At 62.3% G+C, this 56,585-nt stretch carries 52 protein-coding genes, 1 tRNA gene and 1 pseudogene (1 of these 54 only partly in view); 27 read left to right on the top strand and 27 right to left on the bottom strand.

Going from position 1 to position 56,585, the window contains the following annotated elements:
• Window positions 1-171 precede the first annotated feature (171 nt).
• Window positions 172-495, bottom strand: a complete 324-nt coding sequence (locus NH14_RS29290; protein WP_035533520.1) for a hypothetical protein — start codon at window positions 493-495, stop codon at window positions 172-174.
• A gap of 507 nt (window positions 496-1,002) precedes the next feature.
• On the bottom strand, window positions 1,003-1,272 hold the full coding sequence (locus NH14_RS29285; RefSeq protein ID WP_161790887.1) for a superinfection immunity protein: 270 nt from the start codon (window positions 1,270-1,272) through the stop codon (window positions 1,003-1,005).
• Window positions 1,273-1,886: 614 nt separating this feature from the next.
• On the opposite strand from NH14_RS29285, the gene NH14_RS29280 reads away from it, so the two are divergent.
• Window positions 1,887-2,885, top strand: a complete 999-nt coding sequence (locus tag NH14_RS29280; protein WP_035533524.1) for a methyltransferase — start codon at window positions 1,887-1,889, stop codon at window positions 2,883-2,885.
• Between the two features lie 160 nt (window positions 2,886-3,045).
• On the opposite strand, the gene NH14_RS29275 is transcribed toward NH14_RS29280, so the two are convergent.
• The 4 genes from NH14_RS29275 to NH14_RS29260 all read right to left on the bottom strand — a co-directional run bounded on the left by NH14_RS29275 (window position 3,046) and on the right by NH14_RS29260 (window position 8,901).
• Complete coding sequence (locus NH14_RS29275) at window positions 3,046-5,892, bottom strand: AMP-binding protein (RefSeq protein ID WP_035533525.1); 2,847 nt, start codon at window positions 5,890-5,892, stop codon at window positions 3,046-3,048.
• Between the two features lie 134 nt (window positions 5,893-6,026).
• On the bottom strand, window positions 6,027-7,688 hold the full coding sequence (locus NH14_RS29270; protein WP_035533526.1) for a long-chain-fatty-acid--CoA ligase: 1,662 nt from the start codon (window positions 7,686-7,688) through the stop codon (window positions 6,027-6,029).
• The gene (locus NH14_RS34185) at window positions 7,685-7,843 is read right to left on the bottom strand and encodes a hypothetical protein (protein WP_407947200.1); all 159 of its coding nucleotides are present in this window, start codon (window positions 7,841-7,843) and stop codon (window positions 7,685-7,687) included. Before NH14_RS34185 ends, NH14_RS29270 begins: the two co-directional genes overlap by 4 nt.
• A gap of 92 nt (window positions 7,844-7,935) precedes the next feature.
• Entirely contained in the window at window positions 7,936-8,901 is a 966-nt protein-coding gene (locus NH14_RS29260; protein ID WP_035533528.1) for a ribose-phosphate diphosphokinase, read from the bottom strand.
• Window positions 8,902-9,286: 385 nt separating this feature from the next.
• On the opposite strand from NH14_RS29260, the gene NH14_RS29255 reads away from it, so the two are divergent.
• The 6 genes from NH14_RS29255 (at window position 9,287) to NH14_RS29230 (ending at window position 13,940) form a co-directional block, all read left to right on the top strand.
• Window positions 9,287-10,255: a hypothetical protein gene (locus tag NH14_RS29255; RefSeq protein WP_244143505.1), complete on the top strand. Its 969-nt coding sequence runs from the start codon at window positions 9,287-9,289 to the stop codon at window positions 10,253-10,255.
• 139 nt (window positions 10,256-10,394) lie between these two features.
• Window positions 10,395-10,844, top strand: a complete 450-nt coding sequence (locus tag NH14_RS29250; RefSeq protein ID WP_035533530.1) for a CBS domain-containing protein — start codon at window positions 10,395-10,397, stop codon at window positions 10,842-10,844.
• 47 nt (window positions 10,845-10,891) lie between these two features.
• Window positions 10,892-12,043 (top strand): CapA family protein, encoded by a 1,152-nt coding sequence (locus tag NH14_RS29245; protein ID WP_237179804.1) that lies wholly within the window; start codon window positions 10,892-10,894, stop codon window positions 12,041-12,043.
• A 66-nt stretch (window positions 12,044-12,109) separates the two neighbouring features.
• Window positions 12,110-13,099, top strand: coding sequence for a hypothetical protein (locus NH14_RS29240; RefSeq protein WP_035533532.1), 990 nt, complete (start codon window positions 12,110-12,112; stop codon window positions 13,097-13,099).
• Between the two features lie 178 nt (window positions 13,100-13,277).
• Window positions 13,278-13,535 (top strand): hypothetical protein, encoded by a 258-nt coding sequence (locus NH14_RS29235; protein ID WP_052148499.1) that lies wholly within the window; start codon window positions 13,278-13,280, stop codon window positions 13,533-13,535.
• A gap of 171 nt (window positions 13,536-13,706) precedes the next feature.
• Window positions 13,707-13,940 carry a hypothetical protein gene (locus NH14_RS29230; RefSeq protein WP_035533534.1) on the top strand — a complete coding sequence of 78 codons (234 nt, stop codon included), beginning with the start codon at window positions 13,707-13,709 and terminating at the stop codon, window positions 13,938-13,940.
• A 147-nt stretch (window positions 13,941-14,087) separates the two neighbouring features.
• Here NH14_RS29230 and NH14_RS29225 read toward each other — a convergent pair whose 3' ends face one another.
• Window positions 14,088-14,717, bottom strand: a complete 630-nt coding sequence (locus NH14_RS29225; protein WP_152617302.1) for a DUF2127 domain-containing protein — start codon at window positions 14,715-14,717, stop codon at window positions 14,088-14,090.
• A 323-nt stretch (window positions 14,718-15,040) separates the two neighbouring features.
• Here NH14_RS29225 and NH14_RS29220 point away from each other — a divergent pair, with 323 nt between their 5' ends.
• Complete coding sequence (locus tag NH14_RS29220) at window positions 15,041-16,498, top strand: NCS1 family nucleobase:cation symporter-1 (RefSeq protein ID WP_035533536.1); 1,458 nt, start codon at window positions 15,041-15,043, stop codon at window positions 16,496-16,498.
• Between the two features lie 40 nt (window positions 16,499-16,538).
• Here NH14_RS29220 and NH14_RS29215 read toward each other — a convergent pair whose 3' ends face one another.
• From NH14_RS29215 to NH14_RS29205, 3 genes are read right to left on the bottom strand one after another with little or no spacing between them, the layout of a single operon-like run.
• Window positions 16,539-18,653, bottom strand: a complete 2,115-nt coding sequence (locus NH14_RS29215) for a hybrid sensor histidine kinase/response regulator (RefSeq protein WP_052148500.1) — start codon at window positions 18,651-18,653, stop codon at window positions 16,539-16,541.
• Window positions 18,640-20,151, bottom strand: a complete 1,512-nt coding sequence (locus NH14_RS29210; RefSeq protein ID WP_052148501.1) for an ATPase domain-containing protein — start codon at window positions 20,149-20,151, stop codon at window positions 18,640-18,642. Before NH14_RS29210 ends, NH14_RS29215 begins: the two co-directional genes overlap by 14 nt.
• Window positions 20,141-20,494 carry a HigA family addiction module antitoxin gene (locus tag NH14_RS29205; protein WP_035533540.1) on the bottom strand — a complete coding sequence of 118 codons (354 nt, stop codon included), beginning with the start codon at window positions 20,492-20,494 and terminating at the stop codon, window positions 20,141-20,143. The genes NH14_RS29210 and NH14_RS29205 overlap by 11 nt, the downstream gene beginning before the upstream one ends.
• Window positions 20,495-20,829: 335 nt before the next feature.
• Between NH14_RS29205 and NH14_RS29200 the strand changes: the two genes are divergently transcribed.
• The gene (locus tag NH14_RS29200; protein ID WP_162531589.1) at window positions 20,830-20,985 is read left to right on the top strand and encodes a hypothetical protein; all 156 of its coding nucleotides are present in this window, start codon (window positions 20,830-20,832) and stop codon (window positions 20,983-20,985) included.
• 51 nt (window positions 20,986-21,036) lie between these two features.
• Window positions 21,037-21,351: a high-potential iron-sulfur protein gene (locus NH14_RS29195; protein WP_035533541.1), complete on the top strand. Its 315-nt coding sequence runs from the start codon at window positions 21,037-21,039 to the stop codon at window positions 21,349-21,351.
• 286 nt (window positions 21,352-21,637) lie between these two features.
• On the opposite strand, the gene NH14_RS29190 is transcribed toward NH14_RS29195, so the two are convergent.
• From NH14_RS29190 to NH14_RS29180, 3 genes are read right to left on the bottom strand one after another with little or no spacing between them, the layout of a single operon-like run.
• A complete protein-coding gene (locus tag NH14_RS29190; RefSeq protein WP_035533542.1) occupies window positions 21,638-22,921 on the bottom strand; it encodes an RNA polymerase sigma factor in 1,284 nt (427 codons plus the stop codon).
• Window positions 22,918-23,289: a YciI family protein gene (locus tag NH14_RS29185; protein WP_035533543.1), complete on the bottom strand. Its 372-nt coding sequence runs from the start codon at window positions 23,287-23,289 to the stop codon at window positions 22,918-22,920. The genes NH14_RS29190 and NH14_RS29185 overlap by 4 nt, the downstream gene beginning before the upstream one ends.
• Window positions 23,290-23,309: 20 nt before the next feature.
• Window positions 23,310-23,534, bottom strand: coding sequence for a hypothetical protein (locus tag NH14_RS29180; RefSeq protein WP_035533544.1), 225 nt, complete (start codon window positions 23,532-23,534; stop codon window positions 23,310-23,312).
• 78 nt (window positions 23,535-23,612) lie between these two features.
• Between NH14_RS29180 and NH14_RS29175 the strand changes: the two genes are divergently transcribed.
• Window positions 23,613-24,506 carry an HpcH/HpaI aldolase/citrate lyase family protein gene (locus NH14_RS29175; RefSeq protein WP_084225924.1) on the top strand — a complete coding sequence of 298 codons (894 nt, stop codon included), beginning with the start codon at window positions 23,613-23,615 and terminating at the stop codon, window positions 24,504-24,506.
• Window positions 24,507-24,513: 7 nt separating this feature from the next.
• A pseudogene (locus NH14_RS29170) lies at window positions 24,514-25,686 on the top strand (electron transfer flavoprotein-ubiquinone oxidoreductase); the annotation flags it as partial.
• Window positions 25,687-25,795: 109 nt separating this feature from the next.
• On the opposite strand, the gene NH14_RS29165 reads toward NH14_RS29170, so the two are convergent.
• Window positions 25,796-26,713 (bottom strand): NmrA family NAD(P)-binding protein, encoded by a 918-nt coding sequence (locus NH14_RS29165; protein WP_035534362.1) that lies wholly within the window; start codon window positions 26,711-26,713, stop codon window positions 25,796-25,798.
• A 159-nt stretch (window positions 26,714-26,872) separates the two neighbouring features.
• Here NH14_RS29165 and NH14_RS29160 point away from each other — a divergent pair, with 159 nt between their 5' ends.
• The gene (locus NH14_RS29160) at window positions 26,873-27,826 is read left to right on the top strand and encodes a helix-turn-helix transcriptional regulator (RefSeq protein ID WP_084226001.1); all 954 of its coding nucleotides are present in this window, start codon (window positions 26,873-26,875) and stop codon (window positions 27,824-27,826) included.
• Here the strand turns inward: NH14_RS29160 and NH14_RS34060 are convergent.
• The 5 genes from NH14_RS34060 to NH14_RS29140 all read right to left on the bottom strand — a co-directional run bounded on the left by NH14_RS34060 (window position 27,780) and on the right by NH14_RS29140 (window position 33,528).
• Window positions 27,780-28,253, bottom strand: a complete 474-nt coding sequence (locus NH14_RS34060) for a glycosyltransferase family 9 protein (protein WP_052148591.1) — start codon at window positions 28,251-28,253, stop codon at window positions 27,780-27,782. The two genes, NH14_RS29160 and NH14_RS34060, sit on opposite strands and share 47 nt — an antisense overlap.
• The gene (locus NH14_RS29155; protein ID WP_244143511.1) at window positions 28,225-29,202 is read right to left on the bottom strand and encodes a tetratricopeptide repeat protein; all 978 of its coding nucleotides are present in this window, start codon (window positions 29,200-29,202) and stop codon (window positions 28,225-28,227) included. The genes NH14_RS34060 and NH14_RS29155 overlap by 29 nt, the downstream gene beginning before the upstream one ends.
• Window positions 29,203-29,272: 70 nt before the next feature.
• Window positions 29,273-30,784, bottom strand: a complete 1,512-nt coding sequence (locus NH14_RS29150; RefSeq protein ID WP_035534360.1) for a CoA-acylating methylmalonate-semialdehyde dehydrogenase — start codon at window positions 30,782-30,784, stop codon at window positions 29,273-29,275.
• A 163-nt stretch (window positions 30,785-30,947) separates the two neighbouring features.
• Window positions 30,948-32,675 carry an IlvD/Edd family dehydratase gene (locus NH14_RS29145; RefSeq protein WP_035534359.1) on the bottom strand — a complete coding sequence of 576 codons (1,728 nt, stop codon included), beginning with the start codon at window positions 32,673-32,675 and terminating at the stop codon, window positions 30,948-30,950.
• Window positions 32,676-32,784: 109 nt separating this feature from the next.
• Entirely contained in the window at window positions 32,785-33,528 is a 744-nt protein-coding gene (locus NH14_RS29140) for a YceH family protein (RefSeq protein WP_035534357.1), read from the bottom strand.
• Between the two features lie 298 nt (window positions 33,529-33,826).
• Here NH14_RS29140 and NH14_RS29135 point away from each other — a divergent pair, with 298 nt between their 5' ends.
• Window positions 33,827-34,051 (top strand): hypothetical protein, encoded by a 225-nt coding sequence (locus tag NH14_RS29135; RefSeq protein ID WP_237179803.1) that lies wholly within the window; start codon window positions 33,827-33,829, stop codon window positions 34,049-34,051.
• Between the two features lie 369 nt (window positions 34,052-34,420).
• On the opposite strand, the gene NH14_RS29130 is transcribed toward NH14_RS29135, so the two are convergent.
• Window positions 34,421-35,236 carry a DUF2182 domain-containing protein gene (locus NH14_RS29130; RefSeq protein WP_052148589.1) on the bottom strand — a complete coding sequence of 272 codons (816 nt, stop codon included), beginning with the start codon at window positions 35,234-35,236 and terminating at the stop codon, window positions 34,421-34,423.
• Between the two features lie 16 nt (window positions 35,237-35,252).
• Window positions 35,253-36,017 (bottom strand): DUF899 domain-containing protein, encoded by a 765-nt coding sequence (locus tag NH14_RS29125; protein WP_035534355.1) that lies wholly within the window; start codon window positions 36,015-36,017, stop codon window positions 35,253-35,255.
• Between the two features lie 125 nt (window positions 36,018-36,142).
• Here NH14_RS29125 and NH14_RS29120 point away from each other — a divergent pair, with 125 nt between their 5' ends.
• Together NH14_RS29120 and NH14_RS29115 are read left to right on the top strand one after the other, a co-directional pair.
• Entirely contained in the window at window positions 36,143-37,363 is a 1,221-nt protein-coding gene (locus NH14_RS29120) for a hypothetical protein (protein ID WP_035534377.1), read from the top strand.
• Between the two features lie 30 nt (window positions 37,364-37,393).
• A complete protein-coding gene (locus tag NH14_RS29115; RefSeq protein WP_035534354.1) occupies window positions 37,394-38,065 on the top strand; it encodes a Vgb family protein in 672 nt (223 codons plus the stop codon).
• An 89-nt stretch (window positions 38,066-38,154) separates the two neighbouring features.
• Here NH14_RS29115 and NH14_RS29110 read toward each other — a convergent pair whose 3' ends face one another.
• The 4 genes from NH14_RS29110 to NH14_RS29095 all read right to left on the bottom strand — a co-directional run bounded on the left by NH14_RS29110 (window position 38,155) and on the right by NH14_RS29095 (window position 43,369).
• Window positions 38,155-38,622 carry a nucleoside deaminase gene (locus NH14_RS29110; RefSeq protein ID WP_035534351.1) on the bottom strand — a complete coding sequence of 156 codons (468 nt, stop codon included), beginning with the start codon at window positions 38,620-38,622 and terminating at the stop codon, window positions 38,155-38,157.
• 25 nt (window positions 38,623-38,647) lie between these two features.
• Window positions 38,648-39,730: a GGDEF domain-containing protein gene (locus tag NH14_RS29105; protein ID WP_035534349.1), complete on the bottom strand. Its 1,083-nt coding sequence runs from the start codon at window positions 39,728-39,730 to the stop codon at window positions 38,648-38,650.
• A gap of 138 nt (window positions 39,731-39,868) precedes the next feature.
• Complete coding sequence (locus NH14_RS29100) at window positions 39,869-41,239, bottom strand: MFS transporter (protein WP_035534376.1); 1,371 nt, start codon at window positions 41,237-41,239, stop codon at window positions 39,869-39,871.
• 234 nt (window positions 41,240-41,473) lie between these two features.
• Window positions 41,474-43,369, bottom strand: coding sequence for a methyl-accepting chemotaxis protein (locus NH14_RS29095; protein WP_035534374.1), 1,896 nt, complete (start codon window positions 43,367-43,369; stop codon window positions 41,474-41,476).
• Between the two features lie 252 nt (window positions 43,370-43,621).
• On the opposite strand from NH14_RS29095, the gene NH14_RS29090 reads away from it, so the two are divergent.
• The 4 genes from NH14_RS29090 to NH14_RS29075 all read left to right on the top strand — a co-directional run bounded on the left by NH14_RS29090 (window position 43,622) and on the right by NH14_RS29075 (window position 47,646).
• Window positions 43,622-44,473: an alpha/beta fold hydrolase gene (locus NH14_RS29090; protein ID WP_052148588.1), complete on the top strand. Its 852-nt coding sequence runs from the start codon at window positions 43,622-43,624 to the stop codon at window positions 44,471-44,473.
• A gap of 129 nt (window positions 44,474-44,602) precedes the next feature.
• A tRNA-Leu gene (locus NH14_RS29085) sits at window positions 44,603-44,687 on the top strand.
• A gap of 173 nt (window positions 44,688-44,860) precedes the next feature.
• Complete coding sequence (locus NH14_RS29080) at window positions 44,861-46,084, top strand: tyrosine-type recombinase/integrase (RefSeq protein WP_035534347.1); 1,224 nt, start codon at window positions 44,861-44,863, stop codon at window positions 46,082-46,084.
• A gap of 653 nt (window positions 46,085-46,737) precedes the next feature.
• On the top strand, window positions 46,738-47,646 hold the full coding sequence (locus NH14_RS29075; RefSeq protein WP_084226000.1) for an HTH-type transcriptional regulator ArgP: 909 nt from the start codon (window positions 46,738-46,740) through the stop codon (window positions 47,644-47,646).
• Here the strand turns inward: NH14_RS29075 and NH14_RS29070 are convergent.
• Together NH14_RS29070 and NH14_RS29065 are read right to left on the bottom strand one after the other, a co-directional pair.
• Window positions 47,576-48,940 carry an SLC5/6 family protein gene (locus NH14_RS29070; protein WP_152617354.1) on the bottom strand — a complete coding sequence of 455 codons (1,365 nt, stop codon included), beginning with the start codon at window positions 48,938-48,940 and terminating at the stop codon, window positions 47,576-47,578. The genes NH14_RS29075 and NH14_RS29070 overlap by 71 nt on opposite strands.
• Window positions 48,933-49,868, bottom strand: coding sequence for a fatty acid desaturase family protein (locus NH14_RS29065; protein WP_035534344.1), 936 nt, complete (start codon window positions 49,866-49,868; stop codon window positions 48,933-48,935). The genes NH14_RS29070 and NH14_RS29065 overlap by 8 nt, the downstream gene beginning before the upstream one ends.
• Window positions 49,869-50,081: 213 nt before the next feature.
• Here NH14_RS29065 and NH14_RS29060 point away from each other — a divergent pair, with 213 nt between their 5' ends.
• The 7 genes from NH14_RS29060 to NH14_RS29030 all read left to right on the top strand — a co-directional run.
• Window positions 50,082-50,480: an ACT domain-containing protein gene (locus NH14_RS29060; protein WP_035534342.1), complete on the top strand. Its 399-nt coding sequence runs from the start codon at window positions 50,082-50,084 to the stop codon at window positions 50,478-50,480.
• Between the two features lie 1,175 nt (window positions 50,481-51,655).
• Entirely contained in the window at window positions 51,656-51,889 is a 234-nt protein-coding gene (locus NH14_RS29055; protein ID WP_035534341.1) for a helix-turn-helix transcriptional regulator, read from the top strand.
• Between the two features lie 608 nt (window positions 51,890-52,497).
• The gene (locus NH14_RS29050; protein ID WP_052148586.1) at window positions 52,498-53,073 is read left to right on the top strand and encodes a hypothetical protein; all 576 of its coding nucleotides are present in this window, start codon (window positions 52,498-52,500) and stop codon (window positions 53,071-53,073) included.
• Window positions 53,073-53,726 carry a lytic transglycosylase domain-containing protein gene (locus NH14_RS29045; RefSeq protein ID WP_035534339.1) on the top strand — a complete coding sequence of 218 codons (654 nt, stop codon included), beginning with the start codon at window positions 53,073-53,075 and terminating at the stop codon, window positions 53,724-53,726. Before NH14_RS29050 ends, NH14_RS29045 begins: the two co-directional genes overlap by 1 nt.
• A gap of 50 nt (window positions 53,727-53,776) precedes the next feature.
• Window positions 53,777-54,118 carry a TrbC/VirB2 family protein gene (locus NH14_RS29040; RefSeq protein ID WP_035534338.1) on the top strand — a complete coding sequence of 114 codons (342 nt, stop codon included), beginning with the start codon at window positions 53,777-53,779 and terminating at the stop codon, window positions 54,116-54,118.
• Between the two features lie 17 nt (window positions 54,119-54,135).
• Window positions 54,136-54,456 (top strand): VirB3 family type IV secretion system protein, encoded by a 321-nt coding sequence (locus tag NH14_RS29035; protein WP_035534335.1) that lies wholly within the window; start codon window positions 54,136-54,138, stop codon window positions 54,454-54,456.
• A 1-nt stretch (window position 54,457) separates the two neighbouring features.
• Window positions 54,458-56,585, top strand: partial view of a VirB4 family type IV secretion/conjugal transfer ATPase gene (locus NH14_RS29030; protein ID WP_035534330.1) — the 5' portion only. Its footprint extends 341 nt past the window's final position; the window shows 2,128 of its 2,469 coding nt (coding positions 1-2,128); its start codon is at window positions 54,458-54,460; the stop codon falls past the right edge of the window.

Raw genomic sequence — 56,585 nt, 5'->3', positions numbered from 1 at the left:
GATTTTGGAGGATTTATACACGAGCGTTTGGTCAAGTAAAGTTAAGGCTTTATTATTAGGCATGCGTAAGAGTTGGCGCGGACTGCGGGTTTTCCTGAGGCAGCGAGTTGCTGTCTGTCGGCAGTGAGCGTGACTGCCGACAGGAGCAGGATCAGAGCGTTCGAGTGGCAGTCAGGTGTTGGAGCCCGTCACATTCAAGCCGCCGGCGCCACTGAATGTGAGGGTGTCGTTCGTATTCAGAACGTTGTCCCATGAGCTTCCCCGGGAAGTCACGATCTGCGAGCCGTTGGAAAACGCGCCATCGGAACCCGACGAAACGACGAGGCCGTTGAGATACGGATTCTGTGGATTGCCGTACTCGACGGTTTGCTTCCCGCCGGCCGGCAATGAAACCGTCACAATGGGACCTGACTGATTGGGATCCGAGCCCAGGCGGGAAACAAACTGAATGGAAAGTGCAAGGCCGCTTTGGTTGACGAGCTTTTTGTAAGCCATGATTGAACCTCCTTCATCACCGTGATGCGCGTTGTGAGCTGCGGCCGTTCTGCCAGTGATCCTCCGGGATCGCGCCGCAGTTCGCGTCCACGAAAGGGCCATCGTGGCAGCGACCGTTATCGGGCATCTGCCGCGTGAGAAGACTTGCTCGCCTGATCCTGTCAGGCTGAAGAGAGGGAGCGCGCGGCTATCAGGCGTGCCGCGTTGCGGACCGCGCGAACCACAGGCCGGGTTCGGCGCTATCCGCATTGCTTTGGAGAGTTGAAATCGCAGGTCTCAAGGAATCGAAGTGTGGTCTGGACATACCCCTGATAGTCCCGCGTGACGAACTTCTTCAAATGCGCTGTTGGACCATGAAGACTCGTGGTCCCCAAGGTTCTATCTCTTTCTTTTCTTCTGACGAAAATATAGTCGATGCAGAGCCGCCGAAGGGAAGCTTCTATGCGGTCCTATCCAGGTTGATAGGTGCGGTCGGAACGCATTGACGCCAACGGCATGCCGGAGGGTCTAGAGAGATCGAGTCGTGAGATCGCGCTCGACGATGTCTGTGAGCAACTGTGCCGCGAAATGTTCAGGAACATCCCCCGTAGACTCAGGCGCAGCAGTGGCCGCCATTGCGAGTCCCTTTCCGGGGGAGGTCAGTGCCCATATGAAGGCGGCAATCCAGCCGATCACGGACCAGCCAAATATCGCATTGAGATGATTGATCGCGGTGCGGCGGCGATGGTGGCGACTGAACGCGATGATCGAGGGGAAAAAATAGAGCAGCGTCAGCATGACCAGCCAATCTCCCGGATCACATCCGTCATCATGCGTGTCGCTGTCGTGCAACCGGCTGGCGCTACAGAACGCGGCAATGGTGGTTCGCCCCGAGCGAATGCAAGGCCTTTTCATTTTTCAATCCCCCGTTTGATGTCTTTTCTATCGCTCTGGTCAAGGGCGATGTGCATCACTTCGTCTTTATGCCTGCGGTTCTGGTTGGCATGCAGGCTTATCTCATGTGTGATCAGGACCACTCGCGATCTGGGCGAACGGTCACGACGAGTATTACCCGACGGGTACATTTACGAAAAAAAACAGGCGTGTGTATGTGGGTTTCCGCACGAAAACAGGCAGGCCACGTTAGGGCAGGCAGCTCACGGGCTTTCGTCGTCCGTCACGAAGCTTGATTAACCAAAAAGCTGACAGGCTCGCAACGGCGGCGCTTTGGTTTCGCGACGCGTGTGCCGAGCGTCCGCGCGCCATTTGCTGCAACCCGGACGCTCGACGCGGAGCCATTGTTCGCGTAGGCTTTTCAAAGGTTCCGTCCTTCACGCACGAGTTGAATTCCTGCGAAGAAAGACTCGAATCAAACACCTGTTTGTGCGGTTTCTTGTGAGAGGCGACCGATCATGGATGACATCTCTCCGCAGGCCTTTATCGATGCCACGATGGCCTACCAGAAAACGGCCGCTGTGAAAGCCGCAGTGGCGCTCGATCTCTTCTCCGCCATCGAGGACGAACACGGCGACCCGGAACGTATAGCCGAGCGGGTAAAAGCCGCAAAGCGCGGTGTGCGCATACTCTGCGACTTCCTGACTGTGCACGGATTTCTGCAGAAGGAAGCGGGACGGTATCGATTGACGCCGTCGACTTCGGCATTCCTGACGACTGCGTCGCCCGCCTGGATAGGAAGCATCGTGGATTTCCTTGCGGCTCCGGAAATGATGGCACTATGGCTCGATGACCCGGTCGCGTTCGTTCGCAACGGCGGGGCCTCAGGACTGGGCAACATTGCCCCAGACCATCCCGTCTGGGTGAAATTTGCACGGTCGATGGCACCCTTCGTGGCACAAACCGCACAGAGCATTGCGCAACAGGTGAGCGGTTGGCCTGTGGCACCGAAGCGCGTGCTGGATGTGGCGGCCGGGCATGGGCTGTTCGGAATCGCGATTGCCAAGGCGATCCCTGGCGCAGAAGTCGTGGCGAGCGACTGGCAGCCGGTTCTTGAGGTCGCCATGGAGCACGCCGTAGCTGCTGGGGTCAATGCGCGTTACCGCACGGTCGCCGGCAGTGCATTCGAAGTCGATTGGGGTACGAATTTCGATCTGGCTCTGGTCACGAACTTCTTGCACCACTTCGATCCGCCAACTTGCGTCGAAATACTCTCGAAAGTCCGCAAGAGCCTCGGACCCGGAGGGCGAGCGCTGGCGGTGGAGTTTGTTCCAGACGAGGATCGCGTGTCGCCGCCCTTCGCCGCCGCGTTCTCATTTGTGATGCTTGCATCCACGCCGCAAGGCGACGCGTATACCGCGCGCGAGCTTGAGCAGATGGGCCGCGAAGCCGGCTTTTCGAATGTCAGTGTGACGCCCCTGCCACCTTCGCCGGAAGCTCTAGTTACATTCGAATAGCACACCCGTGGTACGCGATGGAAGGCCGCGACCATCGCTCTCGAGCGGGACAGATTGGCGCGTTCGCCTCCATGCGGAGGTCGCTGTGACGTGCTCACGGCCTTCGGTTGATCTGTAGACTCCTGCGCCGGCGGCACTTCATCAAGCAGGAGGACTACGGCTATGAATTAGGGGCGCGGTTGGTGGGTATCTCCAGTGGGGAAATTTCGCTCAACACGCTTTCTCCACAACAAGTGGCGATTGCATCGCGTGCGGCGTCGCGCAAGTCCGCCGCAGCTTTCATGTCTTCTCCCGATGGTGCCAGGGCCGGGAGCACGGTAACGGTGATACCGGCTCTCGTTGGCAACCACTGTCCATCCGGCAGCACAGCGCGCGTGCCCGCGATTGCGACGGGGATGACAGGCCGGTGCGAAGCGCACGCGGTAACAAAGGCGCCGAGCCGAAATTGCCGCAGACCCGCGGATCGGACGAACGTTGCTTCGGGAAAAAATAGCAGCGCGGTTCCAGCCATTGCCTGCTTTAACAGTTCGCGCTCGTCGTCGGCCATGCGCCGATAGTCAGCGCGTTCGACGAAACGCACGCCTATCGCGCGAAGGAAGCGGCCGAGCAGCGGCGCGCTGGTTAGCTCACGCTTTGCGACAACGCCGAGTGGGATGGGAATGGCCGCCAACAGCACGAGCCCATCCAGATAGCTCGCGTGATTGGCAACAAAAATCGCTGGCGGCGCGGCGTCATTGAGATCGACGCCGCACACTTTCACGCGAATTCCTGCCAGCCGCAGGGCTAGTCGTGCGGCGCGCGATGCAATCTTCCAGTTTCGATTCGCGTCTGGATGCCATACGGTCATCAACCATGCGGGTGTCGCTACAAGGAGGATGGTGATCCAGCACCATGCACCGTAAGCGAAGTGTTCGCCGGCAGTTCGAAGCCGTCGGCCAATCGGCAGTATGGTGTTCGCGCCGATGCCGAGCCGCTGGCGCCATGCCGGACGTGGGAGAAGATTCCCGTGACTGCGCAGATACAGATCGAGTGTGGCCGCGTGGCGGATCTTGCCGCTGGATGTCTTTAGAATGCTGTGCGGTGGAACCAGAGCGACCTCTTCTGGCGGAGCGCCCAGCAGGGCCACAGAGGCTTCGTTTATGCCAGTGCGTATCGTCGCGAGCGTGGCCGGGGCAGTTGCGCGAGTCTCTGCGATGACGAGCAGTCTATCGGTACCCGTCTCAACGTCGGGCGTTCCGCAAACCGCGACGCAGCCGGTTCGTACTCCAGGCAAACGCCCAACGGCCGCTTCCAGTTCATATGGAAAAAAGTGACGCCCGGCCCGAATCACCAGATCTTTCACGCGGCCCGTGATAAACAGCTCATCATCGGCGATATATCCGAGATCGCCGGTATCGAGCCAATTATCGTGAATCAGCTGTGCGGTCAGCGCGGGATTCTGAAAATATCCGCGGGTCGCGGAGGGACTGCGAAATTCAATCCTTCCGACCGCTCTTTCGGATACCTCATTGCGGGCGGCATCGACAACACGAATCCGGTTGCCGGGTAACGCGCGTCCACACGACACGAGTTCGAGCGCGTCATCAGGAGATTCTGCTTGTGCTGCACGCTGCGAGTCAGCCAGTTTGACGCGACTGATACAGTCTATCCGCACGCCGCGGCCAAGCTCCGAAAACGCCAGTCCGAGCGTGTTTTCTGCGAGGCCGTAGACAGGGGTCAAGGCAGTCTGCCTGAACCCATGGCTGGCAAAGCGGGTAGCAAATGCGCGCATGGTGGACGCACTGATGGGCTCGGCGCCGCAAAATGCAAGGCGCAATGAGGACAAATCGATGGCTTCGAGATCGGCGTCCTCGATCCTCCGTGTGCAGCGCTCATAGGCAAAGTTAGGCGCTGCCGTAATGGTGGCATTGTAATGGCTGATTGCCTGCAGCCAGCGCGCGGGACGTGCGAGAAACGTCAGCGGGGACATCAGAACCAGTGGAATTCCGAAGTAGAGCGGGCCGAACCACGCTCCAATCAGACCCATGTCGTGATACAGGGGAAGCCAACTCGCGAAGATGTCGTGTTCCTCGATCCGGGCAGTCTGACCCATCGCCCGGATATTGGCGAGCAGGTTCGCGTGAGTCAGCACGACGCCTTTTGGCATGCCGGTGCTGCCGGACGTGTACTGAAGCAGCGCGACGTCTTCGGCGTGCGGGACATACCGTTCGGTATCCACCTCGCCCATCAGTTGAGGCGCTGCAATGATCTCAAGTAATGTTGGAATCCTGGCCTTGGCCAGAAGATCGGCTCCAAACGAGTGCGAGGGCACAATCATGACGCGTGCGCGAGCATCGGAAAGAATCGCCGCGTGCCGCGCCAGGTGATCGTCGATCCGTGCGGATTGTGCGGGCGGATATACGGGCACGACGATGGCGCCGAGGAGCAGTATGCCGGCGAAGCACGCGAAATAGTCGTCGCCTGTTGGCAGCATTAGTGCGACGGTATCTCCCGGGTTGACGCCCAGCCGGCGCAACCCGCGCGATACCCGCAGGGCGGCCTCGTGCAGTGCCGCATAGGTCATCGTATGTGACGCGGCGTCCTCCTCGAGAAATACGATATGAGTGCGTTCGGGGCGTCGCGATGCATGCCACTGTAGTGCCTCGACCAGCGTTCTTGCATCTGTTGGGGGGTCGAGTGCACCGCCCGGCGCACTAAGCTCGATGCCACCGACAGGGGAACTGGACTGCCCGGATGCGTCTTCGTCGAGGAAGCACAGCAAATCACGTGGCGTGACCGCCTGCCCGAACAGATCAAGCGGAAAGCGCACGCCGAGGGTTTTCTCGATGCGGGCCAGCAGTTCCGTGCGAGCAATACTATCCAGGCCGAGGTCACGTTCGAAGTGGCTCTCAAGGCCCACGGCAAGCGGCTTGTGCCCTCTGGGACTCATCTCTGCCACAAAGGCGTCGACTATCTCCAGCAAGCGCTGAACGTTGGCCGACGAGCGGCCGGTGGCGTCATCTTTCATTTCACGTGACCACGGTGGGGCAAGTTAAACCTTAGGTGCCATGCAGAAGGCAGCGCTTGATCTTTATCAGTTGCAGTGTGGTGCTTTGCTGTGCAATTCAGCGGTCGTGGCGGTGCGGTCGCATTCCCTGTGCGTCAGGCCAGCGCGCGGCGCAGTACCTTGCCCAGTTGGTTCAGGGGCAAGGATTCGCGGAACTCAACGAACCTGGGAACCTTGTAGGCGCTCAAGTTGGCGCGGCAATGTGCCAGCACGACTGCTGCGGTAAGGCTCGTCGAGGTCGGGACGACGAACAGTTTCACGGCCTGTCCCGTCCGTTCATCCGGCACGCCGACTGCTGCAGCAGCAGTCACGCCGGGGAGCCTGGTCACCACGTCTTCCACTTCCGATGGATACACCTTGAAACCCGACACGATGATCACGTCTTTCTTGCGATCCACGAGCACGAGCATTTGCGTGGGATTGAAGTAACCAACGTCCCCAGTGCGAAGCCAGCCATCGTGCGAGATGACCTTGGCCGTCTCGTCAGGGTTCATCCAGTAACCGCGCATGACCTGCGGTCCCCGGACCCACACCTCGCCGACGCTCCCCGCAGCGACCACGGCATCGTCGTCGTCGCGAATGCTGACTTCGGTTGAAGGCAGTGGATATCCGACCGATCCGGAAAAATGCGTTGCATCCGTGGGATTCACACACACGACTGGCGAGGCCTCGGTCAGCCCGTAACCTTCGACGATCGGCATCCCTGTTGCTGTCTGCCATCGTGCGGCAACGGATGGATCAATCGCTGCGCCGCCACCGATGACAAGGCGCAGACGTGACCAGTCGATAGCCCGGAAATGCGGCGCATCGAGAAGGGCACGGAACAGCGTGTTCACGCCTAACAGGGCGGTGGGCCGCGTGCGGCGCAAGGTTCTTGCGAGCCCGGCGATATCGCGCGGATCGGTCACGAGCACATTGCATCCGCCAAGTTCGACGAATGTCAGAAGACTGGCAGTCAGCGCGAAGATATGAAACAGCGGCAGCGGCGTGAGAACGGTCTGAGGCGTGGAACAAAACGCTTCACCCAGCCATGCACGGATCTGTGCAACGTTGGAGCCGAGGTTGCGGTGTGTGAGCATTGCACACTTCGGGGTGCCTGTCGTACCTCCTGTGAACTGCAACAGCGCCACATCGTCGAGGCAGGCGCGCGGGTGACGCTGCCCGTTTGGGTACCGGCGCGACATGGCGGCACCGAAGGTCCAGTATTCAGGTTTTCGTGAGGGAATAGAGTGACGAATAACGCGCTGCACAAAGTCGATGGCAATGCGTTTGGGAAGCGGAAGCAGATCGCTTGGCGCGACCGATACGACGGCTTTCCTCTGATTCTCATCGAGAATATTGTCGAGTTTGTGTGCGAAATTATCGAGTACCACGATCGCTGAAACTGCCGCCGTAGATAGCTGAATCTGTATCTCGCGGGGTGTCGCCAGAGGGTTGACGTTTGCCACGACGAGCCCTGCGCGGAGTATGCCGAAGAAAGCCACTACATAGGGCAAGCCATTCGGCAAGATGAGCGCCACGCGCTCGGACGGCGCAAGCCCAAATTCGTTGATCAGAAAATCCGAGAAGCGGCGCACATATCGCGCAACCTCTCGATATTCGATCGTATGATTAAATGAACTGAACGCGGGGCGTCTGGCGTAACGCGTGCAGGCCAGCTCGAACATGGCGGGTAACGTTCGAACGCTTGTGGCATCGATAGCCGCCGCGGCTGGCGGCTCGGCCCCATGGAGATCTGCGGTATCTGCACGCGTCATGGCTTGCTCCATTCGGCACCTTGTTCGTCGACTGTGCGCCACAGCAGATACGGCTCACCGCGCAGGCTCAGGTTGAAGCGAAAGTACCAGCAAACAGCGCAACTAATGACGGCACCCGGAAACCGGAGGCCATTGTAGAGCGATTTCTTCTTCATGCTGGCGTCTTACTTCACTGCTTCGCCAACGTGACAAAGCCGTACCGAGTTGCACTCCTCGCGAAAACCGCGCCAGCGCATGCATGGGTCGCCTATGGCGCGCTCGTGTGGATATGGGTGATGGCTTGGGCAAAGAGCGGCGCGCTGTCGAGTACGGTCAGACGCTCGAGCAGCGGCCCGTCCGGCACGCGCCACGGCGCGACGCTGTCGGTTACGACTACGCTCGCCAACGCGCCGTTGCCAAGTTTCTCGCAGGCGCCGCCAAGAAAGAGGCCGTGGGTCGCAGTCGCATGCACCTCGGTCGCGCCAAGCGCGCGGCAATGGCCGGCAACGTTTGCGAGTGTCGTTCCTGTGCCGATCAAATCGTCGACGATGATTGCGCAGCGTCCCTCAAGGTCACCAACGATCGGCTTGCCCGTGACGATTCCGCCGGCGCGCAGCTTCCCAGCGAATGCTGCTTCGACCGGACGTCCGAGCAGCTTCATGAGCCGCGCACGAAAATCCTCGGCGCGCCGAACGCCGCCCGCATCGGGCGAAACGACGACGAGCGGCGTCTCACGCAAGTGCCCGGCGAACCACTGCGCGAGCATGCCGTTCGCTTCGAGATGCTCGGCCGGCACGCGAAACGCATTCTGATAGGCGGCAAGATTGTGGACGTCGAGTGTGATGAAGCGCGCTGCGCCCACCGCCTCAAAGAGCTGCGCGACGTAGCGCGTGGTCACGGGGTCGCGCGTCTGCGAGCGCCGGTCCTTGCGTGCATAGCAAAGATACGGGGCGACGACATTGACGTGCGCGGCTGAGGCGTCGACCAGCGCGCCCACGAAGAAGAGCAGTTCGCAAAGCTTGTCGTTCACACTGTGACCGGGCTCGGCGTAAAGCGAATGAATCACGTAGACGTCGCGCCCGCGCACCCTTTCGAGCGGGCGCATTTTGTGTTCGCCGTCCTCGAAGGGGCGCCACTCGTGCTCGGCCAGCGCAACGCCGAGAGCCGAGGCTACCCGTTGCGCAAACGCATGTGAAGTGGGCGGAGAAAAGAGCATCGGCGCGGTGTTCATCATGACGGCTCCAGATGCGCAAACCGCGCGCCGGGCCTGCGGCCGCGCGCGTGCGCCAGATGCCCATCGTGGCGCGATCGGCGGCGGCGCGATTGATGCATGTCAAGTTCGGCGGGACGGCGCTTCTTTCGGGCGCTTGCTGATCTGAATCAAGCCACCGGGGGAGGGCACGGCGGACAGTGGGTGCTGGCTTGCCGCAAGGAGCACTCTTATGCCCGTTGTCAATGCTGCACGCAGACCGTCGGCGCGTATGCGCATTCGCGTGAAGCGTCAATTGCAGCGGCCGCGGCGCCCTCCGTGTCCGCCGTGCAGTGCGTCACGATTCGGGCCGCGTGAAGCGATCGAGCGTCTGCGTTCACCGGCCATCTGGCCGGACAGGACGCGCAGTGTGACCGTCATCGAGACGCATTTGTCGTGGGTCTTTCTTACGAGGCGGTTCGCCTGGAAAGTGAAGAAGCCGGTGCGGCATGCCGGTTCGGACCTGAGCGCGCTCGGCGCGCGGGAGCGCGACTGCCGCAGGGAGTTCGCGCTCAACCGGCGCCTCGCGCCAGAGGTTTATCTGGCCGTGCTGCCGCTCACGCTCGACAGGGCGGGCACGTTGTCGGTGAATAGCAAAGGGCGTGTGGTCGAGTGGCTTGTACAGATGCGTCGTCTGCCCGCGTCGCGCATGCTCGATGCCGCGCTGGCAGCGCAAACCGTGAGCGTGTCGCAACTGCGCGCGGTAGTGGCCACGCTCGTTGCGTTCTATGCGGCGCGGCCCCGGCTCGCGATTCAGGGCGCGCAGTACCGGCGCAACCTTGGTGACCTGATCGATGCCAATGAGCGCGATTTGTGCGGCCCCGCGCTGCAACAGGACGCTGTGGCGATCGTCGCGCTCTGCAATAGCCAGCGCGAGGCGCTGACGCAGTTGCGCCGGCATCTCGATCAGCGTGTGCGCGAGGGGCGCATCGTGGAGGGCCACGGAGACTTGCGCCCCGAGCACGTTTGCCTCTTGAAGCCGGTGCAGATCATCGACTGCCTGACGCTCTCGAAGGTGCTGCGCACTGTCGATTGCGCAGACGAAATCGCATTCCTTGCGCTGGAATGCGAGCGGCTTGGCGCGAAGCAGATCGGTCGCGCCCTCTTGCGCGAGTGGCGCAATGCGAGTGGCGACCGCCCGGAAGCGGCGCTCGTGCACTTCTACCAAAGCCTGCGCGCGGCCGTACGCGCTCGTCTCGCGGCACTGCATCTGCGCGAGGCGGCATATCGCGGCTCGCCGCGCTGGATCGAGCGCACGCGATGCTATCTGGGACTTGCCCGCGCGCACCTGCAACGCTGCAGGCAGCTGCTGCACACGAATGCCGGACTGCTCGTCTGAGCCCGGACGGCTTTCATGGACGGACCCGATACATTGATGTGCGTCAACGCTGGCGCGCTAGCGGAACCTAACCTCATCGCACGAGGGGCGCAACGCTTTCCCGGCGCTCCACCCCGATCATCGGAACAGGAGCCGAATCATGCATATCGGAAGAATCAGCACCCAGCCCGTCGAATCCTGCACAGCCGAATGTAACGCGCTGCAGTTGGCCGAACGTATGCGTCGTTCGCACGTGGGCGATATCGTCGTGATCGAATATCGCGATGGCGACGCCGTGCCGGTCGGACTGGTGACGGATCGCGATCTTGTGGTCGAGGTGATGGCGAGGGGCGAGGATCCGGGCGCGGTCACGGCCGCTCAGATCATGTCGCGCGGTCTGATTGTCGTGGCCGAGACCGACGAGATTGCCGTCGCGCTAGACGAAATGCGTCGTTCGGGGATTCGCCGGCTACCGGTGGTGGACGACGCGGGATGCCTTACCGGTATCGTTACGCTCGACGACATTGTGGGATATCTCGCCGCGCTGCTCGGCGGAGTGGCCGAAGTGCCCAAGCTTCAAGAAATTGAGGAGCAACGCTTTCGCGCCTAGCCGATGCCGCGGCAGCGCCGCAACTGGCAATACGAAGGCAACCGGCAATGAAATCGATGGTTGAAAGCGCCCTGAAGGGCGCAGCCCGCACGAGTGCCTTGAGCCTCTTCCTGTGCGGCGATGTCATGACGGGGCGCGGCATCGACCAGATCCTGCCCCATCCGGCCGGGCCTCAACTGTTCGAGCCTTTTGTGCGGTCTGCGAAGGAGTATGTGAAGCTCGCGGAGCGGGCCACGGGCAAGCTGCCATTACCGGTCGGCTACGCGTATCCGTGGGGCGACGCCCTCGCCGTGCTTGCGCGGCGCCAGCCGCATGCGCGCATCGTGAATCTCGAGACGGCCGTGACCGCAAGCGTTGAGCACTGGCCCGGCAAATCCGTTCACTACCGCATGGACCCGGCCAATCTCGCGTGTCTGAGCGCGGCGGGCATCGATTGCTGTGTGCTCGCGAACAATCATGTACTGGACTGGGGACATGCGGGGCTGAACGAAACGCTCAGCTCGCTTCACGACGCTGGCATTCTCACTGCCGGCGCCGGGCGCAATGCGCAAGAAGCTGCCACGCCCGCCATCATCGGTATTGCCGGACATGGGCGGCTCCTCGTCTATGCATACGGGAGCGAGTCAGCCGGCGTGCCCGGGGACTGGGCGGCCGCCGCACGGCGGGCCGGTGTCAACGTGCTTCCCGATCTTTCCACAAAAAGCGTTGGGGAAATTGCATGCCGTGTTGCCAAGGTCCGCCGGACGGGCGACATCGTCGTGATATCGCTGCATTGGGGCGGCAATTGGGGCTTCGATGTCTCGAACGCCGAGCGTGCATTCGCCAAGCGCCTGATCGATGCTGGCGCGGCGGACGTGATCCACGGCCATTCGTCGCACCATATCCGGGGTATCGAAGTCTATCGTGGCAAGCCTGTGCTCTATGGCTGTGGCGATTTCCTGAACGACTACGAGGGCATTCCGGGCAACGAACACTATCGGCCCGATCTCACGCTCATGTACTTCCTCGTCATGGATCCGGCAAAAGGAACCGTCGTGGAATTCACGGCACAGCCAATGCAGATACGGCATTTGCGCGTGGGGCACGCGCCGGACGAGGGGGCTGCATGGCTGCATGCAACGCTGCGGCGGGAGTGCGCGCGCTACGGCGTGGAGGTGGAGCGTGACACCCCCACGAATACCTTCACGCTGCATGGGTGAACGGGACCATCAGGGCGAGGTGCGCCGCTGGCGCACGCGAACGAGTGCATGCAAGCGAGGAGCACGATGCAATACTTTGACGTGTGCAACGGCGACGCGGATGGCCTGTTCGCGCTGCATCAACTGCGGCTCGCGACGCCACGCAATGCAGTGCTGATTACCGGGCCGAAACGGGACAACGCGCTGCTGCGGCGAGTCGCGGCGCATTGCGGCGATCACGTGACCGCGCTCGATCTGTCGTTCGATGTCAATCGCGCTGCGGTACTTGCACTCCTTGGGCGCGGCGTGGCGATCGACTATATCGACCATCACGTCGCCACGGACCTGCCGCGGCACCCGCTTCTGCATGCGGACATCGACACGGCACCCGATGTCTGCACCAGCATCCTTGTCGACCGGCGCCTGGGCGGCCGCCATCGCGCGTGGGCGGTTGCGGCCGCCTATGGCGACAACCTGCCGGGCGCCGCTCAACGGCTCGCGCGGCTCGCGGGTATCGAGTCCGACGACGATGCACGGTTGCGCGAACTGGGGGAGAACGTGAACTACGCCGGCTATGGCGACACGATGGACGATCTCCTCATCGCACCCGCCGCGCTCTACGCCCAGCTTGTGCCCTATGTGGACCCACTCGATTTCGTTGCGGCGTGCCCGCTGCTCGAAAAAATCGGGGAAGCGCGGTGCGAGGACCTGAAGCTCGCATGCGCGCAGCGCCCGGCGATCGCATCGGCCGGCATCGAGGTGTACACGTTGCCCGATGAGCGCTGGGCGCGCCGGGTACGCGGCACATTCGCGAATCGCCTTGCGCTGGCAGCGCCCGGTCGGGCTCATGCGGTGCTGACGCCCGCAACGGACGGAGCCTGGACAGTGAGCGTGCGCGCGCCGGTTGCGGCGCCACTTGGGGCCGATCGTCTTTGCAGGCAATTCGGCGGAGCGGGAAGAAGTGGAGCTGCGGGGATCGGCGGTCTGCCGCATGGGGCGTGCGACGCGTTCGTTGCCGCGTTTCGCAAAGCCTATGGCGGGGCGAGCCGGGACAATACGGGCGGCGAATCCAGTTGACGTGGACGGGCGCGCATATACGTTCAGTGCGGAGATGTATGGGCGCCGTTTGCGGCGGGTATCGACGACGCAATGCACCAGCCACAATCTCCATTGACCAGGATCATTTTTCCAATGGATACGTCTGCGCATTATTCACCTTCGACAAACGGCACTATTGGCCGATCGGAGGAATGCCATGCGCTCGTACCGTGAAATGGAACGTGAACTGTTGCACATCAGGGCTGCCATCGCGTTGCTCGAACAGACGCGGGCGTACCTTTCGCTTCGGATGCCGATCAATGATCCGGCGTACTGGAAGGCGCGGCTCAAGGCCGTCCTCGACGAGCAGCCGCGCGACTTAGCCCTGGAAAGACAGGCTGTTGAACTGCTTGCCCGCGTGCATCGACTGCAGACTGAAAACCAGTCCGGAAAGATCCAGCCGGAGGCGGACTGATGTGCCGCTCCCACGAGACCGGCTAACGATAACAACCGCTGACATGGGTCAATAGTCTCAGATTGCTGCACGGAAGAATAAGGCAAGCGGCGCAAGCGTGAGTGCGCTGGCGTAGCCCCGACTGCCGTGATTCAGGCAGGAAGAGATTCTGGTTGAGCTAAGGAGGAAGACATGATCAAGAACGTGGGTACCGCAGAAAAAATTCGGGAGGAAATTTTGCGCCGGATTCAAGGGAGCGCCGATCTCGATGATAGTTGTCGCGATTGCGACATTTCAATTCCGCGCAAGGTCGATCCGGCGGAGAACGGCGGTTGTAATTGGGTTATCGACGAGTTTCGAGGGGCTTCGCAGGCGCCTCTGAAAGCGGTGATCGTCGAAATGATGCGCGAATATGATCTGATTTGAAACCGTGGCAGGCTCGACTGCAATGCAGCGTATGGGCTGCGCGCCATCGGCTGTGCACGTTTCGCACATGCTGCAGCGCCTGCTGAAAGCGTCCGGTGTCCGGATCGTGTTCGCGCAGCACGGGACATCGCATATGAGGTTTTGCGGTCAGTCCGTCGAAGGCGGATTGACGGTTGGCTGAATGCCGGCGTTTCGAAGATGCAGGTACTCGTGCCACGTAAGAGCAAGAATGACGACGTCCAATGCTGTAATGAGCAGCAGCCAGATCGAATGCGTGAATGAAAACCGGTAGAGCTGGTAGGCGATGAACAAGCCAAAAACGGCTATTGATACAGGGTAATACCAGAGCCTCTCTCGCAGCAGGCCAATAATCAGCCAGAGCTTGGTCACGCCGTGGGCGAGCAGATAGATGGCGGCGAACTTCTGGGTGTCGACGGAAAGATGTTGTACTGAATGGAGAAGAAAGTTGGCTACGAGATCGTGGGGGTCTTCGGCAAACTCCTCCCGGGTAACCCAGGTCACGAGCGTCAAAAAGAGTCGCTGAGAAACGAAGTACGTGGCGATACCCGCAACGATTTCCGAAAGTGCAAATACGGCCTTGAACCACAGGCTCACTTCGAATACGAGGTGAAGCTTCTTTTCGTCGAGAAATCGCTTCAAGCCGATCACGGGAGTCTCTCCAGGTCTCTCCAATATTGCGCGGCCGGCCAGACCAGGCTCACGCAGCCGCTGTTCGCTGGTTTTTCTGCCTTCCCGCACCTCGTCGGCGCCAGGCATTCGACTGACCATTATGACCAAAGATCCAGCCGAAAAAACGCCCGCACGGGAGCGCGGGCTTCGAGGTAGTGCGCGGGCCGGGGTGCCTCGCGCACGCTTAGATATTAGGCAAAATGTGAGAAATTACATTGGAAACATCGATAAGCTATTGACGTGCGGGGGAAGGCTGAAATCGCGCTTGTTAAAGGCCGCAAAGTGGACAAGCATTCACTCAGAGATATGACGAAGTGCAGGCCGCCCATGGTTGCGGGCAATCGCACAACGCCCGGGCACAAAGCCCGGCGGTGTTGCCTGAGTTCCACGAACTCCCGAGGAGACGACAGATGGAAATCCGTAACCCTTCCCCCGGCCTCTACAACGAAGATCTGGCGCCCGCCAGGGAGCGCAACTGGGGTGCCTTCAGCATCTTCAACGTCTGGACCTCGGACGTGCACAGCCTCTGGGGCTACTACCTCGCTGCCAGCCTGTTCCTGCTGTGCGGCAGCTTTATCAACTTCGTGCTGGCGATCGGGCTCAGCTCGCTGGTGATTTTCGCGCTGATGAACCTGATTGGCTTCGCTGGCGAAAAGACCGGTGTGCCTTACCCAGTGCTGGCGCGCGCCTCCTTCGGCGTGTGGGGCGCCAATCTGGCAGCGCTCGTGCGTGCCGTGGTGGCCTGTTTCTGGTACGGCGCGCAGACTGCGGCGGCTTCGGGCGCGATAGTCGCACTGCTGATCCGAAGCGATAGTCTGATGCAGTTCCACAAGGGCACGCACTTCCTCGGCCATTCGGGGTTGGAAGTGATCTGCTACGTGATCATCTGGGCCTTGCAACTGCTCATTATCCAGAAAGGCATGGAGACAGTGCGCAGATTCCAGGACTGGGCCGGTCCGGCGGTATGGGTCGCGATGCTGATCCTGGCGATCGGCCTGTGCATCAAGGCCGGCGGCTTCTCGTTCAGCCATGGCATTCCGATGAACGTGCTGCTCGAGAAGACCAGGGACGCGGGCATTAACGGCGAGCCCGGTTCATTCTGGGCGCTCATGGCCGTGGGTGCGACCTGGATCACCTACTTCGCAGCGCTGTACCTGAACTTCTGCGATTTCTCGCGCTACGCGAAGAACCGCAGTGCAGTGAAGAAAGGCAATCTGTGGGGCTTGCCGGTCAACCTGATCGCGTTCTCGCTGGTCGCCGGCGTCACCACCATCGCAGCCTTCAAGGTGTATGGCGAAGCGCTGCTGCACCCCGAACAGATCTCCGCCAAGTTCGAGAACTGGGTGCTGGCGCTCATCGCGGCGCTGACCTTCGCAGTGGCCACGCTAGGCATCAACGTGGTAGCCAATTTTGTCTCGGCGTCATTTGATATCTCCAACGTGTTCCCCAAGCGGATCAGCTTCAAGGTGGGCGGCTACATCGCTGCGGCGATCGCGCTGGTGCTTTACCCGTTCGCGCCGTGGGAAGGCGGCGCCGCGCGCTTCGTGAACGCGATCGGCGCCACCATGGGCCCGCTGCTAGGGATAATTCTGGCGGACTACTATCTGTTGGCCAAGGGCAACATCAATGTCGCGGCGCTCTACCAGGAACACGGCGAGTACCGCTACGAAGGAGGCTGGAACGTCAATGCGGTAGCTGCCGCGGTGATCGGCAGCGTGTTTTCGACTTTCCTGCCCAACTTTTCCAACCTGCTGCCGGCCTGGTGGAATACCTATGGCTGGTTCTTCGGCGTAGTGATCGGCGGCGGCCTGTACATGATCATGACGACGCTACGGCCGCGTAACGTGGCCGCGGCGACTCGCACCTGAGGGCTTTCTGCAAAACGCCGGAACGCGCGACTTCCCCGGCTTAGTCGACCTCCGGATCCGTCGTGTCACTGACGTTGCGCGCGCTTGATGACGTTGGACGCGCTTGCACACCGCAAAGCGCTTTCGATATCTCGGCCAGGAGCTGTTGCTGCTGATAAGGCTTGCGCAGTCGCGGAATGTCCATGTTCGTCTTTTGCGGCAGATCTGCGTATCCTGTGGCGATGAGAATCGGAAGACCGGGTCTCAACTCACGCGCGGCGTATGCCAGCTGCGTGCCGTTCATTTTGGGCATCGAATAATCGGTGATCAGGAGGTCCACTCGCTGCCCCGTCCTGAGGACGTCCAGCGCATCCGCGCCCGAGTTGGCCTCGATGACCTCGTGGCCCAGGTCTTCGAGCAGATACGAAGTACTCGTGGAGATGAGGGGGTCGTCGTCAACCAGAAGAATAGTTGCGCGAGCAACGACTGGCGAATTTCCCTGCCTTGCGAATTCTTCCTGCGCCGGCGCGCCGGAGGCTTGTGAGGTGACGGGCAGCCACAACTCGGCCTGCGTGCCGCGCCCGGCCTCACTAACGAGCCGCAACGCGCCGTTTAGCTGGAGAGCGAGACCATGGATCATGGAAAGACCCAGCCCCGTGCCCTTGCCGACTTCCTTCGTCGTGAAGAAAGGCTCGGTGGCCTTTGAGAGTGTTGCAGCATCCATTCCGCAGCCGGTATCGCTCACGGTCACACGCACGTAGTCGCCCTCAGTGAGTTCCGCGCGCCCGGTCGAGGAAACCGCGTCGACGCGTATGGTGATCGTCCCGCCTTCAGGCATCGCATCGCGCGCATTGACGACCAGATTGAGGAGCGCAAGTTCGATCTGGTTGGCATCGACAAGTGTGAGTGGCAACTGCTCAGGCAACTCGAACTTCAGTTCGATGCTCGCCCCGACGGAACGTTCGAGCAGGTCGGTCATGCCACGAATCAGCCTGGCTAGATGAGTGGGTTTGATTCTGAGGTCCTGTTGCCGGGCGAATGCGAGCAGACGTTGGGTCAGTGACGCGCCGCGCTGGGCGCCCCGAAGCGCACCATCGATGAGGCGCACAATTCTTTCCCCAGAAAGTTGCTTGCGCAACAGTTCGAGATTGCCCATTACCGCCATGAGCAGATTATTAAAGTCATGGGCCACGCCACCCGTCAACTGCCCGATCATTTCCATTTTTTGTACCTGGCGCAACGCTTCTTCGGTGCGCTCGCGTTGCCGGACTTCCTCGATCACCGCCTCGTGGGCGCGCTCGAGCTGCGCCGTGCGCTCCATCACCTTTGCTTCGAGCGTCTCATTGAGGCGCCGCAGGTTATCTTCGGCGGTTTTTCTTGCAGTGACGTCGGATGAGACACCAACGAGCCGCATGGCGTTATTTTTCCTGTCACGTACCACCCGCGCACGAAGTTCCGCCCAATGTAGGGTGTCGTCCGGCCAAAGGTTGCGGCATTCCATCGCCAGGTCATCGCCCGTTTCCGTGCTCTGACGCACAGCTTCGCGCAGCCGGTCCCGGTCGTCGGCATGGACGCCCGCTTCCAGATCGCCAAAGGTGAAGGGGCGGCCCGGTGGCCAGCCGAAAACTGCCGTGCAGGCCCCGGATGCGGTCAATCGGTAGGTTGGCAATTCCAGTTCCCATGCGCCCAGCTGGCCGGCGGTCAGCGCCGTCCGCAGACGTGCATCGCCTTCGTGCAGTTCCTCAATCAGGGAACGCGCTTCGTATTGCCGGGAACGTCCCCGTTGCGCAGTGCGCACCGCGCTGACGAATGTCTTCGGGTGAAACGGGCGTTCGAGGAAGATGACATTGCCTAGCCGCTCCGACAGGCTCTCCCCGCCGGTGTTTGCATCAGGAGGGCCGCCGCGCTGCGTCAGGACAATAAACGGGAAGTCCGACCAGCGCGGTTGCGTCGCCAACCAGACCGTGATGGCGGCAAGGTCGGCGCCGCGCAGGGCTTCTTCGGTCACGACCGCGCAGCAGATTTCGTCGCCCAGCAGCGCCGATAAATGGCTCAGATCCCGGCAAATGATCGACGCGCTTCCGGCCTGCCGCAAAAGGGCCTCGGCGACCGCTGCGTCCCGGCCCCACGGCGCGAGGATTAACGCAGGGCAGCCGTCTCGCTCAGCCGTTTCCATTGCCTGTGAGCCCGGATTGCAGCAGTGGTCCGATGTTTCCCACAAAAGACGGCACGCCGTGCAGTACGCCCTGGAAGTCTTCCAGCGGAGCGCCCACTGTCAACCCGCCCTGGCCGATGCGAAACTCACGGATCGTTTCTTCGTGGTGACCGGTGCGTTTCTTGATCACGGACACGGCACGCCGGACGCGGCCAAGCGCCTCGAAGTAACGCAGGAGAATAACGGTATCCGCAAGATAGGTGACTTCCACCGGGGCCTTCATGTCGCCCACCAGACCATGCTGGGCCACGGTGAGGAAAGTCGTCGCGCCCTGGCGGTTCAGATATTGCAGCAACTCATGGATGTGAACCACGAGCGCGCTTTCTTCCGGCATGGCCGCCTGATAACCATTGAGGCTGTCGATTACCACCGTTTTCGCCTGTGCCTCATCGACGGCGGCGCGCACATTGCAGGCAAACTCCCCAGGAGACATTTCTGCCGCATCGACCTGTTCGACGTGCAGATTGCCCGCCTCGAACATGGCCTCCAGCTCGAATCCCATTTTGCGCGTGCGATCGAACAGCAAGCCGAGGTCCTCGTCAAAGATGAACAGGGCAGCCTTTTCGCCACGCTCGAGCGCCGCGGACGCAAACTGCAGCGCGAAGGTCGATTTGCCCGCACCGGCGGGCCCGAGAATCAGTGTGCTGGAACCCTGTTCGATGCCGCCGAGCAGCGCATCGAGTTCCTCGACGCCACTGCTGACGCTCTCGCGGGCAAGCCGGCTGCGGTGTTCGGCGGCGACGAGCCGAGGGAAGACGCGGACGCCTCCCGTTCTGATCGCAAAGTCGTGATAGCCGCCGCGGTAGGGGCACCCGCGATATTTCGAGATTTTCAGCCTGCGCCGTTCGGCTCCATAGTCCGGGGCGAGTTCTTCGAGCTTGATGACGCCGTGGGCGATGCTGTGAACCGTCTTGTAGGCGGCTTCGGAACTCATGTCGTCAAGCAACAGAACGGTCGCGCCGAAGCGCGAAAAGTAGTGCTTCAAGGCCAGAATCTGCCGGCGATAGCGCAGGGAACTCTGGGCGAGCAGGCGGATCTCCGACAAACTGTCGAGCACGACGCGCCGTGGCTTCACGCGCTCGAATGCGCCGAGTATCGCCCGGGTAGTCTCGCCCAGTTCCAGGTCGGATGAGTACAGCAGACTCTGCTGCAGGTCGGGGTCAAGCAGGCTCTCGGGCGGGACCACCTCGAATACTTCGATGTTTTCGCCGAGACGCCAGCCGTGTGAGAGGGCGCCGTTACGCAACTCCTTTTCCGTTTCGGACAGGGTGATGTAGAGACCCGGCTCGCCTGCTTGTGCACCCGTGATCAGGAAGCGAAGGGCGATGGTCGTTTTGCCCGTCCCGGGGGCCCCTTCCAGAAGAAAAAGGTGCCCCTCGGTGAGTCCACCCGGCAAGACCTCGTCGAGTCCCGGAACGCCGGTTCGGGCCATCCGCACGTCTGCCGTATCAGTGGGCATCGATCGCTCCCAGTTGGTTCAGTATTTCCTGGGGCAGGCTATGGCTGGGTATTGCCGGGAGAATGTTCGCCAGCGAAGCGTGGGCTCGCTGGAGGTCGTACTCGCACTGCAGGCGTAGCCAGAACATCGACGGCACACCGGACAGTCTCGCGAGACGGGTCGCTGTTCCCGGAGTGTTCGCCGAACTGCCATCGAGGAGCCGGTGCAGGGTTTGACGGGACACGCCGAGTTCGAGCGCGGCTTGACTGATGGTCAGGCACAGCCCGGGCAGCACATGGTCGCGCAAGATCGTGCCCGGATGGGGCGCTGTGACGACCCTGGAGGAAAGATGGGCAACCGGCATTTCCGCGTCTCCTGTAAAGCGTCTCGCGACAGCAGCAATCGCCGTACCCGAGCGGCGCCGCGCTGGCCAGCGCGTGCGCAGGAAAGTGCTGCGCCATGGCCGCATCGTTCCTGTCCTGTTTGGTGACACGTTCGTTGACCCATTGTGACGAAACGCAACAAATATTGCGTCGATTGCTTCGTAGGCAAAGGGGTAGGGGAAATGGCCGAAACCCTTATACAGCAGGCATTACCTCGTGATGGCACAAGGTTTGCATTCTAGCGGCGCTGCCAGGCCACAGGCCTTCCGGGTATCCAGTGGCCCCGCTTGCTTTTCGAACTGTCACACAAACGGATATGGAGACACTGATATTCGAGGTCGACGGCAAGGAATATGTGGCCGTGCGGGGTTATGGCGGCGCCAATCCGATCTGGGGCGGCCCGATGACCGATGTCGCGAAGGATGTTCCGCGCGGCGGCACGCTCTACGCGTTCGCATTGTCCCAGGACTGATTCGGGCCTGCGCTTGCCCTCAACAATTCAACTTCTTGAAGAGCCAATATTATGGAATCCAAAGCACGCAGAATTTTCATGATTCACACCGTTGGCCTGTGCGCGGCACTGGCCGTGGCGCAGCGCGCACAAGCAGGTGCGCCGCTCGTCGACGAGAACGACCCGGCGGCCAAGGGCCTCGGTTATCGCGCCAAGGCCAGCACGGTCGACGCCGCGCACTTTCCCAAGTATCAGTCGGGCCAGAATTGTGCGAACTGCCGCTTCTACACCGGCGCGGCCAACGAGACCTCAGGGCCATGCCCGATGTTCCCGGGCAAGGCCGTCTCCGCCGACGGCTGGTGCAACGTCTATGCAAAGCGCGCATGAGCACGCCTCGTGCCGGCTCGTCCGGCACGCGAGACATGGATGACGAGGAACGTGATGCCGCGCCCGCAAGTTCCCGCCCGCGAATGCGTCGGCCTTCAGTGACGTGACGGGCGTTCACCAAAGCGCGGTACATCTGATTTCGGCCCGTTCGCCGACTCATCCGGCCGGCGCTGCGCGGTAGCCCTTGACGAACTCAAGGTACAGCGGCGGAGCACCCATGCGCAACACCTTTGATGCATGCGGCGCGCCGTGCGACGGCAGTGGGCCAAAGCGAAGGCGGAGGGCGCTAGCCTCCCGTCACCAACATCTCCATCCGCTTGCGCTGCAGGAAGCGGCGCACGGCCGGATCCTGTTCGAGGCCGATTGCAAGATCATAGGCATCGAGCGCCTGAGCTTTCGCGCCCGCCCGCGCGAGCAGATTGGCGCGGGCGGCCCAGTACGGCTGATAGTCGGCCAGCCGTGGATCGTCCGCATACGGTTCGAGCGCGTCGAGCGCCGCCTGTGGACCGTCCCGTTCCGCGAGCGCAAGCGCGCGGTTCACAGCGACCACCGGCGACGCCGCAAGCGCGAGCAGCGCGTCGTAGAGCTGCACGACCTCGTCCCAGTTCGGCAGACGCGTCTGGCAGCGGTGCACATGCGCCGATTGCAGCGCGGCCTCCAGTTGAAAGCGGCCGATTGCGTTGAAGGCGCTCGCACGCCGAAGCAGGGCGTTGGCGGCGTCGATCATCGGCGCGTTCCATGCCGCTGGATCCTGCGCCGATAACGGCACGTATTCGCCGGCTTCATCGCGTCGCGCATCGCGCCGCGCTTGCGCGAACAACATCAGCGCGAGCATGCCGAGCGTCTCCGGCTCGTCGGGCATCAGTTCGACGAGCAGCTGAGCGAGAAATAGCGCCTCGTCGGCGAGATCGCGGCGTTCGGTGTCGTTGCCAAGCGGGTCGGTCCACCCCTGCGCATACGTGGCATAAACCGCTTCCAGCACCGCAGCGAGCCGGCCAGGAAGTGCTTCGCGCTCGGGCACCTCGAACGGAATGCCGGCCTCGCGGATCTTGTGCTTCGCGCGCACGAGGCGCTTGGTCATGGCGGCGGGCGACATCAGGAACGCGGACGCAATCGTCTTCGCTTCGAGCCCCAGCACCACTTGCAGCATCAGCGGCGTGCGAATCGCGGCGTCCAGCGCGGGGTGCGTGCACGCGAACAGCAGGGCGAGCCGCCGGTCGGGCAGGGCATGCGCGTCATGCTCGTCGATCTCGTCGGCGAGGATCGCGAGCTGGCTCGACACCTCGTCGCCGATGCGGTGATGACGCGCGCCATCGATCGCCCGGCGTCGTGCGACCGTCATCAGCCACGCTTCGGGATTCGCGGGGCAGCCGCGCTCGGGCCAGTCCGCGAGCGCGGCTGCAAACGCTTCGGCCAGCGCATCCTCGGCGGCGGCGACGTCGCGCGTGCGCATCGCCAGCAGCGCGACGAGCTTGCCGTAGCTGCGGCGCGCGACCGCCTCGGCAATGGAATGCGCGGCGGTCCTGGCGCTACCGCCGTCGCTGTCTTCGCCTTCGCGAGATGGACTCATGTAGCCGAGGGCGCGTCGTAGGGCGCGGTCCAGACCGGGCGCACCTCCATGACGCCGTGCCCCGCGCCAGGACAGCGCGACGCCCACGCGATGGCCGCGTCCAGATTGGGCGCGTCGATCAGGTAGTAGCCCGCGAGCTGCTCCTTCGAGTCGGAATACGGGCCGTCGAGCACCTGCGGCTTGCTGTCGACGAGCCGCACCGTGGTGGCTGTGCTCGTTGGCTGCAACCGGTTGGCGCCCAACAGCACGTCGGCCTTTTTCAGCGCTTCGGTGTACGCCTGATAGGCGGCAACGCCTTGCTGCCGTTCGCTGTCGGTCATCTGGTTCCAGCTGCCTTCCTTCGAATAGATCAGCAATAGATATTGCATATGAGCCTCCGTCATGGGGTTTAGGCGGCCGAACGATAGCCGGGAAATCGATAGTCGCCGAAATATCGGGCCGTCATCTCAATGACGCGCGAGCCGCAGGCCAGCGGACAGGCGGCGCCGAAAAATTCGCGGACAACGGATCGGCCAGCAGGATGAGTGATGAAATTGTAGGACGCAAATTCGCCGCGCTGCCCGACATTGCCGCCTGCCGACCAATAGGCGCGAACTATGACGGTCAGAGTCAAACGATAGTTGTCGTTGTCCGCGATCCCACGTGTAATGCGTGCTCTGGTAGCGCATATGGAATCGTGGAGAAGACAAAAATGGGGATTGCGACACCCGATGGGCATGATGCCGATTACAACGCCGATGACACTGGGCGCGCGACGTTCTCGCCGCAGTCGTATCTGTTTGTGCCGGGCAGCCGTCCGGAGCGTTTCGAGCGGGCGCTTTCCAGCGGCGCGGATGCAGTTATCGTCGACCTCGAAGACGCCGTCGCACACGACGCGAAGGACGCGGCGCGCGAGGCCATCGCCAACTGGGTATCGCACCGCCATCCGGTGCTCGTGCGCATCAACGCGCGCGCGACGCAGTGGTTCGAGCAGGACGCGAAGCTCGGCGCGCTCGATGGCGTTGCGGGCATTGTGCTACCAAAGGCCGAATGTGCGGAGGACGTCGCCTCGGTCATCGCGCTCGCGCGCCGCAGCGTGCCGGTCTATCCGCTGATCGAGAGCGCCCGGGGCATGTGGAACGCGATGGACATCGCGAAGGCGCAGTGCGTGAAGCGGCTGATGTTCGGTACGCTCGATTTCATCGCCGAAATGGGCATGCCCGACGACGGCGAGCCGCTCAATCACTATCGCAGCCAGCTTGCGCTGATTTCGCGCGTGGCCGGCATCGATGCGCCCGTCGACGGGGTCACGCCCGATATTCACGATCTCGCGCGCATCGAACGCGATGCGCTCAATGGCAAGCGGCTTGGCTTTGGTGCGAAGCTCTGCATTCATCCTCAGCAGATCGAGCCGGTGCACCGCTGCTATCGGCCCAGCGAGCAGGAGCTTGCGTGGGCGGCGCGCGTGGCCGAAGCGGCAAGCAAGGCCGATGCGGGCGCGATTACGGTCGATGGAAAAATGGTCGATCGTCCAGTTCTGTTGCGCGCGCAACAAATTATTGCGCTGGCGGCATCGCTCAAACAACAAGCTGAAAAAACAAGGTGACAGGCGCAACATGGGCGTCGGCAAGGATGGCGAGCCTACCGAGAACTTCCAGCTCGGCATGGAACTGCATGCCAAGTACACGCTGTTCTGCGAAGGCTGCCGGGGTCATCTTGGCCGCCAGTTGAACGAGCATTTCAAGCTCGGCAAGGACGCGGATCCGCAGGTGTACGGCATCGGCATCAAGGAACTGTGGGAGATCGATCCCGCGAAACACAAGCCGGGCCTCGTGATCCATACGGCGGGCTGGCCGCTCGAAAAGGACACCTACGGCGGCTCGTTCCTCTATCACACTGAAAATAACCAGGTGATGGTGGGTTTCGTCGTCGGCCTTGCGTACCAGAATCCGTACCTCTCGCCGTTCGAGGAATTCCAGCGCTACAAGACGCACCCGGCGATCCGCAAGTATCTGGAAGGCGGCAAGCGCGTTTCGTACGGCGCACGCGCGATGACGGCGGGCGGTCTGATGTCGCTGCCGAAGCTCGTGTTCCCGGGCGGCGCACTCGTAGGCGACGATGCGGGCTTCCTGAACGCGGCGCGCATCAAGGGCAGCCATGCGGCGATCAAGACCGGCATGCTGGCAGCGGAAGCGGCGTTCGACGCGGTGCAGGCCGGCCGTCAAAGCGATGAACTCGCGGCCTATCCGGAAGCGTTCAAGCAGTCGTGGCTTTACACGGAGCTGCACAAGGCGCGCAACTTCAAGCAGTGGATGAGCAAGGGGCTGTACCTGGGCACGCTGATGGTGGGCGTCGAGCAGAAGCTGCTGGGTGGCAATGTGCCGTGGACGCTGCATCACCAGCACCGCGATCACGAGATGCTCAAGCCGGCGTCGCAATGCAAGCCCATCGAGTACCCGAAGCCCGATGGCAAGCTCACGTTCGACCGCCTTTCTTCGGTGTTCATTTCCAATACGAATCACGAAGAGAATCAGCCCGCGCATTTGACGTTGAAGGATGCGAGCGTGCCGGTGAACGTGAACCTGCGCACCTATGCGGGCCCTGAGGCGCGCTTCTGCCCGGCTGCGGTCTACGAATTCGTGAAAAACGACGACGGCAGCGACCGCCTGCAGATCAACGCGCAGAACTGCGTGCACTGCAAGACCTGCGACATCAAGGACCCGACGCAGAACATCGTGTGGGTCACGCCGGAGGGCGGCGGCGGGCCGAACTACCCGAACATGTAGCGCTATCGTTTTCGTTCCCGTACGGGAACGAAAATGGGAACGACGCAGCGGTAAACCGCACTTCGTACCCGATCGGATACGAAATGCACCTCATAAAATACCTCCCCCCTCAAACCCGCTCCATGCGCGGCTGGTCACTCAGCCCGGCCACAATCGGCGCGAACACCTCGACCAATTCCGTCTTGCCGAAGCGCCGCTCGGGCATGCCGAACTCGACGTCGATCTTGCCGGCGTTGTGCACGTCGTAGAGGTCCGCGATCAACTGCACATGACGTTCGCTGAGCCCAGCGCGCAGCAGCACGGGCGCCCACTGGTCGTGCGGCAGTTCACGCGCGACGATATCGCGGTTGCTGATCTCGGCGAGCACATTGGCGACGTACGTTGCGCTGATGCGCCTCGGGCCTTCGATGCTCACGACGCGCGTGCCGTGCCCGCGCGCCTGGTCGAGCAGCAGTTCGGCGGCCGCAACGCCCACGTCTTGCGCCGCAACCGTGGGAAAGCGCTTGTCCAGCGGATGATGAAAGCTCGCCAGCACACCCGAAGCCAGCGCGGCGGGAATCGTGCGTCGCCAGTTCTGCATATGTTCGGCGGAGCGAAGCAGAATCAGCCGCGTAGACACGGGCTTCAACTGCTGCTCGAGATAGTGATAAATCCGCGTGATGCCGGTATTGCCTTCCAGTTCGGCGCCGTAGTCGGACAGCGCGAGCACGGTCTCGGGCGGGGCCGCGCGCAGCGCCCCGGCGGCTGCGTCGATCATCTTGCGCATCGTTGCCTCGGGATGCGCATCGGCCATGGGCACCGGGCAGAGGATTTGCACCGCGCGCGCGCCGCGAATCGCTTCGGCAACCGAAGCGCGGTCGCCCAGATCCGCGAATACGACTTCGCAGCCGAGCGCGGCCAGACGATCGCTGTGTTGTGTACCCCGACGCGTATCGCGCAGCACCGCGCGCACGGCGTGGCCCGCGCGGCGCAAGGCCGTGGCGGTGGCGAATCCGGCGTTGCCCGACGCTCCGAAAATGACGTACATGACGACTCCTCGTGAATGTGATCGTCACGATCGTAAAGGGGGCGGTGCAGCGAAACGCGCAGGAAAGGATGGAGGCGAGCAAAACTAGATGGTTGATTCGAGACGCGCAGCGTAGGCCGTACTAGACTGGCCGCTCCGATAGCGCGCCAAGGAAATGCCATGAATGCAGTGCTGGAAAACGCGATGGCGCCGGCCGCCGGCCGGGTTGCCCTGAAAAGCAGCAGCGCATTGGGCTGGCGTGGCTTTGGCGCGCAACTGCTGGCGATTTCGGCGGGCCGCCACCGCATTCCGGGCACGGCGTATCACCGTGTTGGCGTGCATTTCGGCGCGCCGGTGCGCGCCAATTGCGTCTGCGATGGCCGGCGCCTCGCGCGCATGCAGGCCGAAGGCGATGCCGATGTCATTCCCGCAGGACTCGGCGGCGTATGGACAGACGCCGCCGATTGCACCGTGCTGAGCATTCGCCTGGAAGACGCCTTCGTGCGCACGATTGCCGAGCAGCTTGTGCGCAGGCCCGACACCGCCACCATTGCGCCGCGCCTCCAGCTACGCGACGCGCGCGTGCAGCATCTCGCATGGGCGCTGCGCGCCGAGCTCGATGCGGGCGAGGCCTCGGACCCGCTCTACGCGGAGAGCATCGGCACGGCGCTCGCGGTGCGTCTGCTCGACGCCGCCGAGCCGCTTCAGGCGCGCCGCGCCGTGCTCGCGCCGCATCTTGCCGCGCGCGTGACCGATTACATCGAGAGTCATCTCGATGCGCGTCTCACGCTCACTGAGTTGGCCGCTCTCGTCGATCTGAGCGTGCCCCATTTCAAGGTGCTGTTTCGCGGGACGCTGGGCATGCCGGTGCATCAATACGTCGTGCGGCGCAGGGTGGAGCGCGCGCGGAAGCTGCTGCTGAAGGGCGGCCTCAATGCGACCCAGGTGGCACTGGATGTGGGGTTCGCGCATCAGAGCCACCTCGCGCACTGGATGAACCGCGTGCTCGGCGTAACCCCGCGCGAAGTCATGCGCGAGGCCGTGAGCGGGGCCGTGAGCGGGGCCGTGAGCGAAGCGGTCGTCCGGCTTACGGTTTGCGCAGATCCACGAGCGCTCGACCCACACGATCGATGACATCGGCCCAGTTGCCGGGCACGGTCTGACGAAACAGGCGCGCGGCCGGATACCACGGCGTGTCGTCGCGCTCGCGCAGCCAGCGCCAGCAGCCGTCGTGGCGCGAGAATATCCACACGGGTTTGTTCAGCGCGCCGGCCAGGTGCGCTACCGATGTATCCACGCTGATGACCAGGTCGAGGCACTCGATGATGGCGGCCGTGTCGGCGAAGTCGCGCACGTCGTGCATGAGGTCGAAGGGGCGCAGGTGCTGTGGCAAGGCTTCGATTTGAGGTTGCGAGGCGGGCCCTTTTTGCAGGCTCACGAATGTCACGTTGGCGGCATCCGCGAGTTCGAGCAAGGGCAGGAACGCTTGCGCCTGCACGGAGCGGCGCTTGTCGATCGCATTCGAGCCGCGATCATGGGTGCGCGGGTCGCCCGACCACACGAGACCGACCTTGAACCCGTGCTCGGGTAATCGTGCCCGCCACGCACGCGTCAAGTTGGCAGGCGCGCGCAGGTAGGGCGTGCGTGCCGGAATTGTCTCGACGGTCGTGCCGCAATGGATCGGCAAGCTGAGCATCAGGCTCCAGTAATCGTGGCCTGGAATCATGGTTTTGCCGTCGAGCGGATAGATCGCGTCCGCGCCTTCCAGGCTTTCGAACAGCCGCGAGGTTCCCGCGCGCGGTCGAGTAATCGGGCCGCAGCGCGAGCGCCTGACGATACGCGGCAATGGCTTCGCGCGCGCGCCCTTGCCGATTCAGCGCATTGCCAGGGTTGTTGTGCATTTCCGGCGCGCTCGCGTCGATGGCGAGCGCGTGCCGGAACGCCGCTTCCGCGTCCTTTGGCCTGCCGAGATCGAGCAGGAGCAGGCCGAGATTGTTCTGTACGAGCGGGTGGTCGGGATGGTCGTGGAGAATCCGGTGATATTCCGCTTCGGCATCGGCGGGGCGCCGCGCGTGCCACAGCAGCACCGCGAGGTTGATGCGGGCCGATACGTAGTCGGGCGCGACGGCCAGTGCGCGCCGAAACGTTGCCTCGGCTTCCGTCTCGCGCTGTTGGGCGCGCAAGACGAGGCCGAGATGGTTGAGCGCCGACGGCCAGTCCGGATTGATCGACAGCGCCAGTTCGAATGCGTGCTGCGCTTGCGGCCATTGCCTGCGGCCGTAAAGCCAGCAGCCGAGATGGTTGAGCGCGTCCAGCCGATCGGCTGGGTGAGGGTGCGCCAACGCCTCCTCGAATTGTCCCGATGGATCAAGCGACTGAGACGTCAGCCAGGATTCGGCATTCGACATGCTTTCACCTTTGTCTGTCCGGAAATCGCTTATCGTCCTATGCTTTTTTCGTACCTTGAACGGGATAATTCCCAAAAACCGTTTTCCCCACGCATCTCGCACTCCCGATGCACGACTGCGCCGCTGACCGTTTTCAGGAGCAGCGGCGCAAGACACTGTTTCGATATCCGAACTACTTCGCCACGGGCATCGTGAACTCCGCACCCTTCTCAGTGCTCTCCGGCCAGCGCTGCATGATCGACTTCTGCTTCGTGTAGAAGCGCACGCCTTCCTCGCCATAGGCATGCATGTCGCCGAACAGGCTGCGCTTCCAGCCGCCGAAGCCGTGCCATGCCATCGGCACCGGAATCGGCACGTTGATGCCCACCATGCCCACTTCGATCTGGCGGCCGAATTCGCGCGCCACGTTGCCATCGCGCGTGAAGCAGGCCACGCCGTTGCCGAACTCGTGATCGTTGATCAGTTGCACCGCTTCGGCGAAGTCCTTCACGCGCACGCAGGCCAGCACCGGTCCGAAGATTTCTTCCTTGTAGATGCGCATTTCGGGCGTGACGTGATCGAACAGCGTGCCGCCGGTGAAGAAGCCGTTCTCGTGGCCCGGCACCTTGTGGCCGCGGCCGTCCACCACGAGCGTCGCGCCTTCTTCCACGCCGTTCGCGATATAGCCTTCGATGCGCTCCAGCGCCTGGCGCGTGACGATCGGACCCATTTCGGCATCGGCTTCCATGCCGTTCTTGATGACGAGGTTCTTCGCGCGCTCCGCGAGGCGCGGCACGATCTTGTCGGCCACTTCGCCCACCAGCACCGCCACCGAAATCGCCATGCAGCGCTCGCCCGCCGAGCCGTAGCCCGCGCCGATCAGCGCGTCCACGGTCTGGTCGATGTCGGCGTCGGGCATCACGACCATGTGATTCTTCGCGCCGCCCAGCGCCTGCACGCGCTTGCCGTTCTTCGCACCGGTCTCGTAGATATAGTTCGCGATCGGCGTGGAGCCGACGAAGCTCACGGCCTTCACGTCGCGATGCGCGAGCAGCGCGTCGACCGCGACCTTGTCGCCCTGCACCACGTTGAACACGCCGTCGGGCAGGCCCGCTTCCTTCAGGAGCCGCGCCATCAGCAGCGACGCCGAGGGATCGCGCTCGCTCGGCTTGAGCACGAACGTGCAGCCCGCGGCCAGCGCGACCGGGAACATCCAGCACGGCACCATGCACGGGAAGTTGAACGGCGTGATGCCGGCCACCACGCCCAGCGGCTGGCGCACGGTCCAGTTGTCCATGCCGGTGGAAACCTGCTCGGTGTAGTCGCCCTTGAGCAGTTGCGGAATGCCGCAGGCGAATTCGATGATTTCGATGCCGCGCGTGACTTCGCCCTGCGCGTCGGCGAACACCTTGCCGTGCTCGGCGGTGATGATGGCCGCGAGGTCGTCGCGGTGGCGGTTCATCAGTTCGAGAAAGCGCAGCATGACGCGCGCGCGGCGAATCGGCGGCGTGTCGCGCCATGCCGGGAACGCGGCTTTCGCGCTGGCCACGGCGGCGTCGACGTCGGCCGCTTCGCCCAGCACCAGACGGCGCGCCACCGCGCCCGTGGCGGGATTGAACACCGGCTGGCTGCGGTCGCCCGTGCCGCGCTCGCTCTTGCCGCCAATGAAGTGGACTACGTCCGCGCTATCGGTATAGGCCTGCATTTTGTGTCCTTCTCCTTGCCAGGTGGGTTGATGGAGGCCAGTGTACGGAGACGAGGGTGCGCTGCAAAGGCGTGCACGCTGAATTGATTGTTTTCGCCGGCGAACAATTAGCGCGGTCTGTTCAGGGGACCTCGCTCAGGGAAGCGTGCGCCGTCGGGCACTTTCAGTGCGAATCGCGCGGCACGTCCGCACCGCTCGCGCCCACGAGGAAGTCGAGATCGGCGCCCTGGTCGGCCTGCAGCACATGCTCGACATAGAGCCGGTAGTAGCCGCGTTCGGGCAGCGGCGGCGCCTTCCAGTCGGCCTTGCGGCGCGCGAGTTCTTCATCGGATACGTCGAGATGCAGGCGGCGCGCCGCAACGTCGAGCTCGATCATGTCGCCCGTGCGCACCAGCGCGAGCGGGCCGCCGGCCGCTGCTTCGGGCGACACGTGCAGCACCACCGCGCCATACGCGGTGCCGCTCATGCGGCCGTCCGAGATGCGCACCATGTCGGCGATGCCTTTTTGCAGCACCTTCTTCGGCAGCGGCATGTTGCCGACCTCGGCGAATCCGGGGTAGCCCTTCGGCCCCGCGCCCTTGAGGACCATGACGCAATGCTCGTCGATATCGAGCGATTCGTCGTCGATCTTCTCGTGCAGCTCCTCGACGTTCTCGAACACCACCGCGCGTCCGCGATGACATAGCAGTTCGGGCGTCGCCGCCGAGGGTTTGATGACGGCGCCATTGGGCGCGAGGTTGCCGCGCAGCACCGCGATGCCCGCCTGCGGCTTGAACGGCTGGTCGAGCGGCGTGATGACCTCGTGGTTGTAGTTCGGCGCGTCCTCGACGTTTTGCCAGATCGTCCTGCCATTGACCGTGAGCGCCTGGCGATGGAGCAGGCCGTGCTCACCCAGTTGCCGCAGCACCGCGGGCAGACCGCCCGCGTAGTAAAAGTCTTCCATCAGGTGCTGGCCCGAGGGCTGGAGATTCACGAGACAGGGCACGTCCGAGCCGAGCTCCCAGTCGTCGAGCGAGAGCGGCACGCCAATGCGCTTCGCCAGCGCGATCAGATGCACGACCGCGTTGGTCGAGCCGCCAATCGCGGCATTGGTGCGGATGGCGTTTTCGAACGCCTCGCGCGTGAGGATCTTCGACATCGTGAGGTCCTCGCGCACCATCTCGACAATGCGCCGGCCCGCGAGCTGCGCGAGCACCTGGCGGCGCGCGTCGACGGCGGGAATCGCCGCGTTGTGCGGCAGCCCCATGCCGAGCGCTTCGACCATCGACGCCATCGTGGACGCCGTGCCCATGGTCATGCAATGGCCGCGCGAGCGGTTCATGCACGACTCCGCCTCGATAAATTCCGCCTGCGTCATGGTGCCCGCGCGCACTTCCTCGGACATTTGCCACACGCCCGTGCCCGAGCCGATCTCGCGGCCGCGGAAGCGCCCGTTGAGCATCGGACCGCCCGAGACGGCGAGCGCGGGCAGATTGCATGACGCCGCGCCCATCAGCAGGGCCGGCGTGGTCTTGTCGCAGCCGACGAGCAGAATCACGCCGTCGATCGGGTTGCCGCGGATCGACTCCTCGACATCCATCGATGCGAGATTGCGAAACAGCATCGCGGTGGGACGCAAATTCGATTCGCCGAGCGACATCACGGGGAATTCGAACGGCACGCCGCCGGCCTCGTAGACGCCTTTCTTCACGTACTCGGCGAGCTCGCGGAAATGCGCGTTGCAGGGCGTGAGTTCCGACCACGTATTGCAGATGCCGATCACCGGGCGGCCATCGAACGCATCGTGCGGGATGCCCTGGTTCTTCATCCAGGAGCGGTGGATGAAGCCGTCCTTGCCGGCTTTGCCGAACCAGGCCTGGCTTCGCAGGGGCTTGGGAGGGGTGTCGTTCATGCCGCGCCTGTCCGTGTTGTGCCGTTGCCGGACGATCATAGAAACGGCGTTATCGCGCGTCAATAATGGGGCCGGCATTCCCATATATGGGAAACGAGGCGCGGCGTTATTACTCCTCGCTCACGCGCTTTTCTATCGAGACGCCCAATTCCCCAGCCATGCGCTCGACCAGCATCCGCAGGTCTGCGACTTCGTCGGCCAAGCGCTGCTGCTCCGCCTTGAGCGCTTCGTATTCGTCGAACGATACGCCGGCCGATTCACCACCCATCGCACCGCCCATCGCGCGCTCGCCCGCTTGCGTGCCGGCCGGCGAGTAAGCGCTCACGTTCACCTCGCCGCACAGCAGGTGCATCCAGCGGCTTTCGCGCTCGCCCGGCGCGCGCGGCAGTTTCACCACGAGCGGCGGCTCGCGCTCGGCCAGTTCGCTCAGAAAGGCCTCGACCGACGACACATCGGCGAAACCGTGCAGGCGTGCGGAATTCAGGCGCAATTCGGCGGCGGTTTGCGCGCCGCGCAGCAGGAGCACCGTGAGCAGCGCAACGGCCTGCGCCGGCACGCCAAGCACGCGGTTCAGGTTGTGCTCGAAGCGCGGCACGCGGCTGCTGCTGCCTTCGAACACGAGACTGAGCAGCTTGAGATCTTCGATGGCGCTCAGCACCTCGGCTTCGCTCACGTTCATGACCGGCGTGCGCGCGGTCTTCTGATTGCAGCCCGAGGTGAGCGCATTCAGCGAGAGCGGGTAGGTGTCTGGCACGGTGTGCTGCTTCTCGATCAGCACGCCGACGATGCGCGCTTCAAGCGGCGTGAGCGCACGCAGCGTGCGCGGCGACGAAGCATCGGCAGGAGTGTTCATAAGCGGGTCCGGCAGGGAGTTTTTTTAACGGGATTCGATCATACCCGCTCGCATCGCGCTTGCGTATCGCCGCGACGGCCCCCATATGGGTGGTTTAGCGTTGCATACGGTGTAATTTTTATTTCATTTTGCAACGCGGTGCGGCGGTGGATTTTCCCTGAATCCCAATACCCGTATCGATAAGCGTGCCATGGCGCAAATAGTCGGTAACAATCCTTATTGCAGTGCAGCAAAATGATGCCTACACTGATCAAATCCGCCGACAAGTGGAACGTTACCGAAAGGAGGGCGTGCCAACATGACGTCCGAAATGCCAACACTGATCTCATCCCCAAAGCTGCACGTCTTCGAGCAGGAAGGCGGCTGGCACTGGGGCATCACCATTCCGAGGGCCGGTGGCAGCGGTTTCAAGGTCATCGCATACAGCGAGACCACGTTCATGCACGAAACCGAAGCCTGGCGCGATGGCAATCGCGCCCTTGGCGATCTTCGCGAGGGTTCGCTCGCCGTTCTCACTTCGTAAAAAGAGGTGCCGACCCGCGAGACTCCTCGCCCTCGCCTTCCCTCGCCTTCATTTACCGATGCAGCGGCCACGCTGAAATTCGGCCCCCGCTGAACAAACTTTCTGGTCTACTCGACCTTCTGTCTTGCAAGTCATGCAACCGGAAAGGTCTGACGATGATCACGTACCTCGAGACCGAGACGCGGCGCAAGCGTTACGCCATGCATCGCCTGAGCCTGGCGATGAAGCGTCTGATTCAGATCGATGCCGATGCCAGCCCCGAGCGCGTTATGGCGACACGCTGGGTGGTTGCGTGGGGCGCCGCCGTGGGCGAGCGGCGTTTTGCGGGGCTACCGCATGGCGGAGTTCATCGCGCAGTTCATCGCACGGTCACAGGCCCTGCGCCATCGTCGCCAGCCCGGCAATAACACCCACCAGTCCGATGATGCGCGCCACGCGGACATGACACGGCGCGATGCGCTCGGCGGCGATAATCGCGGTGATAACGATCATCGCGCGTGGATCCATCACACCGGCCACGAGCAGCACCGCCATCCAGTTGCCGCAGCAGAGTCCGCACTGTAGGCCGAGGCGTAGTCCACGGCGCAGCGCTGCACTTGCGCTGGCGGGCGTGACCGATGCGCATCGATGCGCTGCGCTGCAGCAGGCAAGCCGCCACGCTTTCCATGACGTGAACTGAAGCAGGCTCGCGAGCACGACGAGCGCGCCTGCACTGGCCGGCGCGGCGTGAGCGAGCGCCGGCACGCGTATCGCGATGGCGGCCAGTGCGCTGCCCAACGGGAATACCGCGAAGCCGGCCAGCATCCAGAACATGAAGTAGCCCGCACCGATCCAGATAGTTAGCAATCCAGATTTAAAAGAAGGCAGGTCGCTCCACATCCCGCGCTCGCGCAGCACCATCGGCACGAGCACGGGCAGCATCATCGCGGGCATCATTACCGCCCACATGGAGGCAAACGACGCGGCGGCCTGCCACCACGTTTGCCCGCACATCGGCGTCCAGATGGCCGAAAGCATCCAGCGGCCCGCCATCGGCGTGCCGCTCATCGCCGCCATGTACGCGTAGCGCCGCAGCGTCGCGGCCGCGCTCGCCGCGAACAGCAGCACCGCCGCGCCGATCAACATGCCATTCGACGCCGTGCGGCGGGACACTGCGGGCACGCGCGTCATGTCGACGATGTTCATGGCCAACTCCGCGGTTTCAGAGACGGGCGTACTCGTCGTGCCGCTTCCACCAGATGCCCGCTTCGTTGCGCCCGGCGGGCGCGCGGTCGAGCCACTGGTACATGCTCCACAAGCCGTCGAGGCCGCGCGCGTAGGTCGAGTACGTGTGGTAGACCACGCCGTCTTCCAAAACGAACGCGCTCATGCCGGGGCGGTCGCGCGTATAGCTGGCGGCGTCGGTGCCGCAACTCGCCGCGAATTGCGCGACTGGCGCGGGCGGCGGGTCCATGTCCATCGCGTGGCCGCTGCGCACGTAGTTGTATTCGATGCTGCCTTCGCGTTGCTGCTCGGCCGTGAACGAGACGTTGAAGTCGAAGTTGAAATCGTTGCCGCGCGACGAGGCCCACGGAAACGTCCAGCCCATGCGCTGCCGGTAGGCCAGCAGCTTCGCGAGCGGCGCGCGCGAGACCGCCATCAGAGTTACGTCGTGATTCGCGAGATGGGCGACGCTGCCGGCGAAGCCATCGGCGAGCGCCGAGCATGACGGGCAGCCCGCCGCGTAGTCGGGGCCGAACATGAAGTGATAGACGAGCAGTTGCGAGCGCCCCGCGAAAAGGTCAGGCAGCGTGGCCTGGCCCTGTTCGGTCTCGAACGAATAGGTCTTGTCCACGCGCACCCACGGCAGCGCCTGGCGCTGACGTGCGAGCGCATCGCTGCGCCGGGTGAGTTCCTTTTCGGCTTCGAGCAGCTCGAGCCTTGCCGCGAGCCATTGCTCGCGCGTTGCAGTCGTGTGCGTTGTCATGGTTGCCTCCTGTGTGGGTCTGCCTGGGTCCGCCTCAGTGGATCAAAACCGCCTGAATGCCGTGGTAGATTAGGTCCGGCCTTGGTACAGGAGGGAGTGACAAGTGTGTCGGGATTCCGATGAGCATGGACTCGCTAATCACGGCGGCGGCGCACGCGCTCGCCGCCGGTGACCCGCTCGGCGCGCTCAATCGCGTCGCGTTGCGCGACGATCCGCCCGCGCTTGCGCTGCGCGGCATCGCCATGGCGCAGCTCGGCGATCTGGGGCGCGCGAAAGCGCTGCTGCGCCGCGCGGCGCGCGCGTTCGGCGCGAGGGAGGCGGTGGCCCGCGCGCGCTGCGTCGTCGCGCAAGCGGAAATCGCGCTCGCTTCGCGCGATCTCGGCTGGCCCGTGGCTACGCTCGATGCGGCGCGCCACACGCTCGAAGCGCAAGGCGACCGCCTGAACGCCGCCCATGCGCGCTATCTGGAGATTCGCCGGCTGTTGCTGATCGGCCGGCTCGACGACGCAGATAGCCTGCTCGCCGACATCGATCCCGCGCCGTTGCCGCCCGCGTTGCGCGCGGCGCACGCGCTGATCGCAGCAGGCATCGCGATGCGGCGCATCCAGACCCAGGCGGCGCGCAAGGCGCTGGCCGCCGCCGCACAGGCGGCACGGATCGCGCGCATCGCGCCGCTGCTCGCCGAGGTCGAGAGCGCGGCGCAACTGCTCGAAGCGCCCGCTGCGCGTCTCGTTACGCAAGGCGAGGCGCGTGCGCTGCTGCTCGAAGAAGTAGAAGCGTTGCTGGCGTCGCCGGCGCTGGTGGTCGACGCGTGCCGTTACGTCGTGCGCCAGGGCGCGGCGCTGGTGCCGCTCGCGCGGCGGCCCGTGCTGTTCGTGCTGGCGCGCGCTTTGGCCGAAGCGTGGCCCGGCGACGTGCCGCGCGACGTGCTCATCGCGCGCGCTTTTCGCATGAAACACGCGGATGAAACGCACCGCGCGCGTCTGCGCGTCGAGATCGGGCGGCTGCGGGGCTTGCTCAAAGGCGTGGCCGACATCGACGCCACCCAGCAAGGTTTCGCGCTCGCACCCAGGCATGCCCGAGAGGTGGTCGTGCTGGCGCGGCCCGTCGAGGAGCAGCACGCTGCCGTGCTGGCCTTGCTCGCGGATGGCGAGTCGTGGTCGAGCTCGGCGCTCGCGCTTGCGCTGGGCGCGAGCCAGCGCACCGTGCAGCGCGCGCTCGACGCGCTGGCGGCGGGGCGCAAGGTGCAGGCGTTCGGCCAGGGGCGCGCGCGCCGCTGGACGATGCCGCCCGCGCCCGGATTCGCGACCAGCTTGTTACTCCCCGCGCCGCTGCCAGGGGACTAGGATGAGGGCATGAACCCACAGGAGAAAACGATGAAGCGCGCCAATGCCACCATCATTCGCGAATACGGCCCTTTTCCCGGCGTCGAGAAGGTGAACGGCGTCACGTGGGACGGCGCTCAGGTCTGGTTCGCGACGGGCGAGCGGCTCTCGGCCCTCGATCCGCATAGCGGCGAGACGCTGCGCTCGCTTGACGTGGCGGCGCACGCGGGCACGGCCTTCGACGGCCAGCATCTGTATCAGATCGCCGAGGCGCGGATCCAGAAGATCGATCCGCAGACGGGCCGCGTGCTCGCGACACTGCCTGCGCCGGGCAAGGGCGGCGATTCGGGGCTCGCATGGGCCGACGGCACGCTCTGGGTGGGCGAGTACCGCGAGCGCAAGATTCACCAGATCGACCCGCAAACCGGCGAGATCCTGCGGACGATCGAAGCGAACCGCTTCGTCACGGGCGTGACGTGGGTGGACGGCGAGCTATGGCATGCTACCTGGGAAGGCGATGAGAGCGACTTGCGGCACATCGACCCGAACACGGGCAAGGTGCTCGAGCGCCTGGACATGCCGCTTGGGATAGGGATTTCCGGGCTGGAGTCGGACGGCGGCGAGCAGTTCTTCTGCGGCGGCGGCAACAGCGGCAAAATCCGCGCGGTGCGCCGGCCCAGGCGCGATGCGGCCCAACTTGAGGACGATGAAGCGGCTGCTTGAGCGAATGCCTGAGCGAATGCCTGAGCGAATGCCTGAGCGAATGCCTGAGCGAATGCCTGAGCGGCGTTTCCAACGGCGTTTATGCAGGGCTATTTTTCCTGACGTCTTTTCCAGTCCGCATAGAGGTCCGGGTTCGACTCCAGTCGCACCGGATCGTGTCTGATCTTGATCGTTTGTTCTGCGAACGGTTTGGCCAGATCGGCATAAACCGCTGCGGTCGACAAGCCATACGGCGCGGCGTCCTCATTGGAATAGGCGAAATGCACTTCGCCAACGCCGGCCATGCGTATTGCCGCGAGGCACATCGGGCACGGATGGCCGCTCGCGTACACGGTGCAGCCCGCGAGATCCGGCGAGCCGAGTTTCTGGCTGGCCGCGCGAATCGCGTTCATTTCCGCGTGCGAGGTGGGGTCGTTCGTGCGCAGAATTTCGTTCACGCCGCTCGCGAGAACCTCGCCCTCTTTCACGATAACCGCGCCGAAGGGGCGGCCGCCTTTTTCGGCGTTGGCGTGCGCGAGTTCGATGGCTTCGCGTAGAAAGCGCTCTGCTGGGGTCATGGCAGTCCCTCCTTGGTGCGCGCGGTCATGCCGCCGTGTGAATTTCGTCGGCCTCGGCGAACACCGTCTGTCCGCTTCCCTGCGACTTCGCGCGATACATGGCGCCATCGGCGGCTCGCATCAACGTGCGAGCGGTGAGCGGAGCGTGTGATGACGCAGCGGCCTCTTGTGTCAGCATGCACACGCCGATGCTGCCGGAAACGGCCACAGAATGTCCGGCGACGGTGCGCAAGCCGCTCAGGACCGCGTGAATGCGCGTGGCAATGCTCAATGCATTGGCCTTGCCGGGGATATGGTGCGCCAACACCACGAATTCGTCGCCGCCGAGGCGGGCGAGCGTGTCGCCGCGGCGCACGCAACTCGACAGCGCGGCCGCAAAGCTGCGTAGCAGTTCGTCGCCAACCGCATGGCCGTGTGCGTCGTTGACTTCCTTGAAACCATCGAGGTCGATGAGCAGCAGCGCGGCCTGGCTCGCTTCGGGCCCGCGCAGGGCGAGGGTCCGGCCGATCGCCTGCTCGAGCTGCACACGATTGCTCAGCCCCGTGAGCGGGTCGGTTGCGGCCTGCTTTTCGAGCCGGCGCACCAGCACCGCCAGATAGATCGAAGCGGCGGCAAGGCTGAGCGCGACGCCTAGGCCGGCCATGAAGTTCGCGTGCCACCACGGCTGCCAATGCATCAAGCCCGCGATGCCGGTCAGGGCGACCGCGCACGAGAGTCCGAGCATGCGCTGGCCATAACGGCAGCCCGCGCCGACCAGAAACCAGAACATGACCCAGAGCAGCGGTAGCGCGGCCTGGCCGCCCACTGCGAGCAGCGCGATCAGGAGCGTCTGATCGGCGATCGTGGTGAGGGTCAATCGCTGGGGCGAGCGTCCGGGCGCAACCGTGGCGGCAATGTACGTGACGCCGCCGTAGGCCACGTAAAGCGCGACCAGCGCCGCCGTTTCATAGATGTGTCTCGTGCGATAAACCAGGGCTGCGGCCAGATAGGCCAAAAAAACGAGGCTGCCCAGCGACACGCGCAGGACGGCCTGCTCCTTTTCTGGGTTCTGCTGGAATGCGCCCAGAAAACCCTGTCCGGGCCAAGAATGAGAATACGCCACGCCCATGCCACCTTCCCCCGCTCGAATCCTGGTTTTATCGTCCGGCAGTTTAACTCGCACACGTGGCTTGTTGGCATTGCAACCGATTCTGTTCGGCTTGATTGCGAGCGCTGTAAAAAAATACTGCGTGAACCGCGTAATTGGTCAAGCGTGCCTGGGCGTGTGCCCGCCATCTCTCAGCGACTGGACATCGTCGTATTCACGCGAAATGTCCTTGTTAGTGTAATCGCCCATACGCCACGCGGCCATGAGACTCACCACGCCGCACACGAAAATATAAGCGGCGATCGCATAGCCTGTGTGGTAGTAAGCAAAAAGCGCGGTGGCAATCAACGGCGCGGGGCCACCAGCAATCACGGAAGCCAGTTGATACCCGAGCGAGGCGCCGCTATATCGCAGCCGCCCCGTGAACGATTCGGCGATCAACGCCGCCTGCGGGCCGTAAAGCATGGAATGCGGCACCAGCGAAAGCACAATGGCCGCGAAAATCAGCACCGGATTCCGGGTGTCGACCATCGCGAAGAAAATGAACCCGAATATGCCGGCGCATGCGGCGCCAATCATGTACATGCGCTTGCGTCCAATCAGATCGGACACGTGCCCAAAGAGCGGAATGGTGAAGAATTCCAGCACGGCGGCGGCCAGCACGGCCGAGAGCATGAGGTCGCGCGAGGCGCCGAGCGTCTTCACGCCATAGGCGAAAACGAACGCCGTGAAAATATAGAACGGCGCCTGCTCGGCCATGCGCGCGAATGCCGAAAGCAGGATATCTTTCGGCTGGCGGCGGATCACTTCCGTCATCGGCGTCTTCTCGATCTTGTGTTCGGCGAGCAGTTTCGCAAAGATCGGCGTTTCAAGAATGCTCAATCGGATATAGAGGCCGATGGCGACCAGCACGATGCTCAGGAAGAACGGCACGCGCCATCCCCACGTGAGGAAGTTGCTGCCGGAGATCTGGCTCATCGCAAGCACCACCAGATTGGCGATGAAGAGCCCCGCCGGCACGCCGAATTGCGGCCACGACGCAACGAAGCCGCGGTGCTCGTTGGTGCGCGCCCATTCCATCGACATCAGCACCGAACCGCCCCATTCGCCGCCCACGCCCACGCCTTGAATGAAGCGCAGCACGGTGAGAATCACGGCGCCCCAGATGCCGATCGATGCATAGGTGGGAACGAAAGCCACGGCGAAGGTGGCGAGCCCCATCAGCAGCAGCGTGACGATGAGCGTGGCCTTGCGGCCGACGCGATCGCCGTAGTGGCCGAATATGGCTGCGCCCACTGGCCGCGCGACGAACCCCACCGCGTAGATCAGAAACGCCTGCAACGTACCGACGAGCGGATCCGACTCCGGAAAATAGAGCTTCGCGAAAACGAGGCCCGTGACAATGCTGTAGAGGAAGAAGTCGTACCATTCGATCGTCGTGCCGATCGTGCTGGCGATCACGGCACGGCGCAATTGACGGTGGGCTTCCTGTTCGGTCAGGAGCAGCGCTCCCGGTTTTGCGTCACTCATTTCGCACCCCAAAGGAATAAGGGTGATAGGGTCTGGTGACTCATGGCGCGCGCGACGGCCTGATCGGCACCCATGTACGCGACGCGCGAAATGCTACGTGGTCCGGGTCGCCAGAGTGATTCCACAATAATGTATCACGTTGTGACGTATTGCGGATTCCATTAAATGGCGCAAGAAACGCTCCCGGACCATGGGATAGAGGCCGTATTCAGGGTAAATCCGCATGCGGATGAATTAACCCTCGTCGCCCACCTTGAACACCGCCACCAGCTGATCGAGTTCCGCCGCCTGCTGCTTCAAGCTCTCCGCCGCCGCGGCGCTTTCCTCCACCAGCGCCGCGTTTTGCTGCGTCACCTGATCGAGCAACTGTACCGCGTCGCCGATCTGCCCGATGCCTGCGCTCTGTTCGAGGCTGGCCGAGGTGATCTCGCTCATCATGGTGCTCACGCTCTGCACTTGCGAGACCACGTCGTCCATGACCTTGCCGGCGTCGGCAACGAGGCGCGAACCGGCATCCACGGTCCCGGCGCTATGTTCGATCAGCGCCTTGATTTCCTTGGCCGCCTGCGCGCTGCGCTGCGCGAGATTGCGCACCTCGGAAGCCACCACGGCGAAGCCACGGCCTTGCTCGCCGGCGCGCGCGGCCTCCACCGCTGCGTTGAGCGCGAGAATGTTGGTTTGGAACGCGATGCTGTCGATTACCACGATGATCTCGGAGATCTTGCGCGACGCGTCGCTGATCTGCTCCATCGTGCTCACCACCTGGCCGACCACCTCGCCGCCCTCGGCGGCGGCCGACGAAGCGCGGCTCGCCATCTGCGCGGCGGTGTGCGCCGTGTCGGAGTTGTTCTTCACGGCGGCTGTGATCTGCTCCATCGACGCGGCCGTGCGTTCGAGATTGCTGGCCTGTTCCTCGGTGCGTTGGCTCAGGTCCGCATTGCCCGTGGCGATCTGCGTGGAGCCGATCGCAATCGACGTCGACGAGGCGCGCACCCGGCGCACGAGCGTGTTCATCGACGCGACGAAGCGGTTGAACGCATCGGCGAGCTGGCCGATTTCGTCGCTGCTTTCGACCTTCATATGGCGGGTGAGGTCACCCTGGCCGCTGGCGATTTCCGCGAGCAGCGTAGCCGCGCGGCGCACCGGTGCGGCGATGGCGCGGCCCACCAGCAGGATCACCGCGAGCGCGCCGGCCAGGCCCACCACGGCGGCGATGACGGTCGCCATGCGGATCGCGCGCTCGAACGGCCCAAGCATTTCCGCTTGCGGCACTTCGACCACCACGTAGGCATTGAGCTGCGGAACGAACGAGGTGGCGATGTAGCGCGTGCCGCCCGGCGCCGGGTAGGTCATGAAGGTGTAACGTTTGCCGGCCAGCAGCGTGGAGCTTGCGTTCGCGGGCATGCCGGGCAGGTCCTTGAGGAAGTGCTTGCCGTCGACCAGCGCGGTGTCGCGATGGATCATGATCGAGCCGTCCGGATGCACGAGATACGCAAATCCGGTCTCGCCGAGCTTGTAGTTCGCGACGTCCGCGGCCAGCGCATCGACGGAGAGCCCCATGGCCGCGACGCCGGTCGGCCCTGTCGTGCCGCTCGTGCCGTTTGTGCCATTCATGCCTTCCACGCGGGCATTAATGAACATCATGTAGCCGCCGAGGCTCACGTCGCGATCCATGCTCACTTCGTAGGGCTTGCCCGTGGCGAGGAAACTCTGGAGCCACTGATCGTGCTCGCCCAGCTTGCGCTGCAGTCCGGCTTCGGTGAAATAGTTGCCGCTCTTCGTGGACGCCCATTGCACGCTCACGGCCTTTTGCACGGTTTTCACGTTCTGCGCGAGGTGCATCCACATGGCGGTGCCGGCCTCGGGTTCGCCATCGGCTTCCCATTGCTGAAGAAACGGATCGGTTGCCATGGCACGCGCGGCGGTGATCGGCCCGGCGAGCTGGCGCTCGATATCGGCGCGAATGCCTTTCACAGCCGTGGGCAACTCGTCCTGCACGACACGCTCGCGCACGGTGTCGCCAATCAGCCAGATGCTCAGCCCGCTTGAAATGCCGATGAAAATCAGCAAGCAGGTGGTCATGCTCAGAATCAGCTTGTTCTGAATGGAAAGCTTTCGCCAGATGGACATTAGGGGGCTCTCGACGACGTTGAACGTGGTTTCGTAAAACGTTATCGGTTGCCGGAGCGAGAACTTAAGTGGCGTACAGATATAGGCAGTATGCGGCGCGTTGTAGTTCGACATGTGGTCTCGGCATAGGGTATCGAAGCCGATTATTGTTAATTTTTAGTTGATAATCGATGGGAGTGAAATGCCCGCCCGTGGCGATCAGCAGGCATACTGCGACATCCGATTGGATTAACCATCGACATCTGAACGAGCATGAGCGAGACGCAAGCCATCACCCAGGACCAGCAGGGCCCGAAGGACCATTGGATCGAAACGCAAAAAGGCCGGCTGTTCGCACGCAGTTGGGGGCCAGATGTCCCGCAAGGCGCCGCGAGTGCAATGAGCGAAGCGGCGGCGCGCCGTGCGCCGATTATTCTGCTGCACGACTCGCTGGGCTGCGTCGCGCTGTGGGGCGCATTTCCACAAACGCTTGCGCGCGCAACCAACCGGTGCGTGATTGCGTACGACCGCGCCGGCTTTGGCGCTTCCGGTGCGCGCACGGACCGGCTAACCGCGTCGTTCGTGCGCGACGAGGCACGGCACGATGTGCCGGCGCTGTGCAACCAGTTAGGGATTGATCGCTTCGTTGCGTTCGGCCACAGCGTGGGCGGCGGCATGGCGATCGAATGTGCCGCGCAGCACCCGCAGCGTTGCGCGGCGCTTGTGACCGAGGCGGCGCAGACCTTCGCGGAAGACCGCACGCTGGCGGGCATCCGCGCGGCGCGAGAGCAGTTTCGCGATCCCGCGCAGTTCGCCCGGCTTGCGCGCTACCACGGCGAGAAGACGCAATGGGTGCTCGATGCGTGGATCGAAACGTGGCTCTCGCCCGAATTCGCCGACTGGTCGCTCGATACGGTGCTGCCGCGCGTCCAGTGCGCCACGCTCGCGATTCACGGTAGCCTGGACGAGTACGGCACGCGGGTGCATCCCGAGACGATCGCGGCGCGCGTGAGCGGCCCGGCCCGCGCGGCGATCATGGACGGCGTGCGCCATGTCCCTCACCGCGAGCAGGAAGCGCAGGTGGCGGCGATGGTGGCCGAATTTCTGCAGGGCATCGCGGGCTGACCCGAGCGCGCAGTACGGAGGCCGCCGGGACGTCGCCGGGACGTGATTCGAGCCACTGAAATTTTTTCGAAAATTTACGGGGAGGGGCTTCAAAAATCGGCAATGAGCCGATACAATCGCGTTCCTCTTGCTCAGGTGGCGAAATTGGTAGACGCACTATCTTGAGGGGGTAGCGCCGAAAGGCATGCGGGTTCGAGTCCCGCTCTGAGCACCAGAATCTGTTCCGGCATCTTCCGCCGGAATCCTGAAACCCGCGCTGGCGTTAGGCCGCGCGGGTTTTTTGTTTCTAGGGTGGTCTGGGTTTGAACATGGACAGCCGGTGATATCTGGTGGTATTTTTGGTGGTATACGCCTTTCTTTGTACCATTGCGGTCGGGAGATACCACCATGGCGCTCACCGATACCCAAGTCAAGCATGCCCGCTACAACCCAGAGGGCACGGGCAACCGTCTATCTGACGGCGGTCGGATGTACCTTCAGATCGACAAGTCCGGCGCAAAATATTGGCGGATGAACTATCGGTTCGCAGGCAAGGACAAGACGCTGGCGCTCGGCGTATATCCAGATGTCTCACTTGCGGCAGCCCGCAAGAAGCGAGACGAGGCCCGCGAGAAGCTTGCTGGCGGCGTCGATCCTGTAGCTGCAAAAAGGTTGGAAAAGCGCGCCACGCGTCGTTCGGCGATCAATACTTTCGAAGCTGTTGCGCTTGCATGGATGGAGGAGCGTCGCACATACGTTGAACCGGCGCAGCACGACAAGACGCTGGCTCGTTTTAAGAGCGACGCGTTCCCATGGCTCGGCAAGCGCCCCATATCGGAAATCGACGCGCCGGAGATTCTCAATGTGCTCAAACGCGTGGATAGTCGTGGAGCGCGCTACACAGCACATCGCCTTCGCGGCGAAATTAGCCGTGTGTTCCGCTACGGCATCAAGGAGGGTTTCTGCAAATCCGATCCCGCACGCGACCTCGTTGGGGCCATTCCTCCGGCGCAAACGACCCATTTCGCGGCGATTACCGATCCGACGAAGGTTGGGGAGATGCTGCGAGCGTTCGATGGTTTTAGCGGAACATTTCCTGTGCTATGCGCACTGAAACTGGCTCCTATGCTATTCGTACGGCCGGGCGAACTGCGTAAGGCGGAATGGTCTCAATTCGACCTCGATCGTGCGGAATGGCGGTACGTAGCGACGAAGACTGACACGGCCCATTTGGTTCCCCTGGCGGCGCAAGCCGTCGCGATTCTTCGTGAACTCCATGCACTGACTGGGCGGGGCCGATACGTATTTCCTGGTGCACGCTCGAGCCGTCGTCCCATGAGCGATGCGACAATCAACGCGGCGCTGCGCAGGCTCGGCTATGACACGCGTACCGAAATTACCGGCCACGGTTTCCGGGCGATGGCGCGCACGATCCTGCATGAAGAGTTGGAGCACAAACCTGAGGTCATTGAACACCAGCTCGCTCATGCTGTTCCAGACAATCTTGGCACCGCATATAACCGGACGAAATTCATCCGCGTGCGACGCATCATGATGCAAGAATGGGCTGACTATCTGGATAGGCTAAAGTCAGGCGGCGAAGCCATTGTTAATGATGCGCTGGCGCGGTAAATGGCAAAAATGAAACCAATTGCTTTTGGCGTAGCGACCGCAAATACATTTTTTCGCCAAGAGTCAACGCCACAACGAGATGGCGTGGTGCAACCGGAAGGCGTGCATTGCATGGGCGTTTTTCGCAGGTAATTGCGCTTGCTGCTCGCCAGTTACGCAATATGAACAGCGTAGCGAATCGTTCGAAGTCCTCTCCACACGACGTTCGAAGAAGGCCGGCATGCATGATGGTGGAATAGGTCAAACCTCGATTAGCAAAGCCTGATAGCCCGCGCGCACAAGAACCGACTTCACATGAGGACCTCACTGAGCCTTCCACCAAGGCCAGGGCAATGTCCATTCAACGGGCCGATAACGATGCAACCTATCTAACCGTCGGAACGCGGGTGCTGCTTGGCAAACGGGTGGCCGCCCAGATAAGGACCGAACTAGCTACATGTTCACCAGTTTGCCCCGTCTGAGCAGTAGCCTCGCCGTGTCCTCGCCAGTCAGCCTTGTGCCGATCTCCCAGTTTCTCGGCGCATAAAATTGGGTCGGACCCGTAAGAAAATAGAAGTCACTTTGAGCTTGCAGTGGGAAGTATTCGTCTATGGATTGACGTATTAGTGGCAGAATAGGTGTCGGGCGCGTACAAGACGCCGACGAGAGGGAGTATGGTATTCGATCGCCAGCAGTTGGAGACCTTCGCTGTTGTTGTAGAGCTGGGGCATTTCGGGCGAGCAGCTAGTGCGTTGAACATCACCCGCGGTGCGGTTTCTCAACGGATCAATGCACTGGAAGCTTCGCTGGGGACGCCGCTGCTAGTGCGAGAGGGGGCAGTGCCGACACCTCCGGGCGAGGCTCTCCTTCGACACATCCAGGTGCTACGAACTCTGGAGGCGGAGACATTTAAACAAATCAAGCCCGAAGCGAGCGAACGTACGCGAGTGGCCATCGCGGTCAATGCTGACTCCCTCGCGACGTGGTTCGAGAGCGTCGCCTGCGATATTGCGAAAGACGAGTTCGTGCTGGAACTCATTGTTGATGATCAAGACCATACGCTTCCCATATTGGCTCGGGGGGAGGCTATGGGCGGCGTGTCGACGGAAAACACAGCTCCGATCGGATTTGTTGCAGAACACATCGGGGCGATGGAATACGAGTGCGTCGCCAGTCCATCGTTTGCACAAGCGCACTTTGCCCACGGCCTTACTTTGCACAGCATCCTGGCCGTGCCCGCTGTTCTCTTCAATCGCAAAGATGGTTTGCACGGGCACTTTCTGGAGCGCTTGCTTGGATTTCCTGTGAGCGGCTATTCAACGCACTATTTTCCGTCGCCCGGCGCTTTGCTGGCTGCGATCCAGGCAGGGGTCGGTTACGGTCTCGTACCGTGTCTGCAGGCGAGACCGTTGACGGACTCTGGAGCACTGGTTGCCTTGGCTCCAAACCACAAAGTCTCCGTTGCGTTGTATTGGCATCATTGGACAACGGCGCCAGCGAATGCGCGAACAGTTAGCGAAAAGGTGATGTATCACGCTCGCCGTTGTTTGGTGCAAACGACTTCTGCGTTGCCCAGCGAGTGAGATGCACGGCCTTCACAGAGCGCCCATGTGCGCGCAACTCTTTCGGGCTGCGGTTTCCACGATGCCAAGTCACGGTGCAGTAGTGAACCGCTCCTGCAAATCCCAAGGCGATCGGAATCGCAAGACATAGTGCCGACGTTTCTGGCAGGGCGATCATACCTGTCCACCGCAGCAAATAGCAGGATAGGGCAACTGCGGATCCCGCCGCCATTGAAGCGTTTGCAGTCGTATCGGAAGCCCGTACCCGAAGCAATCGGAACACCAGTATCGGACTGATTGCCGCGAGGTAGACCATGCTCAGTTCAACCATCGTATCGACAAGACTCTGACCTCGTGACGCGACGAGAGCGCTCAGTCCGACCGTTAGCAGGCGCGCCCAGACGGAGCCTCGAATGAAGTTCGGCCCGACGGCAGCGAGTGCATCGATCATCGCGCGCAAGATCGCGCATCCAGCTCCGAGGGCCGCCGTAATCAACGTTGAAGTCACGATGCTTGAAGCAACGCCACTCGCAACGCTGTGCGCGAGCAGCATCGGTACAACCGTTGATGAATCGGTTGTATCGCTCAGATGCCAGAGCGACCGGGCTGCTATTACCGCCGACGCCGGAAGGAACCCCAAGATGAACACAAGGATAGCCGCTACCAGACAGCCAGTTCGAGCGGCAGTGGGGCTATCTGCGACCAGGACGAACTGCTGGTAGTCGGCGCCCCAGACCACCATAGCGACTACAGTGGCTACTGTAAATCCAATTCGGCCAAATGTATCTTGTGGTAGCGCGCGGATAAACAGGATTGGCGAGTGCAGCCATATGCCGAGCCCAGCCGTTTTTACTAGCGCGTGAGCGAGAAGCACGGCACTGGCAAGCATGCAGAATGCAAGCCCCGCAGAAAGCCACGGCAGTCGGACGAAGGAAAGAGCGATCAACCCAATGCACACGAGAGAAAGTGCGACTGCATCTGGTATGCCCACCATGGCGAGCACCGCCGATCCTCCACGGATCTGTGCGGCGAGGGCGCCGATCATCCAGATCAGAGAGAGCAGCGCGATACTGCGGCTGACGGACGAGCCATAGAAGCGGTCGAAACGATTCCAGATGGATGAGCCAGAGTGCCATAGGGCAGGTGCATACAGGCCCAGAAGAACCAGCCCTGTTGCCGTTGCAACTGCGTAGAGGCAACCCGCCATTCCTTCACGCAAGGCCAATTCGCCGGTACCCAGTAGAAACCCCATGCCGCAGCTCGCGGACACCAGCAGAGTCGCAACTTCTGCTGTGTTGAGTGTGCGCTCATGCATGGCGTGCTCCCCATCCGTCGACGCAGGCATGCTGCCCATGTAAATACGCATTGCTGATTCTTGCGCGCTTTGCGAACTCGGGAATCTGGACCAATAGTGCATGAGCACGGGGCAGGGCGTAATACGGAATATGCGGAAAGAGATGGTGGGTGACGTGGTAGCCGTTGTGATGTGGGTGGAGCAAAATCGACACCGGTCCGTGATCCGGAACCTCACGCGTGTATTCGAAGATGCCGCGCCGACTGAGCCCGTAGTGATCCGTCATCTCGCGAAATGTCGTAATGGCATGGAACGCAGTGCCTCGCGCGACAACCCAGAGCACCAGGAATAGCCATGCCACATGCGTTCCAACCAGTACGGCGAGCGCAGCCTCAAACCAGAACCACCAGAGAACGATCGTGAGCCATTGAACGAACGTGATTTGCCTATCGGTCAAGTGTCCGAGAAGCGAGCCTTTCCACGCAGGGTATGCTCGCAGCACGCGGACATATACCTGAAGCCAACTATCGCCCTGATTGACGGTGCAGCGGATTAAATCGGGATCTCGTTCGAGATCGCCGAGCCAGGCATGATGCCTCGCGTGTTGACGGCGATAGTGGGGCAAACTGTTGAGTAGTGGCGCAGCGAGTAGCAGCGTGCCGATCATGTCGTTGATGGGGCGCTGGGGGCTGAGATTTTGATGGCTGGCCTCGTGGAGCAGATTGCCTAGCGCTCGTTGACGATTGCCGATGACGACAATTGCGAGGGGGGCGATGAGCATGCCTATCCGGTACACTGCCCACACAATCAGGCCGACGACGATCCAGTCAAACGCGATATCCCGAAGGGACCGCCACGTGCTCGCTGGCGCAGCGACGAATTTCCCACGTATGGCTGAACGTACCGTTACTTGATCGGCAATGATTGACGCTGATGTTGTGATTGACATCGCGTTCTCCTTCCGATGACACGAATCCCCCGAGGGTTCGGACTCTGCGCTCCGTTCGTCAGTCAAGCAGAAGTAATGATCGGATCATAGGAGGGCCGCCGGAAAGCGAAAGGGGTGGTTAATATCGCTATCGAGCGGTCAGATTTTCTATACGCTAATCGCAGCAAGTGACCTGATGGCATAACGTAGCTAAGAAAGCATGGAGGGCAGACATTGGGTGAGCAAGACCTTCTCAAGTTATGCGCGTCGCTGGAGCCGATCATGGCACCGGCGGTGTACGTTTATTGTTCTTTTCCGGACTTCGTCTTGCCAGATGGGGTTCCGGTTTTTTGCACGATACGCGAGAGTGAAGGCTTGACAGCCATTGTTGAGCGTTCGGACGCTCGACGACTTCGTCTGGCGTACATCTACGACGCTCGTCTGATCACACTATCTGTTCACTCGAGTCTCAATGCCGTTGGCTTCATCAAGGTGATAAGCGGCAAACTCGCCGATGCCGGTATCCCTTGCAACGTCATCGCAGGCTACTACCACGATCACATTCTCGTGCCTGTCGACCGCGCAGACGAAGCGATGGATCGACTGCGAGAGATCGCTGCATCCGCGTCCTGATCTATGACCTCTCGTGCAGGTCAGTTCGACTACTACTCGAAGTCCGTTACTTTTTTTGTTCAGTCGATAGCATTTCTGCAATCGTAGGCTTTTACCTTGCTGATAAAACAATCGATCGATAGATTGAAGAAAACAATGGCGACCTCATCAGTAGTGCTGGAATAACTGGTCCGGTTGTGCGATCGATTGACGCTTCCACTACGATCAAGCATCCGGATGCTTTGATGCAGTGGAGGGAACATGTTCGAATCGACTGATGCTCCTGCAGAACATCGAGAACAAGGCCCGGATTCTTCGTTCGATGCCGAGTATTGGCGCCAATGTGCTGAAGCATCGCAGGCGTCAGTGCAGCGTCTGATGGTTCGCTTAAGATGCCGTGAAAAACGCATTCAGCATTTAGAGCGGGCCCTTGCGCGGACCGCAGTTATGCATCACATTTGGGCATTGCATCTGGAACGGAAGCTCGATCGGACGACTGCGATAGCTCCTATCGAAAAGTCTGTCGATGATTCGATATCCTCAATAGGTGACGGTGATGGTGTCGTCGTAAAGCTTCCGCATATGAACGCGACACTTGCGTCGCTCTTCGAGGTGATGTGGTCGCATTGGTCTCATTGGGACCCGGAGCATCCGCCCAAATCCTCAGTGGTTGCCCGTGCTATCGATGAGAGGCTCGGATGGAAGTGTCAAGCCAACGGTGAGGCATCCAGAAGTGCACAGACGATCGCAGCTGCTATGAGGCCGGACTCGATCAATGAGACGGATGGGCGGCATCACCAACGTATGCGATCGAATTGATATCTCGACCAGCGTCCGCGATCCGCTACCGCCACTTGTTCCAGCTACAAGGCAAGCACGGCTCCAAAATGATTGCCTGGAGATCTAAGAATTGCCTGGAGACCTAAGAATTGCCCCGTTTGGAGAGCGCTGTTGGTGCCGGAGCTGGAGAGCTGGTAGCAAAGGACCGGTCAATGGTGAAGCATCGCACAGTGCGTTGCCGTTCCGTGCTGCATTACCGTCGGATTTGTTCAATTGAAGTGCGAGATCGGCGCTGGCGAACACATCCCCCTGACGGGACATTCTGACGATAAGACGGAATTGCCCGTCAGACGCTCCCGCTGCTTGAATGGGACCTATGCATCAGATCATTCAGGCGGGACAAAAGGAGGTGGGCGATGTCGGTTCAACTACGCGCGGCTGGCGCGATATTGCGGCGCAGCCAGGTCGAACAAGAGGTTGGGCTCAAACGTTCGACCATCTACCAGCGGATGCACGAGGGAACATTCCCGCGCCCGATTCGTCTGGGCGAACGGGCGGTCGGCTGGCGCGCATCGGATATCGAGGATTTTCTCGAAGATCCTGCTGGATATCGCGTCCCTTGCCAGACGAACGAGGCTCGCGATGCCTGAACGTACGGCTCTCCGCACGATCGACGCCCGCCTCGACAACTGGGCGTGTGCAAACCGAGGCTGCTACGATCCGACCGATGCGGCTCGAATCGAACATGCGTGGCGACGGCTCGCGGTGCGTCAGCGTGACCTGCTCCGAATGGCGTATCTCTGGCGTGCCGGTCGCGAGGTAATTTGTCGCCGACTTGGCATCCCACGACATCCGTGGTGCCGGTACGAGCTTGAGTTGGCAGCCGCCAAACGGGCACTGGTGAGCCTGCTGGCGGAGAAATGATGGCGCAGAGCGGTCCGGCGTTGTGCCGGAAAGCAGGGCTGATGGCAGGTGCTCACTAGACTAAGCGGGCACTGTCACCACCCGTTCATAGTTAGACAACCTGGTCCGGTCAACGTGCCCACGAGCGACGGGTGCGACCGAGTACGCGTGAGCGGCACCGACGTATCGACGGATACGTATTTGTGGTGATCGCATGGCGTGCATCTGCTGCTTTATGTTTTGTTTTCCAATTGTCGGTCCCCCTTGAGCCTGCGGAGCATCCCCGGCGCCGCAGGTTCCATTTTTCGCTTCCGTCCTTGTGCGTCGGTACCGCATGAATCGAAGGAAGCGACTCATGGAACGGTTTCAGTCAGGTGAGAATGTGCGGCGCGGCAGCGTTACGTGCGCAGCTCTGCGTCGGTGGGCAATTGCGTTAGCACTATTTAACAGCACATCGATCCTCACTCCCGGGCTGGCACATGCAGACGACTGGGGCTGTCAGGTGCTGCTGTGCTTGTCTAATCCGGGCGGCCCAGAACAATACAGCTCGTGCGTGTCGCCCATCGAGAGGTTGTGGGCTGCGTTGCGTCATGGGGATCCCTTCCCGACTTGCGATTTCGGCTCGCGGGGGCCGCGGGGGGCGTTTGCGCGCAACACGTTCGCGAGCGGCGGCTACTGTCGGGAGGGTCTGCTGTATTGGGGCGGTCCGAAGCAGAGCGAACTGCTGTGCCGCGCGGCTGGGGCAATCAACGTCAATATCGACAACCGGCTCTATACCCGCGTCTGGTGGGACGTGAGCGGCCAGGATCTCACGATCACCGAATTCTACGGCGTGGGGAGCGCGCAGGTGCCGTACGACCCGGCTCGATCGGCAGCCCTGTTCCTGCGACAGAGCGAACAGCTGGACGACGCCAACGGTGGGGGCTGGTAATGGTACCGCTCGATTTCATCACACTCGCGCAGCAATGTGCGCCCCAGGTCTCGCTGCCGACGATGGAAGCCATCGTGCGAACCGAGTCTGGCTTCAATCCATTTGCAATCGGGGTCGTCCACGGCCGGTTGTTGCGTCAGCCGGCGAGTGAGGCCGAGGCCGTCGCGACTGCACGGGCGCTTGCCGCTGGCGGCTGGAATTTCAGCGTGGGGCTGGCCCAGGTGAACCGCGCAAATTGGTCAGCACACGGATTGAACGAACGCAGTGCCTTCGACCCGTGCCGCAATCTGGCAGCGGGGGCCGCGATTTTACAAGGCTGTTTCGAGCTGGCACGGCACACGAGAGCAAATACCCAGCCCGATGCACAGTCGACGCTGCGCGCGAGCCTTTCCTGTTACGCCAGCGGCAACTTCTCGATGGGCTATCGCACGGGGTATGTACAACGGGTAGTCGACAACGCCCGCGCTCCCGCGATGTCAACGGCACCCGTTGTTGTGCCAGCTATTGCGCCGATTCCCGTTGTCCCGATCGACTCAGGCATTCCAGTCCGGGCGGAGCGATCCCGATCGTACCGGGAGCTGGGATCCGAGCCGTTCCGCACTTCGCCGACTGCGCCCAGCGGAGATCCAGATCATAGCGCCGTCGTGTTCTAGCCCGGCGACCGGATGAGATGGCTGACATTTTGAGCAGAAAGGAATTTGTCATGAATTTAGATATACGAATTAAATGGATAAGTCGTCGTCAGCCCCCGATTGCAACTCAATCGGATGGTCGCGTGGCGCGACAGTTCGCTATGACAATTTCGGCTCTGCTGCTGATTTCACCGGCCTGGGCACAACTCTCGCAGGTCAATACGCTACTGAACACGATCCAGGCGACGCTGTTGGGCGTGGGTGGTGTGATCTGCTCGATCTCCATCATATGGGCGGGCTTCCGGATGATGTTCCAGCATGCACGGTTCGGAGATATCGCGAACGTGTTCATCGGCGGCCTCTTCGTCGGTTGCGCGACCGTCATCGCCGGCATGCTGATTCCGGCAGGCTGATCCAGGAGCGACGAACCATGCACTCGCTCAAGGATCCCGTATTCAAAGGCTGCACGCGTCCCGCGATGCTCTGGGGTGTGCCGCTTGTGCCGTTCCTGGTGATCGGTGGCGGCATGCTGATCCCGGCCATCTGGGCGCTGCTCGCGAGCCCGCCGTTCGGCGTCGCAATCCTGTTCCTCATGATCCCAGTGTTCGTCGCGATGCGCGTGATCACGCGCCGTGACGACCAACGCCTCGCGCAGTATGCGCTACGCGTTCGCATGGCGCTGCGGCAGGGCAATCGTCGCTTCTGGGGCGTGCATGCCTATGTGCCAGTCCGTCTGAAGAGGAGGGCGTGACATGCTGGCCAAACCGCAACTCGTTGCCGTCGCGAATCGGGAAGTGCCACTCGCCGACTATATCCCGTACTCGACGCACGTAACCGACAACGTGATCAAAACGCGCGAAGGCGATTACCTGCAGATCTGGAAGATTGCCGGGATTGCGTTCGAGGCGGCGGATCCTGCCGACATCCTTGCGCGGCATGACGGGTTCAATCAGCTCGTGCGTGGACTTGCGGGCGGCCATGTGGCGCTGTGGTCGCATCGGCTGCGTCGGCGTGTGTCGGATCATCTTTCGACGCAGTACCGCAACCGCTTCTGCGAGGAGCTGGCGACGCGGTACTACGCGAGCTTTGCGGGCTACCGGATGATGGCCAACGAGTTGTACCTGACGGTGGTCTACCGGCCAAACCGCACCCAGCTCGGTCGTGTCTTCAGCCGTGCGGCGCGCCGCACGCGCGACGATATCCGGCGCGACCAGCTCTACGCGCTGAAGGTGATGGGTGAACTGGCGGCTCAGGTCGAATCGAGTCTAAAGCCCTATGATCCGATTGCACTCGGTGTCTATACGCGACAAAGTCCTTTTACGACACGCCCGCGTCGCTATTCGTCTGCGCTGGAACTGCTCGGCTATCTGGTAAATGGCGTCTGGGAGCGCGAGCCTGTGCCAGTCGGCCCGATTCGCGAAGCTCTGCCGACTTCGCGGCTCTTTGTCAGCGCTGAGAAGGTCGAGATCCGTATGCCGGCGGCGACCCGCATCGCTGCGATGCTCGACCTGAAGGATTATCCGGAAGACACCGAACCGGGCATGCTTAATGGTTTGCTGTATGGCGACTTCGAGTATGTCGAGACGCAGAGTTTCACGATTCTGGACAAACCAACGGCGAAGGAGGCGCTCGAGCGGCAGCGCAACCAGCTCATCGCCGGTGAGGATGTCGCCGTGTCCCAGGTTGAGGCGATCGACCGGGCGCTTGATGACTTGATCAATGGCGATTTCGTCCTCGGCGAGTACCACTATTCGCTGGCGGTACTTGGAGACACGCTTGACGAGGTGTCCCGAAGCGTCGCGAAGGCACGCACGCAACTGGCCGATGCCGGCTTTCAGACGGCGTTGATCGATCTCGTGGCCGACGCAGCATGGTTTGCACAACTTCCGGCCAATTGGCGCTATCGGCCGCGTGAGGCGAAGCTCACGTCGCGCAATTTCTGCGGTCTGTCCAGTTTGCACAACTTCGCGACAGGCAAGCGTAATGGCAATCCGTGGGGCGAGGCGATCACGATCGTCAAGACACCCAGTGGCCAGCCGCTCTATCTGAATTTCCACGCGACGCCTGACAAGGAGGACTCGCTCGACGAGAAGGCGCTCGCAAACACCCAGATCATCGGCCGGGCCGGTGCGGGCAAGACGGTACTCGAATTGTTCCTGCTGGCGATGGCGACCAAGTACGACATCACGGCCGTGCTGTTCGACAAGGACCGCGGCACGGAGATCGCGATCCGGGCGATGGGCGGTACCTATACGGTGTTCCGTCGCGGCGCGCCGACCGGACTGAATCCCTTCCAGATGGCGCCGGGCGAGTCCGTGGTTGACTTCTGGGAGCGGCTCGTACGCAAGCTCGTCGACATCGGCGAGCCATTGTCCGCACGGGATGAGATTGACATCTCGCGCGCCGTGCGTGAGGTCGCGCGCATGGATAAGCCTCTTCGCCGCTTGTCGATGGTGCGGCAGCTCCTGCCTAACGTGGGCGAGAACAGCCTGCACGCGCGGCTCGCCAAATGGTGTGCTGGCGGACGCCTGGGATGGGTGCTCGACAATCCGACCGACCGCATCGATCTCGCGCACGCGAGCCTGTTTGGTTTCGACGACACCGAACTGATCGACGACACGGAGGTATCGACGCCGGTCACGATGTACCTGCTGCATCGGACCGAAAATCTGATCGACGGCCGACGCTTCATCTACGTGATGACCGAATTCTGGAAGCGCCTCAGTGATCCGGTCTTTACGGACTTTGCGAAGAACAAGCAGAAGACAATCCGCAAGCAGAACGGGCTCGGAATTTTTGATACCCAGTCCCCAGCCGACGTGCTCCGCAGTGACATCGCAAGTGCGCTAATCGAGCAGAGTGCAACGTTCCTCTTCCTGC

This window comes from Paraburkholderia sacchari, from assembly GCF_000785435.2.
In the GTDB taxonomy this organism is placed as follows: Bacteria; Pseudomonadota; Gammaproteobacteria; order Burkholderiales; family Burkholderiaceae; genus Paraburkholderia; species Paraburkholderia sacchari.
This window is presented reverse-complemented; position numbering and strand designations above follow the sequence as displayed.

Bases quoted from the DNA above. Each gene is read 5' to 3' on its own strand.
- NH14_RS29225 (WP_152617302.1), bottom strand. From the start codon at position 14,717: ATGCCTGGCGCCGACGAGGTGCGGGAAGGCAGAAAAACCAGCGAACAG.
- NH14_RS29165 (WP_035534362.1), bottom strand. From the start codon at position 26,713: ATGTACGTCATTTTCGGAGCGTCGGGCAACGCCGGATTCGCCACCGCC.
- NH14_RS29095 (WP_035534374.1), bottom strand. From the start codon at position 43,369: ATGTCCATCTGGCGAAAGCTTTCCATTCAGAACAAGCTGATTCTGAGC.
- NH14_RS29075 (WP_084226000.1), top strand. From the start codon at position 46,738: ATGGTATTCGATCGCCAGCAGTTGGAGACCTTCGCTGTTGTTGTAGAG.
- NH14_RS29150 (WP_035534360.1), bottom strand. From the start codon at position 30,784: ATGCAGGCCTATACCGATAGCGCGGACGTAGTCCACTTCATTGGCGGC.
- NH14_RS29210 (WP_052148501.1), bottom strand. From the start codon at position 20,151: ATGCCCACTGATACGGCAGACGTGCGGATGGCCCGAACCGGCGTTCCG.
- NH14_RS29140 (WP_035534357.1), bottom strand. From the start codon at position 33,528: ATGAACACTCCTGCCGATGCTTCGTCGCCGCGCACGCTGCGTGCGCTC.
- NH14_RS29135 (WP_237179803.1), top strand. From the start codon at position 33,827: ATGACGTCCGAAATGCCAACACTGATCTCATCCCCAAAGCTGCACGTC.
- NH14_RS29175 (WP_084225924.1), top strand. From the start codon at position 23,613: ATGGGGATTGCGACACCCGATGGGCATGATGCCGATTACAACGCCGAT.
- NH14_RS29230 (WP_035533534.1), top strand. From the start codon at position 13,707: ATGATCAAGAACGTGGGTACCGCAGAAAAAATTCGGGAGGAAATTTTG.
- NH14_RS29125 (WP_035534355.1), bottom strand. From the start codon at position 36,017: ATGACAACGCACACGACTGCAACGCGCGAGCAATGGCTCGCGGCAAGG.
- NH14_RS29100 (WP_035534376.1), bottom strand. From the start codon at position 41,239: ATGAGTGACGCAAAACCGGGAGCGCTGCTCCTGACCGAACAGGAAGCC.
- NH14_RS29280 (WP_035533524.1), top strand. From the start codon at position 1,887: ATGGATGACATCTCTCCGCAGGCCTTTATCGATGCCACGATGGCCTAC.
- NH14_RS29045 (WP_035534339.1), top strand. From the start codon at position 53,073: ATGGTACCGCTCGATTTCATCACACTCGCGCAGCAATGTGCGCCCCAG.
- NH14_RS29235 (WP_052148499.1), top strand. From the start codon at position 13,278: ATGCGCTCGTACCGTGAAATGGAACGTGAACTGTTGCACATCAGGGCT.
- NH14_RS29245 (WP_237179804.1), top strand. From the start codon at position 10,892: ATGAAATCGATGGTTGAAAGCGCCCTGAAGGGCGCAGCCCGCACGAGT.
- NH14_RS29070 (WP_152617354.1), bottom strand. From the start codon at position 48,940: ATGCATGAGCGCACACTCAACACAGCAGAAGTTGCGACTCTGCTGGTG.
- NH14_RS29080 (WP_035534347.1), top strand. From the start codon at position 44,861: ATGGCGCTCACCGATACCCAAGTCAAGCATGCCCGCTACAACCCAGAG.
- NH14_RS29050 (WP_052148586.1), top strand. From the start codon at position 52,498: ATGGAACGGTTTCAGTCAGGTGAGAATGTGCGGCGCGGCAGCGTTACG.
- NH14_RS29105 (WP_035534349.1), bottom strand. From the start codon at position 39,730: ATGGGCGTGGCGTATTCTCATTCTTGGCCCGGACAGGGTTTTCTGGGC.
- NH14_RS29220 (WP_035533536.1), top strand. From the start codon at position 15,041: ATGGAAATCCGTAACCCTTCCCCCGGCCTCTACAACGAAGATCTGGCG.
- NH14_RS29185 (WP_035533543.1), bottom strand. From the start codon at position 23,289: ATGCAATATCTATTGCTGATCTATTCGAAGGAAGGCAGCTGGAACCAG.
- NH14_RS29065 (WP_035534344.1), bottom strand. From the start codon at position 49,868: ATGTCAATCACAACATCAGCGTCAATCATTGCCGATCAAGTAACGGTA.
- NH14_RS29240 (WP_035533532.1), top strand. From the start codon at position 12,110: ATGCAATACTTTGACGTGTGCAACGGCGACGCGGATGGCCTGTTCGCG.
- NH14_RS29205 (WP_035533540.1), bottom strand. From the start codon at position 20,494: ATGCCGGTTGCCCATCTTTCCTCCAGGGTCGTCACAGCGCCCCATCCG.
- NH14_RS29275 (WP_035533525.1), bottom strand. From the start codon at position 5,892: ATGAAAGATGACGCCACCGGCCGCTCGTCGGCCAACGTTCAGCGCTTG.
- NH14_RS29090 (WP_052148588.1), top strand. From the start codon at position 43,622: ATGAGCGAGACGCAAGCCATCACCCAGGACCAGCAGGGCCCGAAGGAC.
- NH14_RS29285 (WP_161790887.1), bottom strand. From the start codon at position 1,272: ATGCTGACGCTGCTCTATTTTTTCCCCTCGATCATCGCGTTCAGTCGC.
- NH14_RS29120 (WP_035534377.1), top strand. From the start codon at position 36,143: ATGGACTCGCTAATCACGGCGGCGGCGCACGCGCTCGCCGCCGGTGAC.
- NH14_RS29195 (WP_035533541.1), top strand. From the start codon at position 21,037: ATGGAATCCAAAGCACGCAGAATTTTCATGATTCACACCGTTGGCCTG.
- NH14_RS29055 (WP_035534341.1), top strand. From the start codon at position 51,656: ATGTCGGTTCAACTACGCGCGGCTGGCGCGATATTGCGGCGCAGCCAG.
- NH14_RS29200 (WP_162531589.1), top strand. From the start codon at position 20,830: ATGGAGACACTGATATTCGAGGTCGACGGCAAGGAATATGTGGCCGTG.
- NH14_RS29250 (WP_035533530.1), top strand. From the start codon at position 10,395: ATGCATATCGGAAGAATCAGCACCCAGCCCGTCGAATCCTGCACAGCC.
- NH14_RS29115 (WP_035534354.1), top strand. From the start codon at position 37,394: ATGAAGCGCGCCAATGCCACCATCATTCGCGAATACGGCCCTTTTCCC.
- NH14_RS29130 (WP_052148589.1), bottom strand. From the start codon at position 35,236: ATGAACATCGTCGACATGACGCGCGTGCCCGCAGTGTCCCGCCGCACG.
- NH14_RS29190 (WP_035533542.1), bottom strand. From the start codon at position 22,921: ATGAGTCCATCTCGCGAAGGCGAAGACAGCGACGGCGGTAGCGCCAGG.
- NH14_RS29260 (WP_035533528.1), bottom strand. From the start codon at position 8,901: ATGATGAACACCGCGCCGATGCTCTTTTCTCCGCCCACTTCACATGCG.
- NH14_RS29035 (WP_035534335.1), top strand. From the start codon at position 54,136: ATGCACTCGCTCAAGGATCCCGTATTCAAAGGCTGCACGCGTCCCGCG.
- NH14_RS29160 (WP_084226001.1), top strand. From the start codon at position 26,873: ATGAATGCAGTGCTGGAAAACGCGATGGCGCCGGCCGCCGGCCGGGTT.
- NH14_RS29290 (WP_035533520.1), bottom strand. From the start codon at position 495: ATGGCTTACAAAAAGCTCGTCAACCAAAGCGGCCTTGCACTTTCCATT.
- NH14_RS29040 (WP_035534338.1), top strand. From the start codon at position 53,777: ATGAATTTAGATATACGAATTAAATGGATAAGTCGTCGTCAGCCCCCG.
- NH14_RS29145 (WP_035534359.1), bottom strand. From the start codon at position 32,675: ATGAACGACACCCCTCCCAAGCCCCTGCGAAGCCAGGCCTGGTTCGGC.
- NH14_RS34185 (WP_407947200.1), bottom strand. From the start codon at position 7,843: ATGAAGAAGAAATCGCTCTACAATGGCCTCCGGTTTCCGGGTGCCGTC.
- NH14_RS29270 (WP_035533526.1), bottom strand. From the start codon at position 7,688: ATGACGCGTGCAGATACCGCAGATCTCCATGGGGCCGAGCCGCCAGCC.
- NH14_RS29215 (WP_052148500.1), bottom strand. From the start codon at position 18,653: ATGGAAACGGCTGAGCGAGACGGCTGCCCTGCGTTAATCCTCGCGCCG.
- NH14_RS29110 (WP_035534351.1), bottom strand. From the start codon at position 38,622: ATGACCCCAGCAGAGCGCTTTCTACGCGAAGCCATCGAACTCGCGCAC.